General features: G+C 41.8%; 56 protein-coding genes (1 of these 56 running past the window's edge). 32 read left to right on the top strand and 24 right to left on the bottom strand.

Annotated features, from left to right (window positions below; all coding sequences use genetic code 11):
• The 3 genes in view from RMY64_RS19385 to RMY64_RS19375 are tightly spaced (at most 29 nt apart) and all read right to left on the bottom strand, a layout consistent with a single transcriptional unit that may run on beyond the window.
• Positions 1–3,354 carry the 5' portion of an AAA-like domain-containing protein gene (locus RMY64_RS19385; protein WP_322700876.1) on the bottom strand. Its footprint begins 180 nt before the window's first position, so the window shows 3,354 of its 3,534 coding nt (coding positions 1–3,354); the start codon lies at positions 3,352–3,354; its stop codon lies off the left edge, out of view.
• 29 nt (positions 3,355–3,383) lie between these two features.
• Entirely contained in the window at positions 3,384–5,594 is a 2,211-nt protein-coding gene (locus tag RMY64_RS19380; protein ID WP_322700875.1) for an AAA-like domain-containing protein, read from the bottom strand.
• Position 5,595: 1 nt separating this feature from the next.
• Positions 5,596–5,916: a CU044_2847 family protein gene (locus RMY64_RS19375; RefSeq protein WP_322674678.1), complete on the bottom strand. Its 321-nt coding sequence runs from the start codon at positions 5,914–5,916 to the stop codon at positions 5,596–5,598.
• A 408-nt stretch (positions 5,917–6,324) separates the two neighbouring features.
• Between RMY64_RS19375 and RMY64_RS19370 the strand changes: the two genes are divergently transcribed.
• Positions 6,325–7,701, top strand: a complete 1,377-nt coding sequence (locus tag RMY64_RS19370) for an MATE family efflux transporter (RefSeq protein WP_322700874.1) — start codon at positions 6,325–6,327, stop codon at positions 7,699–7,701.
• 36 nt (positions 7,702–7,737) lie between these two features.
• Here the strand turns inward: RMY64_RS19370 and RMY64_RS19365 are convergent, their stop codons facing one another.
• Positions 7,738–10,125: a penicillin-binding protein 1A gene (locus tag RMY64_RS19365; protein ID WP_322700887.1), complete on the bottom strand. Its 2,388-nt coding sequence runs from the start codon at positions 10,123–10,125 to the stop codon at positions 7,738–7,740.
• A gap of 251 nt (positions 10,126–10,376) precedes the next feature.
• Between RMY64_RS19365 and folK the strand changes: the two genes are divergently transcribed.
• The 3 genes from folK (at position 10,377) to RMY64_RS19350 (ending at position 11,881) form a co-directional block, all read left to right on the top strand.
• Positions 10,377–10,892 carry a 2-amino-4-hydroxy-6-hydroxymethyldihydropteridine diphosphokinase gene (gene folK, locus RMY64_RS19360; RefSeq protein WP_322682342.1) on the top strand — a complete coding sequence of 172 codons (516 nt, stop codon included), beginning with the start codon at positions 10,377–10,379 and terminating at the stop codon, positions 10,890–10,892.
• Between the two features lie 68 nt (positions 10,893–10,960).
• The gene (locus RMY64_RS19355; protein ID WP_322674675.1) at positions 10,961–11,509 is read left to right on the top strand and encodes an NUDIX hydrolase; all 549 of its coding nucleotides are present in this window, start codon (positions 10,961–10,963) and stop codon (positions 11,507–11,509) included.
• 12 nt (positions 11,510–11,521) lie between these two features.
• Positions 11,522–11,881 carry an ADP-ribosylglycohydrolase family protein gene (locus RMY64_RS19350; protein WP_322674674.1) on the top strand — a complete coding sequence of 120 codons (360 nt, stop codon included), beginning with the start codon at positions 11,522–11,524 and terminating at the stop codon, positions 11,879–11,881.
• On the opposite strand, the gene RMY64_RS19345 is transcribed toward RMY64_RS19350, so the two are convergent.
• The 11 genes from RMY64_RS19345 to RMY64_RS19295 form a co-directional block, all read right to left on the bottom strand.
• Complete coding sequence (locus tag RMY64_RS19345; protein WP_322674673.1) at positions 11,844–12,146, bottom strand: hypothetical protein; 303 nt, start codon at positions 12,144–12,146, stop codon at positions 11,844–11,846. The genes RMY64_RS19350 and RMY64_RS19345 overlap by 38 nt on opposite strands.
• 4 nt (positions 12,147–12,150) lie before the next feature.
• Positions 12,151–12,474, bottom strand: a complete 324-nt coding sequence (locus RMY64_RS19340) for a hypothetical protein (RefSeq protein WP_322700873.1) — start codon at positions 12,472–12,474, stop codon at positions 12,151–12,153.
• Complete coding sequence (locus tag RMY64_RS19335; RefSeq protein ID WP_322700872.1) at positions 12,474–12,797, bottom strand: hypothetical protein; 324 nt, start codon at positions 12,795–12,797, stop codon at positions 12,474–12,476. The genes RMY64_RS19340 and RMY64_RS19335 overlap by 1 nt, the downstream gene beginning before the upstream one ends.
• Positions 12,797–13,162: a hypothetical protein gene (locus tag RMY64_RS19330; protein ID WP_322700871.1), complete on the bottom strand. Its 366-nt coding sequence runs from the start codon at positions 13,160–13,162 to the stop codon at positions 12,797–12,799. Before RMY64_RS19330 ends, RMY64_RS19335 begins: the two co-directional genes overlap by 1 nt.
• The gene (locus RMY64_RS19325) at positions 13,155–13,517 is read right to left on the bottom strand and encodes a hypothetical protein (protein ID WP_322700870.1); all 363 of its coding nucleotides are present in this window, start codon (positions 13,515–13,517) and stop codon (positions 13,155–13,157) included. The genes RMY64_RS19330 and RMY64_RS19325 overlap by 8 nt, the downstream gene beginning before the upstream one ends.
• A gap of 1 nt (position 13,518) precedes the next feature.
• Complete coding sequence (locus RMY64_RS19320; protein ID WP_322700869.1) at positions 13,519–13,881, bottom strand: hypothetical protein; 363 nt, start codon at positions 13,879–13,881, stop codon at positions 13,519–13,521.
• A gap of 3 nt (positions 13,882–13,884) precedes the next feature.
• Complete coding sequence (locus RMY64_RS19315) at positions 13,885–14,244, bottom strand: hypothetical protein (protein ID WP_322674667.1); 360 nt, start codon at positions 14,242–14,244, stop codon at positions 13,885–13,887.
• A gap of 127 nt (positions 14,245–14,371) precedes the next feature.
• Positions 14,372–15,250 (bottom strand): hypothetical protein, encoded by an 879-nt coding sequence (locus RMY64_RS19310; RefSeq protein ID WP_322700868.1) that lies wholly within the window; start codon positions 15,248–15,250, stop codon positions 14,372–14,374.
• Positions 15,251–15,252: 2 nt separating this feature from the next.
• Positions 15,253–17,802 carry a hypothetical protein gene (locus RMY64_RS19305; protein WP_322700867.1) on the bottom strand — a complete coding sequence of 850 codons (2,550 nt, stop codon included), beginning with the start codon at positions 17,800–17,802 and terminating at the stop codon, positions 15,253–15,255.
• A 31-nt stretch (positions 17,803–17,833) separates the two neighbouring features.
• Positions 17,834–18,247 (bottom strand): hypothetical protein, encoded by a 414-nt coding sequence (locus RMY64_RS19300; protein WP_322700866.1) that lies wholly within the window; start codon positions 18,245–18,247, stop codon positions 17,834–17,836.
• Entirely contained in the window at positions 18,247–18,600 is a 354-nt protein-coding gene (locus RMY64_RS19295) for a hypothetical protein (RefSeq protein WP_322700865.1), read from the bottom strand. The genes RMY64_RS19300 and RMY64_RS19295 overlap by 1 nt, the downstream gene beginning before the upstream one ends.
• A gap of 218 nt (positions 18,601–18,818) precedes the next feature.
• Here RMY64_RS19295 and RMY64_RS19290 point away from each other — a divergent pair, with 218 nt between their 5' ends.
• Positions 18,819–19,427, top strand: coding sequence for a tyrosine-type recombinase/integrase (locus RMY64_RS19290; RefSeq protein WP_322700864.1), 609 nt, complete (start codon positions 18,819–18,821; stop codon positions 19,425–19,427).
• A 401-nt stretch (positions 19,428–19,828) separates the two neighbouring features.
• On the opposite strand, the gene RMY64_RS19285 is transcribed toward RMY64_RS19290, so the two are convergent.
• Positions 19,829–20,020, bottom strand: coding sequence for a hypothetical protein (locus tag RMY64_RS19285; RefSeq protein WP_322674661.1), 192 nt, complete (start codon positions 20,018–20,020; stop codon positions 19,829–19,831).
• A gap of 134 nt (positions 20,021–20,154) precedes the next feature.
• On the opposite strand from RMY64_RS19285, the gene RMY64_RS19280 reads away from it, so the two are divergent.
• The gene (locus RMY64_RS19280) at positions 20,155–20,493 is read left to right on the top strand and encodes a hypothetical protein (protein ID WP_322674660.1); all 339 of its coding nucleotides are present in this window, start codon (positions 20,155–20,157) and stop codon (positions 20,491–20,493) included.
• Here RMY64_RS19280 and RMY64_RS19275 read toward each other — a convergent pair.
• The 4 genes from RMY64_RS19275 to RMY64_RS19260 form a co-directional block, all read right to left on the bottom strand.
• Complete coding sequence (locus tag RMY64_RS19275) at positions 20,417–20,851, bottom strand: DUF4102 domain-containing protein (RefSeq protein ID WP_322674659.1); 435 nt, start codon at positions 20,849–20,851, stop codon at positions 20,417–20,419. The genes RMY64_RS19280 and RMY64_RS19275 overlap by 77 nt on opposite strands.
• A gap of 63 nt (positions 20,852–20,914) precedes the next feature.
• Entirely contained in the window at positions 20,915–21,655 is a 741-nt protein-coding gene (locus RMY64_RS19270) for a hypothetical protein (RefSeq protein ID WP_322674658.1), read from the bottom strand.
• Positions 21,656–21,737: 82 nt separating this feature from the next.
• Positions 21,738–21,956 carry a hypothetical protein gene (locus RMY64_RS19265; protein ID WP_322674657.1) on the bottom strand — a complete coding sequence of 73 codons (219 nt, stop codon included), beginning with the start codon at positions 21,954–21,956 and terminating at the stop codon, positions 21,738–21,740.
• On the bottom strand, positions 21,934–22,185 hold the full coding sequence (locus tag RMY64_RS19260; protein WP_322674656.1) for a hypothetical protein: 252 nt from the start codon (positions 22,183–22,185) through the stop codon (positions 21,934–21,936). The genes RMY64_RS19265 and RMY64_RS19260 overlap by 23 nt, the downstream gene beginning before the upstream one ends.
• Positions 22,186–22,266: 81 nt before the next feature.
• Between RMY64_RS19260 and RMY64_RS19255 the strand changes: the two genes are divergently transcribed.
• The gene (locus tag RMY64_RS19255; protein ID WP_322674655.1) at positions 22,267–22,431 is read left to right on the top strand and encodes a hypothetical protein; all 165 of its coding nucleotides are present in this window, start codon (positions 22,267–22,269) and stop codon (positions 22,429–22,431) included.
• A gap of 304 nt (positions 22,432–22,735) precedes the next feature.
• Here RMY64_RS19255 and RMY64_RS19250 read toward each other — a convergent pair whose 3' ends face one another.
• Positions 22,736–23,134 (bottom strand): hypothetical protein, encoded by a 399-nt coding sequence (locus tag RMY64_RS19250; RefSeq protein WP_322674654.1) that lies wholly within the window; start codon positions 23,132–23,134, stop codon positions 22,736–22,738.
• A 289-nt stretch (positions 23,135–23,423) separates the two neighbouring features.
• On the opposite strand from RMY64_RS19250, the gene RMY64_RS19245 reads away from it, so the two are divergent.
• The 11 genes from RMY64_RS19245 to kdpA all read left to right on the top strand — a co-directional run bounded on the left by RMY64_RS19245 (position 23,424) and on the right by kdpA (position 30,616).
• On the top strand, positions 23,424–23,609 hold the full coding sequence (locus RMY64_RS19245) for a hypothetical protein (RefSeq protein ID WP_322700863.1): 186 nt from the start codon (positions 23,424–23,426) through the stop codon (positions 23,607–23,609).
• Positions 23,606–23,809 (top strand): hypothetical protein, encoded by a 204-nt coding sequence (locus RMY64_RS19240; RefSeq protein WP_322674652.1) that lies wholly within the window; start codon positions 23,606–23,608, stop codon positions 23,807–23,809. The genes RMY64_RS19245 and RMY64_RS19240 overlap by 4 nt, the downstream gene beginning before the upstream one ends.
• Positions 23,810–23,893: 84 nt before the next feature.
• Positions 23,894–24,205 carry a hypothetical protein gene (locus tag RMY64_RS19235; protein ID WP_322674651.1) on the top strand — a complete coding sequence of 104 codons (312 nt, stop codon included), beginning with the start codon at positions 23,894–23,896 and terminating at the stop codon, positions 24,203–24,205.
• 95 nt (positions 24,206–24,300) lie between these two features.
• Positions 24,301–24,492 (top strand): hypothetical protein, encoded by a 192-nt coding sequence (locus RMY64_RS19230; RefSeq protein WP_322674650.1) that lies wholly within the window; start codon positions 24,301–24,303, stop codon positions 24,490–24,492.
• 101 nt (positions 24,493–24,593) lie between these two features.
• Positions 24,594–24,878, top strand: a complete 285-nt coding sequence (locus RMY64_RS19225; RefSeq protein WP_322674649.1) for a hypothetical protein — start codon at positions 24,594–24,596, stop codon at positions 24,876–24,878.
• Positions 24,875–25,180: a hypothetical protein gene (locus tag RMY64_RS19220; RefSeq protein ID WP_322700862.1), complete on the top strand. Its 306-nt coding sequence runs from the start codon at positions 24,875–24,877 to the stop codon at positions 25,178–25,180. Before RMY64_RS19225 ends, RMY64_RS19220 begins: the two co-directional genes overlap by 4 nt.
• A gap of 1 nt (position 25,181) precedes the next feature.
• Positions 25,182–25,379, top strand: a complete 198-nt coding sequence (locus RMY64_RS19215) for a hypothetical protein (RefSeq protein WP_322674647.1) — start codon at positions 25,182–25,184, stop codon at positions 25,377–25,379.
• A gap of 307 nt (positions 25,380–25,686) precedes the next feature.
• Entirely contained in the window at positions 25,687–27,072 is a 1,386-nt protein-coding gene (locus tag RMY64_RS19210; RefSeq protein ID WP_322700861.1) for a transposase, read from the top strand.
• A gap of 87 nt (positions 27,073–27,159) precedes the next feature.
• Positions 27,160–27,699: an ADP-ribosylglycohydrolase family protein gene (locus tag RMY64_RS19205; protein ID WP_322674644.1), complete on the top strand. Its 540-nt coding sequence runs from the start codon at positions 27,160–27,162 to the stop codon at positions 27,697–27,699.
• A gap of 109 nt (positions 27,700–27,808) precedes the next feature.
• Positions 27,809–28,360: a hypothetical protein gene (locus RMY64_RS19200; protein WP_322674643.1), complete on the top strand. Its 552-nt coding sequence runs from the start codon at positions 27,809–27,811 to the stop codon at positions 28,358–28,360.
• A gap of 510 nt (positions 28,361–28,870) precedes the next feature.
• Positions 28,871–30,616 (top strand): potassium-transporting ATPase subunit KdpA, encoded by a 1,746-nt coding sequence (gene kdpA / locus RMY64_RS19195; RefSeq protein WP_322674642.1) that lies wholly within the window; start codon positions 28,871–28,873, stop codon positions 30,614–30,616.
• Here kdpA and RMY64_RS19190 read toward each other — a convergent pair.
• Positions 30,569–30,919, bottom strand: coding sequence for a hypothetical protein (locus tag RMY64_RS19190; protein WP_322700860.1), 351 nt, complete (start codon positions 30,917–30,919; stop codon positions 30,569–30,571). The genes kdpA and RMY64_RS19190 overlap by 48 nt on opposite strands.
• 45 nt (positions 30,920–30,964) lie before the next feature.
• On the opposite strand from RMY64_RS19190, the gene kdpB reads away from it, so the two are divergent.
• The 8 genes from kdpB to RMY64_RS19150 all read left to right on the top strand — a co-directional run bounded on the left by kdpB (position 30,965) and on the right by RMY64_RS19150 (position 41,517).
• Complete coding sequence (kdpB, locus tag RMY64_RS19185) at positions 30,965–33,106, top strand: potassium-transporting ATPase subunit KdpB (RefSeq protein ID WP_322682347.1); 2,142 nt, start codon at positions 30,965–30,967, stop codon at positions 33,104–33,106.
• Between the two features lie 4 nt (positions 33,107–33,110).
• The gene (locus tag RMY64_RS19180; protein WP_322700859.1) at positions 33,111–33,380 is read left to right on the top strand and encodes a potassium-transporting ATPase subunit F; all 270 of its coding nucleotides are present in this window, start codon (positions 33,111–33,113) and stop codon (positions 33,378–33,380) included.
• Complete coding sequence (kdpC, locus tag RMY64_RS19175; protein WP_322700858.1) at positions 33,380–34,018, top strand: K(+)-transporting ATPase subunit C; 639 nt, start codon at positions 33,380–33,382, stop codon at positions 34,016–34,018. The genes RMY64_RS19180 and kdpC overlap by 1 nt, the downstream gene beginning before the upstream one ends.
• A gap of 303 nt (positions 34,019–34,321) precedes the next feature.
• Entirely contained in the window at positions 34,322–34,687 is a 366-nt protein-coding gene (locus tag RMY64_RS19170) for a TrkA C-terminal domain-containing protein (protein ID WP_322682350.1), read from the top strand.
• 129 nt (positions 34,688–34,816) lie between these two features.
• Positions 34,817–35,215 (top strand): hypothetical protein, encoded by a 399-nt coding sequence (locus tag RMY64_RS19165; RefSeq protein WP_322674636.1) that lies wholly within the window; start codon positions 34,817–34,819, stop codon positions 35,213–35,215.
• A 135-nt stretch (positions 35,216–35,350) separates the two neighbouring features.
• Entirely contained in the window at positions 35,351–36,811 is a 1,461-nt protein-coding gene (locus RMY64_RS19160) for a hypothetical protein (RefSeq protein ID WP_322674635.1), read from the top strand.
• 175 nt (positions 36,812–36,986) lie between these two features.
• Positions 36,987–39,170, top strand: a complete 2,184-nt coding sequence (pabB, locus tag RMY64_RS19155) for an aminodeoxychorismate synthase component I (RefSeq protein ID WP_322700857.1) — start codon at positions 36,987–36,989, stop codon at positions 39,168–39,170.
• Positions 39,171–39,750: 580 nt separating this feature from the next.
• Positions 39,751–41,517 (top strand): iron uptake porin, encoded by a 1,767-nt coding sequence (locus RMY64_RS19150; RefSeq protein ID WP_322700856.1) that lies wholly within the window; start codon positions 39,751–39,753, stop codon positions 41,515–41,517.
• An 87-nt stretch (positions 41,518–41,604) separates the two neighbouring features.
• Here RMY64_RS19150 and RMY64_RS19145 read toward each other — a convergent pair whose 3' ends face one another.
• Positions 41,605–42,591, bottom strand: coding sequence for a D-glycerate dehydrogenase (locus RMY64_RS19145; RefSeq protein ID WP_322700855.1), 987 nt, complete (start codon positions 42,589–42,591; stop codon positions 41,605–41,607).
• 118 nt (positions 42,592–42,709) lie between these two features.
• On the opposite strand from RMY64_RS19145, the gene RMY64_RS19140 reads away from it, so the two are divergent.
• The 4 genes from RMY64_RS19140 (at position 42,710) to RMY64_RS19125 (ending at position 48,846) form a co-directional block, all read left to right on the top strand.
• Complete coding sequence (locus RMY64_RS19140; RefSeq protein WP_322700886.1) at positions 42,710–45,292, top strand: BsuBI/PstI family type II restriction endonuclease; 2,583 nt, start codon at positions 42,710–42,712, stop codon at positions 45,290–45,292.
• A 167-nt stretch (positions 45,293–45,459) separates the two neighbouring features.
• On the top strand, positions 45,460–46,515 hold the full coding sequence (locus RMY64_RS19135) for a glutathione S-transferase family protein (protein ID WP_322700854.1): 1,056 nt from the start codon (positions 45,460–45,462) through the stop codon (positions 46,513–46,515).
• The gene (locus tag RMY64_RS19130; protein ID WP_322700853.1) at positions 46,512–47,396 is read left to right on the top strand and encodes an aspartoacylase; all 885 of its coding nucleotides are present in this window, start codon (positions 46,512–46,514) and stop codon (positions 47,394–47,396) included. Before RMY64_RS19135 ends, RMY64_RS19130 begins: the two co-directional genes overlap by 4 nt.
• Before the next feature lie 466 nt (positions 47,397–47,862).
• Positions 47,863–48,846: a polysaccharide deacetylase family protein gene (locus RMY64_RS19125; protein WP_322700852.1), complete on the top strand. Its 984-nt coding sequence runs from the start codon at positions 47,863–47,865 to the stop codon at positions 48,844–48,846.
• Between the two features lie 62 nt (positions 48,847–48,908).
• On the opposite strand, the gene RMY64_RS19120 is transcribed toward RMY64_RS19125, so the two are convergent.
• Complete coding sequence (locus RMY64_RS19120) at positions 48,909–53,597, bottom strand: hypothetical protein (protein WP_322700851.1); 4,689 nt, start codon at positions 53,595–53,597, stop codon at positions 48,909–48,911.
• A 346-nt stretch (positions 53,598–53,943) separates the two neighbouring features.
• Between RMY64_RS19120 and RMY64_RS19115 the strand changes: the two genes are divergently transcribed.
• Both RMY64_RS19115 and RMY64_RS19110 read left to right on the top strand, forming a co-directional pair.
• Entirely contained in the window at positions 53,944–56,385 is a 2,442-nt protein-coding gene (locus tag RMY64_RS19115; protein WP_322700850.1) for a dynamin-like GTPase family protein, read from the top strand.
• 206 nt (positions 56,386–56,591) lie between these two features.
• Positions 56,592–57,644, top strand: a complete 1,053-nt coding sequence (locus tag RMY64_RS19110) for an LD-carboxypeptidase (protein ID WP_322700849.1) — start codon at positions 56,592–56,594, stop codon at positions 57,642–57,644.
• The last annotated feature ends 27 nt before the right edge of the window (positions 57,645–57,671 follow it).

Genomic DNA, 57,671 nt, shown 5'->3' with positions numbered 1-57,671 from the left:
GTTTACGCTACCCTTGTGACCTGTAAGAGTTGTAATTAATTTCCCATCCATAGTCCATATTTTTACAGTACGATCATCGCTACCACTAGCAATCATTCGACCGTCGCGGCTAACATCCAATCCCCAAACCCCAGCTGTATGACTTTTCAAAGACTTGATAACACCACTATTTGGACTCAAGAACTTTACAGTATTATCTTCGTTAGAAGTAATAATTGTGCTTCCAATCGGACTATATATAACTTTATAAATAGTAGTATTTACAGTTGATTTATTAAGAGGTGATTCATCTACATTCCACGTATATAGAGGACTTCCATTACGCTTCCAAAATTGAATTTTTTTATCTCGTCCAGCTGCGGCAATGGTCTCACCATTTCGACTAAAGTTAACACTGAAAAACTGTGTATTACCTGACAAACTTTTCAAAGGTTTTCCTTCTCTATCCCAAAGTTTCACAGTTCTGTCAAGACTAGCAGAAGCAATTATTTCTCCATTAGGGCTAAAACTAATACTATTAACAGAGTCTTTATGTCCTCTAAGTGTTGGATTTAGTTCTTGTCCTAGTAAATTGAATCTCCTAACAGTCATATCTGGGCTACTACTAGCAATGGTGTTACCATCTGGACTAAAAGTAACGCTAGCGATACCCGATTTCTGAGCTTTAATACTTTTTAGTGGTTCTCCTTGGAAATTCCATAGGTTTATAACTCCATCTCCGCTACCAGTCGCAATAATCTCTTTCTTGGGATTAATATCAATGCTGTAAATGGCATCATGTTCATTCAAAGTTATTCGCAAAGGATTTATACGCCAAAGCCTAACTGTTTTGTCATCACCAGCAGATGCTAAAATATGTCCTTGAGGGTGGAAACTAATACCATTAACGGGACCTCTATGCCCTTCAAAAGTGTCTAGCAATTGGTAATTATGGCTACTCCATAATTTAATAGTTCCATCATCGCTAGAAGTGGCAATAGTTTTACCATCGGGGCTGAAGGCAACATTTTTCACTGGTTTTGTATGCCCTTGCAGTTGAGCTAGCTGAGTTTTCTTGTTTACATCCCAAATAATAGCTGTATTATCACTACTGGTAGAAACGAGAGTTTGACCATTAGGGCTAAAACTTACATTTAAAACTGATTTTCCTTTATGACCATTTAATGTATCAATTAAATTACCTTGAATGTCCCAAAGTTTAACTGTACCATCAGGGCTAGCGGAGGCAATCTTCTGACCATCAGGACTGAAGCTAACATTACGGACTTCTTGTGTATGTCCATTCGTATCGTCCTTTAAAGTTTTCCAAAGACTACCATCTAGCTTCCAAAGCTTGATAGTGGTGTCGCCACCTGTTGTAGCAATTATCTGACCATCCTGACTAAAGTCAACGCTCCAGAGAATATCTTTATTTTCATTTGAAGTTGCTACAGTATGTTTAAGATTTGAAATATGCTTACCTTCACTATCCCAAATATCTACAATTCCGTCTCGGCTAGCAGTAGCAATCCTCCGATCGTTAGGACTAAAACTGACATCAACAACATAACTTTTATAGGTTTTTAATGTTAAAGGTTCTTTCTCACCTAACTTCCAAAGCTTCGCAGTACCATCATAGCTAGCAGTCACAAAGCTTTTACCATCTGGACTGAACTTGATACGTCTAATTAGGTCTTGATGTTTTTCTAGACGGTTACTTTCTCTAACTCCATAAACTGCATTGCTAACTGCTTCCATCACTTGCATTTGAACTTCAGGCGTATTTTTGACAAAGAGAGAATGCTGGAGCAAACTTGCTGCTTTTAAGGCATCTATTAATGCATCAAATGAATATTGATTTTCAGTAAATTTTGCTGTAGATGCAGTTATAAGTGCCTTTATCTGTCCTTTATCTGCTTCTCCCCACTGATATCCTGCAATTATAGCGATTGATGCAATTACAATAGCAGATCCGATCGCTAATAGAGTTCTCTGCCTTTCAACTTTAATTCTTGCTTTGTATTCTTTCGCTTTGGCGGCTTCCAGCCTTTCTTGAATATCGCGTTGTTCTTGCTCTTGGCTAGCAGTTAAAAAATCATAATCTTGACTGCTCAAACTTTTGCCTTCTCTCCAATTTAAAGCATCTTCTAATGCTTTACCTCGCAAAAGGCGCGATTCATCTTGGCAATTAGAATCTAACCACGCCTGAAAAGATTCAGAGTATGGACGCAATTTAGCTAATTGTTTTTTTACCCATTCTTGATTAAAAATAGATTTATAAATGCGATTATAAATTTTTAAATTACTGTCGTGTTGTACTACTAATCCAGATAATCTTAATTCTATTTGCTCATCACTATCATTACCAGATAATTCTCCTTTATCTAAAATTTCTTGAACCAACCCTAGCAACATACTTGCTTGAGTTTGATTATGCATAATCCGGTCACGTACTGTACGTAAATGTTCTGGTTCATCTTGAAATTCCCAATTCTTAATTATTTTATCATTGATAACATTTTCTATCCACTCTCTAATATTTATTTCGTTTATTGATGAGCTTGAATTATGCAGTAAATTAATTAAATCTTTTAGTATCAGTTGGCATACTTTTTGAGTGAGAAATGGTTGTCCACCTGTCCAATCTAAAATTTCTTTTAATACCAACTGCGGATTATCTATTTTGCCTACAAATCCGGTTCCTAATGGTTTTACTTCTACTAGCGTAAAGCCGCTTAATTCAACTGCTTTGCCAATATTAAAGGGGGTGCGCTTTTTATCTTCAATCAGATCTGAAGGTGTTGCTACCCCTAAGAGTGTAAAAGTCAGACGGGTGTATTGCGTTTTATCAGCACGTTGGTTATGACAGTTTCGGATAAAAGCAAAAAAATCATCAGTTCCAACAATCTTCTTCAGGTTGAGGACACAATCAATTTCATCTATAAAAATGACAATGGGTTTATCAATCTCCACCAGTAGTATCTCTTCAATAAAATCACTCAACCGTTGCACTGGAGAAAGATAATCGCGATCGCGCCACCAACTCCGCAAGTTAAACTTTTCAGACAGATTAAAACTGCTGACAAGAATGCGGACAATCCCTGCATACCATTGATCTGCCGTTACTTGCTGGTTACCAATTCTAGTTAAGTCAATTACTGCACAGGCAATACCTTCCGCTTGTAATCGTTGCATTACTTGCACCCGCAAGCTAGATTTACCCATTTGGCGCGAGTTCAACACATAGCAAAACTCCCCTGCTTTCAACCTTTCATAGAGGTCTTCATCCGCTTGCCTTACTACATAAGTAGGAGCATTAATTGGCAAACTTCCTCCGACTTGATATTCGTAAGCTGGGTTTTGTTCTGCGTTCATCAATGAAATGTAGATGTATGAGATTTCGATTACAGAGAAGCCGCGCGATCGCGGAAATATTGCCGATATAAATTAAATCTAGGTATTACATAATTATTTTCCAGATCGACCAAACCCATACTTTTTAATTTAAAGGCTTCTATTGGCTCTAGCTGTATTGGTGTGTTTTTTGCAACAATTTGTTTCATTGCCCTTGCTAGCTCAGGATGTTGTTTTAGATTCCACCAATGTCGGTGCAAATGGTCACCAAAAGGCCCGGCATCTGTAGGAGCAACTTGTAATAACTGTTCCAGTGCGATCTCTTGGCGCGCAATGCGATAGAGTGCTACTCGCACTAAATAAGGATGACCTCCCACCATATTCATCAATTGTTCAATTTCTGAAGACCTCCAATTTAGCCCATGCCTACGTGCCAAATCTTGGACTTGTTCAGCATTAAACTCTGGCAACTCAATCGAAAGTCCCACATTGAATGGTGATTGATTGATATTCATTGGGATATAAACTTCTGTTGAATGCACCACTACTAATCGCAATTTCTTCCAGATATCCCGATTTTTTGCATCTTCATGCCAAGCACGCAGGAGTCCAAAAAAGTCTGCGGCAATTTCAGGGTGTTGATATACTAAATCGACTTCATCCAAACCCAATGCTAGGGGTCGATCGATTTCTGCTAGAAGATACTCCTCAAAATAAGCTGTACAGTTATCTTTGCTACCAAAAATCTCGTCCCAGTAATCCGCTAATCGATTTGGTATTCTTAGTTTCCGAGTAACGCTAGCACAGAACCAGCGTAAAAATTTATCTAAGTCTGGGAACACTTTACTATCTGCTAATTGAAAACTCAAAGATACGGCTAGAGAGTTTTGTTGTGAAGCTTGATGAAGAATCCGTGCCATTAAGGAAGTTTTACCCATCTGTCGAGGCGCTTTAATCCGAATCAAAGAACCAGGCTTTAAAATAGCCTCGTAGCAGTGTTCTTCAATAAGAGGGCGTTCTATATAAAAAGCAGAAGCCATATCTACCTGACCCTCTGGTAATTCTGGTTCTGCTACTGGCAAAGGAGGTTCTTCCAAATTTTCTACCGCAACTGCTGTTGTCAACTCATCCTCTGTATAGTTAGCCTCATGACCTCCGGCTAGAATTGTCAAAATTTCTTGCGAAATCTTGACTGTATCAGCAGATGATTTCCACTCTCGTTGTTGAATTCTTTGCAAATAACCCCGTAAATCATAATTTAATGGCGAATCCAAAGGAAAGTTCACACGGATAGGTAAAATTATAGGTTTCTTTTCGGGATTTAAATCTTGCAACTGCTTGGCACGCCTGACTTCTTCTGTGACCATTTCACTAGTTGCAGATTTAGGAGATAAGAGCAGCAGAAAGTAATCAGACTGTTCCAATTCTCTATCTATGCGTTCAGGCCAGTTTTCGCCTAACCGTATACTCTCCCCCGCCATAAATGCTTCATGCCCAGCCGCTTTTATTGCTTCATAAAACTGCTGGGCCAACGTTAAATCTGGATCTTGGCTGCGATAGCTAATAAAAACTCTAGCACTGTCATTGGCTCGTTTCACTTTTGGCTGTTGCTGCATTTTTTCTAAAGAAAGAGCTTGCTCAACCAAGTCTGACCATGCTGTAATCAGCACTTGTGTGGGAATAATAAACGCTGCTTTAGCTGCTGTTCGCTCCATTTCCGCCGCTACTGCTATGCCTGCTACACCCTGTAACTGCTCATCCCATATCGGCGCACCACTGAAACCAGGCTCTAATGCATAACCTTGTTGTTTCACATCCTCCAGTTGTACCCAACCATTTGCAAGTCCAGCCCTGATTTGTCCAGTAGCCCAAACCCCATTGGGTTGGTTTTTTGGAAAACCCAAAACTCGGAAAGAATGCCCCCATAATTCCTCTGATGCTACCAATCGTGCTGGATGAGCCGCACCAGGAAGAGAGCTTTCTAACTCCAGCCCTGCAATATCTTCCGCAAACTCATTAGGGTTAACAGGCCGCCAGAATACTACCCTGGCGGTCAAAAACTCTTTAGCTGCCAATAAAGGAAAATCCAAACGGACTTCTGCATTGATTATTTCGGCAGTGTTTCTAGCAATTCCTAAAGCATCTGCTACCACATGGGCACATGTAAGGATATATTTTTGGGAAACTAAAAAGCCAGCACCAACAACTTTGCCACTGTTTGAGTAAATCCTGACGACTGATAACTCCAGGGGTGTGGCCATCTTATGGCTCCCGTTTCCACTTCAAAGTCACTTCATAATTAACTTCGCCATTCCCAGAAGCAATCACTGCTCCAAGCTCTGCACTCATTTTGATGCCAAACTTGATTTCCACCTCATCCGCAGGCTGATTGAGACTATTTACTTTAGTCATAATGACATTTGCTATGGGCTTTACTTGTTCCAGAGCAGATTCAAAAGTTTTTTGAGCTTTTTGAATAATATCGTCTCGCAGACCAATACGATCATCAGTTAGCCCAGGCTCATCTACTTCTACAAGAATTGAGTCTCCGTTTTCGAGAGGAAATTCGACGATACGCTTCACAAGTTAATTTTCTACCTCATTTTTCAGAGAATAAAGTTATTTTACCTGTTAGCCACGAATAAACTTTATATGGGAGCAACGCGATTTTGTGAGAGTGGACAAAAAACGAGTGATTGCGCTCTCGCGCACTGCCCTTTGGGCAATCCTTAAAAACTAACTTCAGTACATTAGTAAAAGATATACATTGAAAAGAGTCTTACTACTTGCTGTTTACCAGTGCAGTATTAGTTTAGTTGGCGTAGAGCTGGCGAAGCTGTCAACAAGTGCAAACTAAACAGTTTAGTTTAGAAACAGAGTATGACTATAGACATTTCTCTTTGAGTCAGGCGATCGCTAATAGCTTGAGTTGATTACACCTATGGCGTTAATATATCTTAATGTATTCAGTATTGCTTTTTTAGCGCCCCAATGGAGTTAACCTCAAAAGAATTTAAGTCAGAACTGATATTAGAAGTTCAAGCCTGCCTGCAATTAGCAGTTCCTTTGGTAATTACTCAAATATTAGAAGCGGGCATTCCTCTATTGGATGGGGTGATGATGGGCTTACTTAACAGCCAAGCTTTAGCTGCGGGTGCTTTAGGTGCTGTTACCTTTTCTACCTTAGCTTCCGTTTGTCGTTCTGTTCTTTCAGCCGCGGGTGTAAGTGTCGCCAATGCTTTTGGTGCAGGAAAGATAGACCAAGTGAGCCGTGCTACCGGTCAAGGAATTTGGTTAGCCGTGACGATGTGCTTACCTGTAATGTTTATCATTTGGCACTTTGACTATATCCTGCTGCTGACTGGTCAAGAAGAAAGCAATGTATTATTAGCTCAAACATATTTGCGGTCTATTGTTTGGGGTTTTCCGGCCGCACTCGGTTTTTGTATCTTAAAAGAAGTTAGCTCTGCCCTCAATCGACCCAAATTTTTAACAGTAATTACGGTAGCTGGACTATTATTAAATGCGGTTGCTAATTACGTGCTAATGTTCGGTAAATTTGGTTTACCAGCCCTTGGTTTAGCCGGTATCGGTTGGGGAAGCACACTCATTTTTTGGCTAAATTTTATCGCTGTCGCCAGTTGGATTTGCTTTGATAACTACTTTAAAGACTATCAGCTTGATTGTGCTTTGCATCAGTTCGATAAAGATATGTTTATAGATATCTTCCAAACTGGGTGGTTTTTGGGGTTGCAGTATGGAGCAGAAATTGGAGTATTTACTGCCATTGCTTTAATGATGGGATGGTTTGGAACAGAGACGTTAGCAGCACATGAAATTACCGTCGAGACAGAAAGTTTTGTCGAAACAGTGTCTATAGGTATTTCCTATGCCGTCACGATGAGAGTAGGACAGTTGAGGGGACAAAACGATCTCAAGGGTGCAAGCACAGCCGGATTAGTCTGCATTGCGCTTGTTACTCCTTTTGTAAGTATTGTGGCACTGATTTTTTGGCTATTTCCCAACTATATTGTGGCAATGTATTTGGACACCAGTAATTTAGATAATATCGAGATAGTTAAAACGTCAACTTCTTTCCTCGCTGCCGGGGCAATAGTCCAAATATTTTATTCTATTCAGACTATTGCTGCTGGTGCTTTAATCGGCTTGAAAGATACCAAAGTGCCAGTGTTAATTACTATGTTCGCTTACTGGATAGTAGGTCTAGGCGGGGGCTATCTGATGGCATTCACTTTCGGCTGGGGTGCTATAGGTTTATGGTTGGGTTTAATACTAGGGCTACTTATGGGTGCAGTGCTTTTAACTGGGCGTTTTTATCTTTTGACTTCTGAGATTGAGTCTGGTTGACTAAAAGTGCATAGTATTAACAATGCCCACTTGCGATTACTGTTGAGAAGGTCTAAGTCTATCCCGCCAAGATGGTTGTGACGATGAAGAACCAGAAGAACCAGAACTATTTTCGGGAGACGACTCTCGCCGACTTCTTCGACGCGGGGGTGAATCAGATTCTACTCTTCTAGAGCGTCGCCGTGGAGTAAATGATTCTGAAGAGGAGTTACTAGAACTTGATTCGCTGCGATCGCGCCTTCTCCGTCTTGGGGTATAATCGCTTGCTTGCTGTGTTTCTTGAGAATAGCTTCTTCTTCTTCTACGTCTCCTAGATGAACCACTCTCCTCAGAATTAGAATTTCTCGCACTTTCCCCTTCTGAGTCATCATCATCTTTAGAGGCAATAGAACGATTCAGCACTTGTTTAGGCTTGATGGATTGGGCTTTGATAGTGCCTTTGCGACCTTCTAACTTGGGTCGTTTGGGAAACTTTTCAACAGGCATCCCGTCTACCGCTTTTTCCATAAATTCGTGCCAAGTGTAAGCGGCACTACTACTACTACCATAAGTGGGGCGGTTGTCATCGTTACCTAGCCATACCCCTGTTACCATCTGAGGAATGTAGCCAATAAACCATAAATCGCGGGCTTCGTCGGAGGTGCCGGTTTTGCCGGCAACTGGTCTATTATCTAATTGAGCAGCACCACCAGTTCCCGCTTCGACGACGTTGCGTAGCATCCAAGTCATGATGGCGGCACTGTCAGCATCCAGGGCGCGTTTTGACTTGAAATTCGCTGACCAGATGACTTTGCCTTGGCGGTTGAGGATGCGGGTAATACCATGAGATTCTGCGTGCAATCCCTGAGTCGCAAAACTGCCATAAGCGCTGGTCAACTCTAGCAGATTGACTTCATTTGAACCAAGAGCCAAGGAGTAGGTGGGCTTGAGTTCAGATTTTATCCCCATATCATGGGCAAGTTTAATCGTTGGTGTAAATCCCACATCAATCAACACCTTGACCGCAACAATATTAACAGAGCGGGTGAGGGCATCTCGGATGTTCATTGAACCCCGGAAGTTTTCACTATAGTTTTTCGGTTCATAGCCGTCTACGACAAAGGGCGCATCCTCGTAGCTATCGTAGGGGCTTTTACCGGTAGCGATCGCAGTGGCATATACAAACCCTTTAAATGTCGATCCTGGCTGCCGTTGTGCTTGGGTAACTCGATTAAACTGGTTTTTACCAAAGTCTTTTCCCCCCACCATTGCCTTAATTTCACCATTTCGGGGGTCTATAGCCACCATTGCCGCTTGCTTAAAGTTTTCCCAGCGTCCTTGATTTCGCAATGTTTTTGCAACTGCCTCTTCTGCCACCTTCTGCCAACTTGGGTTCAACGTGGTTTCTACTACTAAACCCCCACTTTTTAGCACATCAGGAGAGACGTACTTCGGCAATTCTTTTTGGATGTAGCTGGTAAAGTAGGGTGATTCTATTTCCAGTCGCTTGGGTGAACTGCTTTTGAGGGTTAATGGCTCCTGAACGGCTGCTTGCCTTTGCTCTGGTGTAATTACTTTATCTTCTTGCATCCGTTGCAATACCAAGTTCCGCCGCCGTTTCGCCGCTTCGGGATTTTTGTCTGGGGCGTATAAACTAGGAGCAGGAGCTAATCCCGCAATCGTTGCCATTTCCGCAAGGGAAAGCTGGTCTGGCGTTTTACTAAAATATACCCAGGATGCATCTGCCACACCATAAGCTCCAGATCCCAAATAAACCAGATTTAGGTAACGTTCTAAAATCTGATCTTTGGTTAATTCTTGCTCCATTTTTTGGGCAAGGCGGACTTCCTTAAGTTTGCGCCAGATTGTCTGCTCTTGTTTCAAAAAGAGAATCCGCGTTAGCTGTTGGGTGATGGTGCTACCACCTTCTACCACACCTTGCGATCGCAAATTATTCAAACTCGCTCTGACAATCCCTTGCGGATCGACTCCATTGTGTTGCCTAAATCTTCTATCTTCTGAGGCGATAAAAGCTTTTTTTAAATTATCTGGTATTTGTTCTAGCTGTAGCTGTTCTCTGGCCGTTTCACCTTGTTGTTGTAATATTGTGCCATCAGCAGCTTTAATGGTCAGTGTTTGCTCTCGCAACACAGCATTCAACTCGGACTGATCTGGCAAAGTCCGATCTATTAAACTGATGCCGTAGATCGAGGCAGCTATCCCACCACCAATACCTAAACCTGCCCAAAACCAGAAGCGGCGATAGAGTGGTCTAGCGCCAGTTGACCGATTGACCCTCATCCTAGATGGTAAAATTTTCATTTTGCTCAGTAACTGCCTCGTCTGCGCCAGATGTGCTGGTGGTAAGCTCTCATTCGTTCCTCCTCGTCCAGAGTCACTCAAATTAGTCGGTCTTCGCTTGAACCAGGAGGTAAGCTTCCCCACGTCAGTTCCTCGCTCAAAGTAGTAAGTAATTATAACCACCATCAATCAACTTTGGGGTTATAGCACTACCATTGTGTTAGTATAATATCCTATAAATAATTAACTGAATTCACTAGAAAATAATGTTTTTTAAATTTAGTTAATTTAGTTTTGTAAAAAATGTTGCAGTTTTGATAAATACTGCGAATATAAAAGCTATTGACAACCATCCGCAAAGACAGCCCGAAAACGGCTTATTTCAGGAAAGTATAATGTCCACATCGGGCTACGACGAAGCAGAGCTAAGACGAAGCGCCGTTGCTCTTGGTAGTAATATTGGCGATTCTCAAACAATTTTATCAGCAGCTATAGAGGCTTTAGCCCAAACGCCAGGTATTGTTTTAGAAGCCAGATCCCATTGGTATCAAACCAAAGCTGTCGGGCCACCACAACCAGATTACCTCAACGGCTGCGTCATATTGCAGGTAGAAATACTTCCCCAGCAGTTATTAGAAATTTTGTTAGAAATTGAACAACAATTTGGGCGCGTGCGTCAGGAACATTGGGGGCCACGAACCCTAGATTTGGATTTGTTATTATATGATGACATTATTTTGGACACACCAAATCTCCAGATTCCCCATCCACGAATGCGGGATCGCGCCTTTGTGTTAGTCCCACTGGCAGAAATTGCCCCAGATTGGATAGAACCAGTTTCCGGGTGTGTGATTAAAGAGCTGCTGAAAGAGGTAGACTGTTCTGATGTACATTTATGGATGGACAATTAAAATTACCATCCTTAAAAGCAGAAGAACACTGATTTTGCCTCTGTATTCACAGATAATCAGATTTTACTATGCCATTAGGTAGAGAATTACCACAACTGCTAAGACAACGCCTGTTTCATAAAGGACGCAAGTTTGATTTTGAAGTTAATCGCTTGCGTTTGCCGAATAAATCGGAAGGAGAATGGGAATGTATTCGTCACCCTGGCGGTGCCCTAGCTGTACCAGTGACAGCGGAAGGTAAACTTATACTGGTGCGCCAGTATCGTTTTGCAATTCAGGGACGGATATTAGAATTTCCGGCGGGGACATTGGAAGGAAAAGAAGAGCCTTTAGAAACAATACAACGTGAAATTGCCGAAGAAACTGGCTATAGTGCCCAAAAATGGGACAAATTAGGCGAATTTTTCCTAGCTCCTGGTTATTCTGATGAAATTATCTATGCTTTTCTGGCACGAGATTTAGAAAAGCTGGAGACACCACCACCACAAGATGGAGACGAAGATATCGAAACTGTGTTTATGACTCCTGAAGAATTAGAAAAAGCTATTCTGGAGGGAGAGCCGGTAGATGCTAAATCAGTTTCTAGCTTTTTTCTGGCGCGTCCGTTTTTAATTTAATACTCTTTCCTTATGCTGCTAGAGTTAGCGATCGCAGATGCCTACGGTGCAGGTTTTGAATATGCAGACGAAGCGATCGCTAACAACGATTTGAGTCGATACGTTGAACATCCGCGTTTTCGACTCAATCCTGGCAGCTACACCGACGACACCCAGATGAGTATTGCCATTGCGGAAGTGATTGTCGCTCAAGCACCGTGGACGCCAGAAGTTTTAGCCGATAGTTTTGTTAGAGCTTTTAAACGCGATCGAAGAGAAGGTTATGCTCGAAGATTCTACCATTTTCTATTAGAAATTCAGGATGGGGAAGAGTTTTTAACGAATCCCCAGAGGGTTACTCACCAGGCTTGCAACGGATTAACCAAGCTTTAATCTCCCTGAGTTCATTATTTTGATCGGCGATTTGGTTCTCAATATCTTGGAAGCCGTAAGCGATATTTTTTGAAATCTCTGCTTGGTTCCTGACAAGATGATCGAAATTTCGCTTATCATTAAGGGCTTTTTCAGCAGCAGCTACAGCAATTTGAGTAGCCTGCTGTTTCTCAAACTTTAGTTTATTGTGCCACCAGGCTATCCACCCAGATAAGGCACCAATAAAAGCTAGTAGAAAGCTGGCAGCACTAGCATCAAATTTCATATTGCTAAATCAATTCTCGAACTAAAGCCTTACCACTAGTACCTAAAATCAGTCCAGTATCATCCCAAACGCCGGAAACAATCCCAGTGTATCCAAAGGGAATTTCGTAATATCCACCGGCGCCAATTCTGTAAGCAAAAACAGTCTTGGACGCTGAACTACCAAAATCGATGCATAAAGGAGCATTACTATAATTCCAAATAGTTGCACCTTTGCGATTGGGATTATCCGCAATTACAGTTTGCATCGTAGTGCTAACAGGCACGCTCGTAGGCGTAGCCACACCACTAGTAGCAGAGTTAACAGTAGTAGGATTCCAAAGAGCCATTAATAGCTACACTCCACAAATGAAAGCTTACAATTACTTGCCGCAACAGCAGAAATCTTGCCAGTGTAGAGATTATTTTTATTAATCTCGTAACTTCCACCTCGCGGTTTGATAATGATTCCTTTGTTCTTGACCGCGTTGGACGACTCCCCAAGAACTAAAGTGATATCAATGCTGGAATTATTGACAAAAATCGCATAACTTCTGTTGGCATTAGCATCTAACAAAAGAGTTCCATTGGTATTTAAACTCTTTTCATCATTTGTACATTTATCGAATGGAATAGCAGAGTCATTCGATGAATCAGAGGGATTGTTAAGCATTAAATTAAAGCCTCAATCTTGAAATTCCACTGAGCGAAATTTTGCTCAGGAGTAAAAGGTAAGTATCGCGAAGCTCGGATAACTTGAGGAGTTCTAATTACGTATCCTTGCTCTCGCAAATTATTAGGAACAGGGAGATTGTAAACTGTAGGAATATCAATTACCTTAATGTAACTATTACGTGAAGCACTGCCATCTGGATAATAAAATCTCAAATACGCACTGCTTTTAAACTTCCATTTATTCCAATCATCCAAATTTTGAATCGTCGTAATCACGCGAAACGTATCTGCTACAACTTCACCGGGGAAAGACTGCCATTGATTAGTGACAATCAATTCCCCAACCAACTCCCAATTAGCCACGAGAGACAACACGCAGGCTAAAGCCAACGCTTTGAATTGTGCCAGTACCGCCACCAGTAATGGTGTAGGGATCTCCCTTGAGAGCATCCAGAATGGTAGCTAATTTGGCGCTAGTGCAAAGCAATTTCAATCGGCTGGGTTTACCAGCAGAAGTCTTGGTAATAGCGCTGACTCGGCGCAATATACCTTTTCTTAAAAGTGCCTTGACTGTGTATTCTGGTAAATCCTCATCGGTATCTCCAGCAGCAGCGATACCTGTTTCTGTGGCAATTGCTCCAACGTACAGCCCAGCCGGAGCGCGAAACGCATACTTTACAGTGCCAACAGTTGCAACGAACTTGTCTAACTTTGCCATTTTATCCTCTAGAAATTTGTCTCATACGTTGATTAAGTGATTTGATTTCACCAGAAGCTCCATTAGTAATAGAGAATGATTTTCCCAATGCAGTATCTAAGATATTTGGGAAAACTAACTTATTACAAAGCAAGTTCAATGAACGCCTTTTACCGTTTATCAAAACGGTTGCACTAAGGCGAATTAACACACCTGAGTGTAAAAGGTTTTTGACTGAAACTTCTGGTTTGTCGAATTCGTTATCGGCGGCTGGATAAATACCAGTTATGCCACTACCGATGCTGTAGTAAAGCCCAGATGTTGATTTAAAGTAGAGCTTATCGAATGCCGCATCGGTAATAAAATACTTTTGCAGTTTGGGCATACATTACCCAAGTTGAATTCTTGTCGGGTAGTAAGCGGTTTTAATTTTGAAATTATTGAAAGTAGCGCCAACCAAAGATGCACGAGCTTGCATAGCTTTATCACCAGCAACAATTAATGTTGCGGTTTTACGCTTTGTGTTTGCACCAATATATGAAACTTTGATTTTGCGAATTAATCCATCGGCCACTGCGCGGCCAACCGTTGTAGAGGGAACGCCGGTGGGTGGGTCGCCTACAAGCTTTGTTACTCCTAAAGATGTCCCAAAGGTAGAGTAGACATCTGGCAGAACCAATAAAACCCTATTTTCTCCTGTACCAACAACGTGAGGTACATTTTCAACTCCTGCAACTCTTGTAGCCATAAACTAAGTTCAAAATTTATGTAGCAATTGATTAATCAATACCTAACACGGTCTAAACAGTGTTCCGTGACTTGGAAATGTTATACATTTCCCTATATCCTGGAACATCAAAACATCTCTAAGTAATTTACGTAATTAGTGCTGTATTCCTATAAGTAGTGTCTATCAGAAAAATTGGCGGTACAGAACCTCCAAAAGCAACATAAGCTTTACGGAATCGCAGGTTAGTTATTGGTCTATATACAGGTTCCTTGTACTGCTTACCTAATACAGTGTTAGTTTGGGTTGATGTTTGGGTGGTACTGTCTTTTTCTGGGGTAATGACATTGATTTTATTAATGTCAAACGGTTGGTCAATAACATTGCATAGTTTTTGATAAAGGGTCATTGCTTCAGCCTTGGAATTAACTAGCCAGCGACCACCTCTCGGAAATCCATTTGCCGGATCGGTGTAACTTACCGCTATTTTTCCCGAAGTGTAAACAATTCCTTTTTTGCCTTTTACAAATTGAGTTTTAATTTCTCTAGCAATGTCTAACAAATTAGCTTTTGTAATAGCTGGTAAAGCTTGACCAGATTTACAAGCGTAGCGAGTTAATCTACATGATTTTTCATGGTCTAAGCGCTTGCCGTTTGCTGGAACTGCTTGAGAATCTTGCGAAAAGTATAAAAACAATTGTGGATGCCCTGAAACAGGCAGCGCAGTATCTAAACTACTGCCATAAAATGTAGCTAAGTTTTTTCTTCCATAGCCTAACAAATCAAATAATAAATGATGGCGCAAACTCATTATTAATTGATTGTCGTTGTCCACCATTGTGCAAGCAACCCTTAAAGCACTTCTAGCAGAAGCAATGTTAGGTTTCCAATCATCGCCTAAATCACTAAAGTATTGTTTTACTAATGCATTGTGTTGAGGTATATAAATTTTTTGCAAATGCTCAAAAGGATCGAAGTTATCAGGCAAGGAATTTTCTGGAGGTGGCTTTGGTATTATGTCGGACATTTTTAATCACCCCCATCGAAAATGTCGTCAAGCACTAGCTGTAAGAAATTAGTGGAATCAGCTTTTGCTTGATCGCCCTCAGCTTTGACTACAGCAGGATCGGGAACATCTAGGCCGGGCTTGTAATGAATTACTGTGCCATTGGCGTTGTGAAGTGGATGTCCTTGCGCGTCTGTGGGGTCTATTTGTGATATCTCTCGCTTCAGGTCGGCGACGCTACTATCAACGCCGTCCTTTGCGGCGGCCAAAGCAATAGGAATTGCAGTGACTAGGGCGATTGCTTGCAAATTCTCACCAACGAGATTCATTTGATTAAAGAATTTTCCTTTCAAATTTGGCTGAGGATTCATATAACTGTAGGCATTTTCAAGAAGTACTCCACCCTTGCGAAGTGCGTTACCGATTTTGCCAACATTCCCGCCGATCACCTCTAAACCCGCAGTTAAAATACCTCCAAGTCCTAGCACTTGGTTATGGATGTTTAGTGCAGCCTGGTAAATACGGTTAGCTTGATCCCACTTTTGTTGTATTTGAGCTGCTGTTGCCTCTCCTACGGTGCTGACAATGACTTCGTGTACAGCCTTTCCAAGTACATTACTAATGCTTATTGGCGTTCCATCAAGTCCTTTCGGCAGGATAAATGCTGTTACTTGGTCAATAATCATGAATAACGTTTGACCGAGATTGGAGGACAGCATTAGCGCATTGTGTACCGTTGTTGCAAAAGTTAAAACCGCCAGGGCTTTTTCAATGTATGTATTTTCAGCAACGGCTGTGACTAATCCACTAATTCCACCTGTTACCTGTTGACCTAACTTATTGTTGATGACGTTTAACAGTGCTAAATTTGCGCCATTCACAACAGCACTTGAAGCGCTGACCACAGTAGCAAAACCAGTATTTACTGATGCTTTAATACCCGCTATTGCACTTCCCAATACACCCTGCGTTTGTTGATGTTGTGCGGCGATAAATGCCTTTAATTCAAATACTTCTGCTTGTCCCATATCCTTCCCGTCCTTACCATCTCTGCCAGGGAAACCATTTCTACCGTTAATACCATTTCGCCCATCTCTACCAGGAATGCCGGGTAACTGCACTTGTACAACAGTAGTGATACCGTTCTGTCCGTTCGTGCCGTTCGTGCCATTTCTGCCAGGTAATCCCGGCAGACCCCGATCGCCTTTGTCACCCTTGGGGCCTCTCAGTCCTTGCAGTCCTTTGACTAACTGAACCGTGGCGATTACAGTAGTTGCGAGCGCCAACGCTTCACCTGCCTTTTGCAATGCTTGACCACCGAGTTTTGCAGCCTGCTGCCCAATTCCTTCTGCTTTGATGCCTTGTTTGTAGGCTGTGGTGGCATTTTCATTTGCTGTTGCAGCATTACGAACTGCACCGTCAGCTGTCAGTTGCGCTTGTTTAGCATTGCCTAAAGCACTTTCAGCTATGCCTTGGGCCCTAGCAGATGTCACCTGTGCTGCCCCTGCCTTTAAATTCGCCGCCTCACCAATACCTTTGGCATCAAGGGCGATATTTTTCACTTGTGCGATTGTAGTTTCGTTGTTACCGATCCGGTTTTGAAGTCCCAGGAGTTTGCCAAGAACACGGGATAGGTCATTGCCAAGAGCCACTACACCGTTTTCTACTGCGTCAATGCGATCGCCAAGAATAACTAGTGTTTGTAGTTGCTCAATTATGGTAAATATCGTGCCGATAACCTGGAATAATTCAAGTACTCTACCTGCTAATCTGCCTGTCGCCGCTAACGCTTCTGAGCTTATACCGATTGCTTTTGCAGCATTCGCTACGGCAGTAGCGGTTTTTGATTCTAGTACGCCGATTGCCCTACCTAACCCATCAATTCGAGAACCGACACCATTTACTATCTGCCTTAATCCTGTCGCTTCAGTAGCAGCGTTGATAACAGCATTTGTGGCTTTCGCCGATTCCGAAATTGCCTGCCCCGACTTTGTGACAGCTTGATTAGCTAATCCCTTTGACAAAGATGATTCTCGTGCAGCGCTGGCTGCGATATCTTCTACTTGGTTCAGTCGCCTGAAGGCATCGGCCGATTGCTTTTCCAGCAGCGCAGCTTTCTTTTGTGCATTGCCTGCTGTATCAAATGCATTGTTGGCTATCTTTGTCGAAGTACCAGCGGCATTTGTTGCATTATTTGCTGTTTTTTCAGCCTGATAAGCCTGTTGAGCAATTCTTGCAATTTCCGCTCTATCAGCGCCACGATCTTGTGCAGTCTTCAGTGCTTGAGCTAGACCATTATCAGCAGTTTTTTCTACTTTAAAAAGCCTCTCTAGAGCCTGTTTCGATTGCTCTATAGCACTATTGACTTGCGGTTGTAGCTTATTACTTATAACTACCCCTGCTGCTGCTGCGGCTGTAGCAATATCCGGTTGTAATGAAGCTTTTATAGAATTTTTTAGCGACAACTCATCAACTGTTTTGATATTAGCAATTTGTTGCTTTAGTGCATTAATTTGTGATTGCAAATTCTGGCAGCAGTCGCACTTGCCAGCGCAATCGAGCGCTGATTGCATACTCCCAATTACGCTAGACATACTCATATATTTAGCCGCAATTCCTATTTTTTAATTGATTAGATAAACCTTCAATCTGCGCCCAATCAGAATTGCTGATGCACTGACCACTACAGCCAGTGCCGCAAGCAACTTCACAATCGGATAGTGATTGGTAAATCCCTGGGGTGCTATATACAGATTTTTTTATGCAAGCGCCGTTAACACAGTCATATTTCTCGCTCGGATTGGGAACGAACGATTTGGAGACAATATAACCATTGCCCCAGTTTGCAAGAAAAATTCTTCCATCACACGACGAAATCAAATTCATGGTTGGACTTGCGCTAACCAGAATCGGATTGTCGTCTGCAAAGCCAGGATAAGTTTCTGTATAGTCGCGGTTTCCAGTGTTATACAGTCGAGTTATTAAATTCCAAGTACCCGATACGCCACATCCTGACATTAGTAATTATCCGGGTCAATTGTTGAATTTGTGTCAATTTTTGCAAGGCTCAAAGTTAATTGATCTTGCCTATATGGGGTGTTATTAGTTCCCCTTGTGGTAAAACTTGAAAATCCGTCTGTAACGATTAAAGACTGGTCAATATTTGCATCAAAGTTGGTTTGAGTGAGATAACTTTTGGCGTTAACTACAACTGCGACTAAATGACCTTCTGCTGTCGCGGTCGTTGGAGTTGCTAAACCTGATGCCTGTAATGCTGAATCAGGAATAAACAGCCCTGCGCTTGGTGTTGTTGCTCCACTTGCTAGCCGTGTCGTACCTGTTCCAAAAACTTGGGCTAAAGTTGGTTCCATAAAACAGATTTTTGATGATGTGAATAAATCCGTTGTATGAACTAATCAAAATAATGTAAATGTTCCACTTTTATGTAAAACCGGAAGTTTCACTGACGACGTGCAACTATTGCAGTGATTACGATTGAGGCGTGTTTAGGTAATACCTGAAAAATAAAAACTTCCAGATTAACACCTCACAATGGTTAATCCGGAAGCCATAACATCAAAATAATTTTATGAAAAATAACCGCAATGGACAAGCGGCTGTTTTTACGGCCAAAGAATATTCTCGAATCCGTAATCACATCCAAAGTCAAAAATACAAATTACTTTTAGACTTAGCATGGTTTACTGGCGAACGCTGGGGGGCATTAGTGCAAATGAAAGTTGCGGATCTTTACGATGCTGAGAGCAACCCACTTAAACTGATTACTTTTCGTGCGCGGACTCGTAAGGCTGTAGGTGGTAAAAAGAAAGTTCAGAAAACTCGACAAGTGCCAGTACACCCAACCCTTTATGAAGTTTTGAAAGCATATACTCCAGAAGATCCAGATTCACAATGGCTATTTCCTTCCAAAAGGGATTACACCGAAGGGGAAGTCCCTAAGCACATCACCCTCAGATATGCGGATATGGTGTTTCGGGAAGCTGTACAAAAAGCTGGCTTGGAGAGCCGGGGACTTAGCACTCATTCCAGCCGCCGGAGTTTTGTAACCCATTTGGCTCGTAACGGTGTGTCGTTGCGAATTATTCAAAAGTTGTTGGGATATGCGGATTTGAAGATGTTGGCGGTTTACATCGATGTCAACGACCAAGACCTTGAGGGCGCGATCGCAACTCTATGAACCCCAACCTCCTATTCCTCCAAATCGAAATCTTCTTCGAGCGCTTGCAGCACGGACATTACGATCATCCTGTGTACTTGGCGATGGCATTGGAGAATCTGACCAATCAGGCATGGGATGAAGTGGATCGGGTCTATCCAAATCTGTGACAAATCACAGCCAGGGCGGATAAGCTGGACTGGGTTGATAACACCTATTCCACTGCATTGGATTTACTTGCACGATCGCACTTTATCCTATTTGTGTGATCGCTTTTTATTGAGAATTGAAGGCTTAATGAAATTCACTCCCAATAAAAAATTTGCTTTTAAGCACTTTTTCACGATAAATCAATGCTTTCAGCCCACTCTTGGTGGCCCGCAGCACAGCTTCTCCTTATTGAGAATGCTTGACACTATTCATTATTGGCTGTCTGGGTTGTCTTCTTGCCAGTCAAGTTCTAAATCAGCTCGCATCATTTCAAGTATCGCTTGTTCAAGCTTTTCATATAATTCAATTGCTTTTTCCCGTGACGACGCGCTAACAGTCAACTGTACAACTGTTTTGTCTTCGCTTAGGGAAAGACGGAAGTTATTATTTTTTGGTCTGGACATTGGATATTGGGGAAGAGGGAATGGGGAGCAGGGAGCAGGGTAGTGAAAACTGGCGATCGCCGGTTTTCAAATGATTGCATAAGTTTAAAAAACGCTGTATCCTGCCTTGAAACAGGCCTTTCAAGGTAATGGTAATGCTAAAGCCGGGAAAAAATCGCACCAGCTGGCAACCAGCTTGGAATCACGGTAAAACTCAATCAATCCGCGTACCAGTCGCACTTGCAGAAGAAATTTTAGAATACGCCTATGCAATCGACTCTGGTCTAGTAATGGATCGACAGATGATTTTACGGGCCATCGACTCTTTTGTGGAAAACAGAATCGCAGAATTTCACCCCAATCAACACAGCCGCACTGGCTCGACCAATAGCCGCCGCTGGGATGAACTGCGAAAATTCAGGACTGCGATCGCGCTCTCCCACGCCAGGAGCGAATTAACTCTTCAATCTCCTGGGGTGACTGCCCATCGCTAATCGCAAGCTCTACATCTGCTTTTTTGGATCTTGCGATCGCACTATTAACGCTACCCAAATAAAGCCGATGGATCTTTCGGCCTTGCATCCAGCAGTAACGGTAATACCAGTATTTAATAGAGCATCTCTCGACCCAGTATTCCTCAATCCAGTGGGTATCGTGTTGGGGGGCAGATTTTTGAGTATCAGTTACAACTTGCTCCCCAACACTTTTACACGGAGATTCCGAGTCTGAGATTTGCCCCCCAACACTATGACTATTTTGGGGGGCAAGTTCATCCCAAAACGGATCGTAAGTGTAAACGGGATTATCTTGCTTAGTGAAAGCTTCTAAATCAAAAAGTGTGGGTTGGTTCATAATCAAACTGGTTATTATGTCCGCTGCTTCCAGGAGGAAGCAGTTTTTTTATGCAGTTATCCCCTAGTAATCCCTTGGGAGCTTACTGGGGAACCAAGATTTTAAAGCAAGTAAAAATTCAGATAATTTAAGCGTTTCGTCTTTCCAATAACAGTTATGCAAGCAGTTGATTAACCATCCTTGAGGATTGTTAATTGCTTGATTTCCACCACGACGAGCAAAGTGCTTAAGAGCTAATCGGACATCTTCAATATCAAACTGAAAAAGTTGTCCAGTTGTTCGCTTCTTCGGGTCAAAGTATATTTCGTACTCAGCACAAGCTGTAAGTATGTCATGTCTCCTTTCCATCTCCACAAAATCGATGGTAGTAAGAGTAATACTATTGCTGCTGCTGTTAACCCCCGGTTCGGCATTAGTATCATTTGAGGTAGCAGAATCGTAACTAGAGTTATGGTTATATAACTTTTTTTCTCGCGGCTTCTTGGGTGGATTTAACCATGACAATGGTCTTACAAGTAACTTGGTTATCTTCCAAGAATATTGTTTGATTACTTGTAAAACGCGGCATGATACCAGTATTTCAAATATCTTTTTGAGGTAATTATGAGCGTATGGTTTCCCTCTGCTTTTTGCTACCCAGGCATTAAATTCTGATAAATCTGGTTCTATTTCACTTGCAATTTGTCCTTGCCTGATGAGCCACTGCCAAAGTATTTTTGCGGCGGGTGGAATATGGTGTTGATAGCAGAATGCTTCGTGTGCTTCCGTCCACGGAAGCGAATTTTTAAGTGAATTTTCTGGCATAATACTATTAGTGATTTTTCAAGGAGCCACCACGATCGCGAAATCTTCTGGTGGCTTTTTGGTTTTTTCGCTCAGTTACGAGCTACGAAAAGTCATTGATAAACTTCCGCATTGCTGACTCTGTTTTGAGATGTCCGAGGTTCAGCTTTTGCATTCCAATTGCAAGTCCTGGGTGGTTTATAAGCTCGTTATGTTTCATCAGGTCGGCACACAAAGATTGCCACGCTAAACTTATAAATCCCATGTCGAGGTATTCATTGGCTCGCTGTTTCGCCCAATCAAGATGTTCGGTTCTGTTCATGGTTTTTAAGTTTGAGTTTGGTTGCTGTCTCTTGTATGCGACCGACTAACTCAGGATTTTGTCGAAATAAGTTTGGGAGATCGCTCAAGACGTATGCTGTTAACACGATTGCTTGACTGGGGTCGAGTTCTGGGTCAATAGTGCGGATATAGTCGAAAAATTTCTCTAGCTCATAGACGGCAAGGCTTCTAGCTCTGACTACTTTTGATGTGATTTTTGATTTAGTCATTGGTCATTAGCAAGGAATAACGACGCCACCAGATCCAGCTCAACGGTGGCTTTAATGGTTTTTTTTGAAAAAGTAACCGACGTGTCAAATTTGAAAGTTTCCAGATATTGGTCATTTGTCATAAGTCATTGGTCAACTGCGATCGCACCCCACCCCCCAACCCCGCCGCGATCGCTCAATACTCGAAGAAACCATATTCAACTTCAAGTTGCTCAATATGGGTCAAAAATTTCTTTTCCCATATAGGGCAAGATGTTGGGCGATTGTATTCAGTAGGACAAACTTGGCTTTTTGGCTTAATGTCCGCAATGTGCCAGCTGTAAGGACTATTAAGTAGCGCTTGATTCGAGCTAATCTTGCAGTAGCTTTCTGTGCTGCACTCAGGAAAATGAAAGTCTTGTCCAATTGCTAATTCTGAAAAATTCATACATTGGTTATTAGTCATTGGTCGTTAGTCAACCGCGATCGCACCCCACCCCCCAACCCCGCGATGCCTGCGGCGGCAAGCTACGCAAAACAAAACCGCCCATACCTCAAAGGCAGGACGGTTTTATTCAGGTTCTTCAGGTTTTTCGAGCGACTGAGCAGCTATGTTGTAAAGCTCTGCTTTGATCTGTCTCATTCCTTCGTCAAATGAGTCTACAAATTTTTTGTTTTCATCAAGTCGAGCTTCAAGACGCTGCCGATGAGAACCAACATAGAATTTGAAACCTTGCTCCAATAACTCAAGTCGCTCTAATACTTTTCCAATATCGCCTTCTCCAGTGAGGAAGACGGCTGACCTAGCGGGATGTCCCCCCTCGCTATCTTCGCTACCAAGTCTGCCCTGCTCAATCCCATCGTTTTCGCCCTCGTCTCGAATAGCTCCCAGTCCTTCTGACTCAGGAATAGGGACACATTCTTCGCGTCGTCTGCCAGCTTCTTTGGTCTCGCCATGCTTTTTGTTCATATATGGTAAACCCATTTTACATACAGAAAACTAATTCTCATATAGAAAACTGTTGACAGGAGGTTTTCTGTATGATTAACATAACATTAGTTTCTCACATAGAAAACTATTTTTAGCTCCCTCCCCACATTTGCCACCGTGCCCGTGAGGACTATATGGAGCAAGCACCCGCACCACTGCATAAGCCCCGGCGCGGAAACACCCTAATCACCAGAGAACCGAGCGCAAACACGCGTTGTCTGCGCGGTGATATTTTGATGTCTGCACACCTAACAACCCAGGAAACAAGATGACAACCACAGTCCAAGAATTGATTGATGTCCTGAAAGACTACCCCGGTGCAACGGTGGTAACTATAAAAATTGCTGCCGACGATCAAGAATTTGAGATCGTTGATTTCAAGTCTGAAGCCAAAGGCTTGAATATCCTCGTCGGCAGTAAGGCAGAGGAGGACGAGGAGGAGGAGATGAAATGAAGGTCAAATATCTGATTGAAAAACTGCAAGGCTTCCAGCCAGAGGCAGAGATAGCCATCAAAGATATTGACCGTGAGGAATTTTTCATTAGAGATATCCACCAAGTAACCAAACTAGACAAAGCATTAAACACCACTGGATTCAAGGTGAATATCGTAATTACGACGGATATGGAGGACGAGGAGGAGGAGGAAGACTAATTGAAAAGGCGATCGCCTACCATCCCTGAACTGGAGCGATCGCCAAGTTTACGATATTTATTTGCATTGAGGAGATTTTAGCAATTGTCAAAGCCAATCGGACATTTTACTAGTTACACCTTAAACGACGGTTCCTTGCTGGAATCGCTCCAACAGGAGTACGGGCCTACATTTGAGCAGATGACCAAACGCGAGAAGCTGTTTTTAATTAGTGCGATCGCGATTCAACTTTGCGATCAAGCACCGGGGAGCTGCCGCGAAGAAATCTATGTAGTAGGTCATCAAATCAACAGTTCTTTGCCAATGCACGACAGAGAGGGATTAATCGAAGCGCTGACTAATCAAGTGCGTTGGGGCCGCAGTCTTTTAGACACGGAGACATTGCCTATGGAATAAACACCCTAACTACAACACCCCTGAATATATATGGTTGCGCCAGCGTGACTGGTAACATTTGTGCTGGTCTTTTTTACAAAATTGGATTTTAGATTATGAATTACCCCGATGAATTGAGGCAGTGGGCAATTTTTGAGCGCCTGTCCACTGGTGAAAATGTTTGTAACTGCCGATTTCGCAAACGCTCCGATGCCGATGCTTATGTGAGCCTTCTGCGTCGTGGCAGCGGGAAGTTTGAAGTAGTTTTCGACCCGCAGCCGCAACCCCAGGAAGTTACCCAAGGATAGCTCAAAATTCTTTTGCGATCGCGTTCCTCATGCAGCGCGATCGCAACTGATTAATCGATCCAAACACTTGAAACAGGACTTGTAAAAAATATCACAAAAACATGACCAAAAACATAAAATTCATTACTTATTACGATTTAGATAGAGAAAACAAGCATGGTTTCTCTTCTAAAGCATTTCCGCCTACCGAGCAAACTCTAGCGCTTAAAGAGCAGATTATTCCTGGGGCTTTTGGTTATCCAGATATGTATATCCGGTACATGAAATTAAGATACAGCAATCAGGATTACCCAATAATTTGCATGACCGATTATGAACTTGATGAAACTAAAAGATTAGAAATTTTTGCGGGGGCTGTGAAGTTTCTAGGAGAGCCAGAAGTTTGATGTTTGGCTTTGATGGTGATACTAAAGGGCTAAAAATTATTCTGAATCGAATTGCCAGTAATGATGATTCTGGAAAATTAACCCACAAAGAAGTAAGAGCTTATGCAAGATGTATGCTTGCAATTTTTGAATTTTTGAAAATAGATACAGAGTTAGAAGCAGAAATCAAAATTTTGCTTGCAGCGCTTTCTGGAAGTGGCATTCCTCACTACGATCGTTCTTTTCTGGCTTCGAGCATATTGGAATTACTCGAACGAAATGACTTGTTAAAAATTCAAGAAACGTCAAAGGAATATTTTTAATATGACTAAAACTCCAAACATTCCAGAACCAGATCCAACCTGGGATTACTACATTGAATGGCACAAGTTAATTAGGGCTAAAACTCAGTTAGATAAATTAATTGAGTTTATCTCAAAGGTTGAAAATGCCACAGAAGAAACTCAAGAAATATTGATAAAGGACTTACAGTCACTTACCGACACTCTCGAAAGCATATAACCGCCTGATGATGGCTACCTGACACACTAGCCGAAACGGTGGAAGTTCCCCACCGTCGCGGGTTGTGTCCAAAGCACCCGCCCCACTGTTTCTAGAGAATGGGGCGTTATTAACGAATCGCACACCCATAAAGTGGGGTGTTGTAATTTTCAAGCGCACCTTCCCTAGATATGCCGGGATAAGCCCAGCGTTAAGAGTGAATCGCGCCCCTGAATTGGGATGTTAGGAGGATTCGAGCGTCAAACCTGGGACTTTTAATTCGTGTTTGCACCACGAATATCAAGAAACTCCAATTATCAGCAGAACCATGACAATTAAATCAATTACATCCTTGGGAGTTGATGTTAGCAAGTCGTCGATAACTTGCCATATTTTATCACAATACCCATTAGGAGGATTAAAGACGTATTGGCAAAAAACTAGAATTAAAGCCAATAGTTTATTTCCTAGTTTTTACTCTAGTCCTAAGCCAAACACCAATCAAAAATCAGCTTTCGATTTTGCCAACTATGTTATGGAAAACAAAGTAGATATTGCAATACTCGAACCAACAGGAAATCATTACTCAAGACTTTGGGCCCAAATACTGGAAAGTTTAGGAATTAAAATCCTTTGGGTTGGGCATATTGAGTTGCGGCGCTATCGCGGCGGCAAAAATTTACCCAATAAATCCGATGCTGCTGATGCCTTGGCAATGGCTGCATACGCTCAAGATCAAGAAAATTATTTAGAATCTGGAGAATTGAACGAGCGCCAATTCCTAATGCACCGACCAGTACCAATTGACCAGATCCGGGAACTAGTGCAAAAACTCGAACACCTTAACCGCGTTCAGTCACCAATTATCAATTACACTCGCCAGTCGCTAGCTTGGCAATTTCCGGAAAAAGCACACAGTAAAAGCAAGAGTACCAAGCCCGGAAACGTTCCGCCGCTATGGGGATGGTTAGCACAAAGAGAATCGGAAGTACACCCACAAAGCTACAAATCAATTGCAAGGCTTTACCAAAAATCAATTAGCCGCGAACTTGGACTAGACATAGATCCAATTGTGCGGTTGCATGGTGACTGGCTTTGTGACATTAACATCGAGGAGCAGCGCCTAGAGTTTGAACTTAAGGCGCTGGTCAACGATCCGCTGTTCAAAACCTATAACCAAATTTTTGACCAGTTTAATTTTGGTCTAAGGATTCGCGCCAGGCTGCTCAGTCGCATCTACCCGTTTGAAGCCTTCCTTACTAATGGCAAACAGCTGATCGAGCGAGAAGTCCGAGAAGTAAAGAAAAAGGAGGTCACACGGGAAAAGGGTAAGCGTGTGGTGAAATTTCTTCCCGGTGACGTAAAGAGAGTCAAGCGTAACCGCAGCCGCGACGCTTTCAAGCTCAGGTTAGGTATGGGAACAGTTCTTGAACAGTCTGGAGATAGTCTAGTTGAAGTAGGTAGCGGCTCGGCATTGTGTCGAATGACCTTCTGGCAATACGTAATCACCAAGGTTGAAATTGACGACCGCTTGCCTGACAATCCGATCGCCAATGAAATTGCCGTTTACAAAGAAACTCTCAAAGGTAAGGTTGATGCTTCAGGCAGACAGTTACTCAACGGTAAACACTTGCAAAATAAGCTGATGTCTAAAGTTGCTAACCTTCTGTTTCGGGAGTTATCAAGAGCGATCGCGGTTAACGATCGTGGTTAACGATCGTTGACCGTTGACTAATTAAAATTTCCCCTCAAGAATTTTAAAAGCTTGAGGGGTTGTTAAAATTCGCTGAAGGTTATTAGAGTGAAAATTAACCCTGATAGTGACAAAAGCGGGGGAGCAATGCGTGCAGCACCCATTGGCATTTATCCCACACCAGAAAAAGTCATTGAGGCGGCAACAATTCAAGCGGCAATTACCCACAATACAACCGATGGTATCAATGCTGCCGTTGCGGCTGCCTTAATGTCGCATTATTTTATCTATCGACTGGGAGCAAAACGCAAATTAGGACGGTTTCTGGAAGGTTATGTATCTGGAGAGTGGAATAAACCGTGGGAAGGTAAAGTCAAGTCCAAAGGCTGGATGAGTGTCAGAGCAGCGATTACCGCGGTGATGCGTAATGACAGTATGAGCGAACTTTTACAAGATTGTATCGCTTTTACTGGGGATGTTGATACAGTAGCCGCGATCGCCTTGGCTGCTGGTTCTTGTAGCGAGGAAATTACTCAAGACATTCCCAATCATCTTGTCGCAGGGTTAGAGAATGGAGCTTACGGTAGAGATTACCTGATAGAACTGGATAAGCAGTTAATGAGTTTGGTGGGTAAAAAGATCGGCTAAATCTAATACATCAAAGTAGTTAAGTTCAGATGCTCAAAAGGCTATATTTTAGTGTTTAATTTTAAGTTAGATAATCGAAAGCATATTTCAAGCCAACCAAGCCAAATTGATGAATCATACTCTAGCTTCTACTTTAGGAGAAGTACAAACAAAAATATATTGGCTCCATGATGCTGAAAAATTTGCTGAATTGGCAGAAGCAGCAACTAAAATATATATTAAACTTGGATATGACCAACAAAAAGCAGAAAATGTTGGTCGTTTAATTAGTGAAGCCTATCAGTTATCTGATGATGCTGATTTAGCATACAAGGCTGGAGAAATTGAAAAAGAAATAAAATTTTATAATCAAGTAAAAGATAAATTTATAGAGATTGAGGCTATATTAGGTCTACAAAAAAATATAGCTGAACATCAAACCAAATGGTGGATACATTTTCGCCATAGACAGAAACTTCAAGTTATATATCACCTATTTTGGCAACATTTAAAACCTTTGGGCTTAACTTATTTATTTGTAGCTCTACAACTAACATATTATATGTTAAAGATATGCAAAGGTCATAATTTGCGCGATATAGAAATAACTCAAAAAAATGCTACAAAATATTGGATGCAATTATTAAAATGTAATATTACCAAATATCCATATTTAGGATAATTTGGTGTTTTGTAAAATATTTAAAGAAGTAAAGCGTAGCATCTCGTAGAGAAAGTGGTTTGATAAATTAAGCTTCTTGACGAATTGCGCGTAAATCATGGTTTTGTTTGTATTGTTGCAGTTGATAACCACTTTTTTAAGATTCTTACTCATTCCCTACGTAGTCAGTCAAGAAAGCTGAAAATTACTGTAATCCTCAAAGACTCAGCTAGTTTTAGTGTCAAATAGCTATTTGTTTAGTATTTAGCCATCCTTCTATATTTGCAGATATATATCGAGATAAACACTCTTATACATAGAAACATATATTTCTTATATAACCTAGTTTAAATATCAATTTATACCTTGTCTTCTTCAACAAAAAGCTCCATGATTGATTGAGAAAGCCCAGAACTATAGGTTGGTTAAGTTAATAAGTATGCCAATATACTTCATAAATATTTCCGATGCATAACAAGAAAATATCTGATATTTATCTCAAATTTACTTAGGTTGGAGTTTGATTAACTCATGCTAGAAGGATGGATTCAAATTGTATTAACGCTACTAATTGTAGTAGCAATTACTCCTGTTTTTGGGCGCTATATGGCGCGGGTCTACCTAGAGCAAAGTACTTTTCTCGATCCGATTTTGAATCCGGTTGAGCGAGTACTTTATGCTTTGGTTGGCGTTAAAACCAAAGAAAATATGACTGGCTGGCAGTATGGACGGGCAATCCTATACAGTAACGTCGCAATGGGGTTGCTGATTTTCTTGATTATTATGAATCAAGGATGGCTGCCATTAAATCCAACCAAGATAAATGCCCCAACTTGGGATACAGTACTGCATACAACTATTTCTTTTATTACTAACACTAACCAGCAGCACTATTCTGGTGAAACCTACATGAGCTATGGCAGCCAAATGTGGGGACTTGGTTATCACATGTTTACTTCTGCTGCTACTGGTTTGTCGGTAGGGATTGCCTTTATTCGGGGATTGACTGGTAGATCGTTAGGCAATTTTTATGTAGATTTAATTCGCTCGATTACCCGAATTTTATTGCCTATTTGTATTGTGGGCGCGATCGCTCTTATGGCAGCTGGTGTTCCTGAAACACTGGGGGGTGCGGTTGTATTCCCCACCTTGGAAGATGCGAATATTAGTCAAGCGATCGCTCGTGGCCCTGTTGCTCATTTTGAAATTATCAAGCAATTAGGGGAAAACGGCGGCGGCTTTTTCGCCATCAACTCCGCACACCCCTTTGAAAATCCCAACGGATTTTCAAACTTGATTCAAATTGTGGCGATGATTTCAATTCCCACGTCCCTGATTTATACCTACGGTTTATTTGCTAATAACACCAAGCAAGCCTGGTTAGTATATGGCATGGTTAGTGTGCTTTTCATCGTATTTGTCGTTATCAATGCCATTGGGGAATATAACGGCAATCCGGCTGTGAATGCACTGCTGGGTAGTCAGCAACCGAATCTAGAGGGTAAAGAAGTGCGGTTTGGTTGGGCACAATCTGCCTTGTTCGCAACAGTTACAACAGGCACGATGACCGGCGCTGTTAATAGTTTACATGACTCCTTCATGCCCAACGGTGGTTTTATTACCCTTTCCAATATGTTCCTGCAAATTATTTGGGGTGGACAGGGTACGGGAACCGCTTATCTATTCGCTTACCTAATTCTCGCTGTGTTCGCTACAGGGTTGATGGTGGGACGCACACCAGAATTTTTGGGACGCAAGATTGAGAAGCGCGAGGTTGTACTTGCTAGTTTTTTAATTCTCCTAGTTCACCCGATCGCAATTATGATTCCCGCAGGTATCGCCTTGGCGTTTCCCGATCAATTATCAGGAATTAGCAATCCCGGATTCCACGGTTTTGCTCAAGTTATCTATGAATACGCTTCCGCTGCTGCTAACAACGGTTCTGGCTTTGAAGGTTTGGGAGATTCACAACCTTCTCCTTTGGCGATCGCTACAGGTACAGCACCAACTTTAACCGCTTTGTGGTGGAACTTGAGTACCTGCTTCAGTTTAATTGCAGGACGCTATATTCCCATCATCGGTTTGCTGTTTTTAGCAGATAGTATGTCTCGTAAACAAGCTGTTCCTTATACCACTGGTACATTGCGAACGGATACTGGACTATTTACAGGCGTTACCGCAGGCGTGATTTTAATCCTGGGCGCACTTACATTCTTCCCAGTACTTGCATTAGGCCCCATTGGTGAAGCCTTTTTCATCGCTAAAGGCATTGGCTAAGAAGTGTAGAGGGGTAGAGGGGCAAAGGAGAGTTAGAACTTGAAGCATCTCTCTCAAAGACTCGTCCACGAGTATCAAAGACTCGTCCACGAGTATTAAAGACTCGTCCACGAGTATTAAAGACTCATTCACGAGTATCAAAGACTCGTCCACGAGTATCAAAGACTCGTCCACAAGTATTAAAGACTCGTCCACGAGTATCAAAGACTCGTCGGCGAGTATCAAAGACTCGTCCACGAGTATCAAAGACTCATCGCAAATGCCCCATGCCCCAATCCCCAATTCCCAATCCCCAATTCCCAATCCCCAATTCCCAATCCCCAATGCCCCATTCCCAAAATTTAATGTATGCCAATTACTACTGATTCTCCCTCGCCCCGTATTCCATCTGGAACTCGTGACTCGCGCAAACATACCCCCAAAACAGATATGCGGGGACTTTATCAAAGAGCAATTAGTGAGTCATTTGTCAAGCTCGATCCGCGAATTACTGTCAGAAATCCAGTGATGTTTGTTGTTTGGGTAGGGACAATTATCACCTTGCTTGTTACCCTAAACCCAAATTTGTTTGGCACAATCCAGGCAGATGTTAACCAACAACGCGTTTTAAACGGGTTGATTACCTTTATTCTCTTTTTTACCCTCGTTTTTGCCAACTTTGCCGAAGCTGTAGCTGAAGGACGCGGTAAAGCACAAGCTGATTCATTAAGATCGACGCGATCGGATACGATCGCTAATAAAATCCTCCCCGATGGTTCGATAGAAAAAGTCAATTCTACGGAACTGCGACGGGGCGATTTGGTAAAAGTGGTTGCAAATAATATGATTCCCGCCGATGGGGATGTAATTAAAGGCATCGGTTCGGTAGATGAGTCGGCAATTACTGGGGAATCTGCCCCGGTGCTGAAGCAACCAGGTACAGATATTGCCAGTTCGGTGACAGGCGGTACACGCCTACTCTCCGATGAGTTGACAATTCGCATTAGTGCCGATCCCGGACAAGGCTTTATCGATCGCATGATTGCCTTGGTAGAAGGAGCAGAACGCAGCAAAACTCCGAACGAGATTGCTTTGACGGTATTGTTGGCTGTGTTAACGCAGGTGTTCTTAATTGTGGTGGCAACTATGCCCCCATTTGTCGCCTACATCGCCAGCTTTATCAGCACAGCCTTTGGAGTTGAGGCGGGAAACAGTTTGCGGGCAGGTGCTAGCGTTGCTATTCTCATCTCGCTCTTAGTAGCATTAATTCCCACAACTATCGGTGGTTTACTCAGTGCGATTGGTATCGCCGGGATGGATAGAGTTGCTCAATTTAATGTCATTGCGACCTCTGGTCGAGCGGTAGAAGCTTGCGGTGACATCAACACCTTGGTGCTGGATAAGACAGGCACGATCACCTTGGGGAATCGGATGGCTGACGAATTTATTCCTCTGGATAATCACTCATTAATAGATGTGGCGCGAGTCTCCTTAGCTGCTAGCTTGTTTGACGAAACGCCAGAGGGCAAATCGATTGTAGTTTTAGCAGAAAAGTCCCAGGCTGGGGTAGACTTTAATATTGATAAAGCCGAAGGTGTAGAATTTTCCGCCAAAACCCGGATGAGTGGCACGAATCTACCCGATGGCAAACAAATTCGCAAAGGTGCAGTGGATGCCATTAAAGGATTTGTCCGTTCCCGTGGCGGCAATGTTCCTGATGATATAGATGCAGCTTATGAGCGAGTTTCCCGGTTGGGCGGTACACCCTTGGCTGTCTGCCAAGATGACAAAATTTATGGTGTTATCTACCTGAAAGATATTGTCAAACCTGGGTTGCGGGAGCGATTTGACCAACTCCGCCGCATGGGTGTTCGCACGATCATGCTCACAGGTGACAACCGGATTACCGCTTCGGTAATTGCCGAGGAAGCTGGGGTGGATGATTTCATTGCCGAAGCAACTCCAGAAGACAAAATTGAGGTGATTCGCTCGGAACAATCTGAGGGTAAACTGGTGGCAATGACTGGGGATGGTACGAACGATGCACCTGCTTTGGCTCAAGCAAATGTGGGTGTGGCGATGAATTCGGGGACGCAAGCTGCCAAAGAAGCTGCTAACATGGTGGACTTAGACTCAGACCCCACGAAGTTAATTGACTTAGTAACCATAGGTAAACAGTTACTAATTACTCGTGGGGCGTTGACAACATTCTCCATCGCTAACGATATTGCCAAGTATTTTGCGATCATTCCCACAATCTTTGCGGCGGCTGGAATCGGCGCACTGAATATTATGGGATTAAAGAGTGCCCAATCTGCGATCGTCTCGGCGCTGATTTACAATGCCTTAATTATTCCGGCATTAATTCCGCTAGCACTCAGAGGGGTGAAATTTTTACCTTTAACAGCAGATCAACTGTTACGTCGTAACATCTTGATCTTTGGTCTTGGCGGTATCGTTGCTCCGTTCATTGCCATCAAACTGATAGATATTATCTTACCTTTGTCTTAATTCTATGAAACCCTTTCATATCCGACGCACTATTGCTGCATCCCAAGTATTAGAAGAAATAACTGACATCTGGTGTCAATGGCGTAGACAAAAGCTGCCACTGTATTTATTCTTGGCGATGTGTTTCAACCTAGTGGTTGCACCTCTAGTCTATGCCGCTACTGGCGAACAACTTTCCCGCAGTCAATCTTGGGGATTGGGACTGTTAGGACTGGTGACATTAGGGCTTTCCATCTATTTATTTTTCGTAATGTTTGTACCGGAGAAATTCTAATGAGTTTTGCACGTGAAGCTGGTAGAGCTGTTCGTTCTACCTTAGTACTCTGGGTTATTGGAGCGATTATTTATCCTTTTGCGATGATTGCCATTGGGCAAATTGTGTTTCCCTTTCAAGCAAACGGTAGTCTCTTGAAAAATGCTACAGGTCAAGTTGTCGGTTCTGCTTTGATTGGTCAACCTTTTAGTAGCGATCGCTATTTTAACAGCCGTCCCAGTACCACCAGCTACAGCACAGCCGATCCCAAAAAGGACGATGCGGGAGTTTTGAGAACTGGGGTTTCTGGCGCTAGTAACTTGGCTCCCAGTAATCCCGCATTAATGGAACGCATTAAAGGTAAAGATGACCCAGACCCCAGCAAAAAAGTTGAAGGTGACTTCAATCGTTTGAAAAAAGCAGGTGTGCAGCCGACTGGCGATTTAGTCTACACCTCCGGTTCCAGCCTTGACCCGCATATTACCCCGGAAGCTGCGATCGCACAAGTTGCACGAGTAGCCAAGGCGCGAGGAGTTCAACCGAACCAACTCGAAACTTTAATTTTCCAAAACACCGACGGCCGCTTTCTCGGCATCTTTGGCGAACCTGGAGTTAATGTGTTGAAGCTTAATTTAGCCCTAGATAAGATTAAGGCATAAAGGCTTGAGAGAGTGCTGCTGATTCTTGCTATGCCTTCTATTCAAAATAGTTATCTATAGTAATCCTTAATGATTACTTCAAATCTAAATGTTAGATTCTCGGCTTAATTTAATAAGTCGAGAATCTAATTTTTAGTAGGTATATATAAAACCTATATCTCTAAACATATACCTAATTAACTAATTAATAAACACATACTCTATTTATTTAACACATTTTATATATCTTCAAAATATATCTCTGCAACAGCAGCTTTTACTCGTAAAGTATTGGACAATACTATTAGAGTTAAAAAACATTTTGTGCTGAAAACTAAAAAAACTTTAGAGCCAAGTCTGTTTGGTGTTTTTATCGAAGATAATAGCGTTTACTGTGGCATTCATTTAAGTGATATTAAATTACCGAGTAAATGCATTTTTCTAGGAGTTTTAAGAGAAACTCAAGTTATTTCAGTAACAGATAATCCTAGTATTTTCGCCGGAGATTACATTTTAGCAATAGCAACCGATCCGATGATGGTTCCCGCTCTCAAAGTGACTCTTAAAAAAATTCATTCTGTTTACTATTCCCTCAATAGTTGCTTATTGGAAGCTCGACTAAGAGAAAGTCAATCTGTTAATTCAAATTACCCAGACCTATCAAGTACTTTCAATTCCACATATTATTAGACAGATGAACATTTCTCGAATAAAGGCAGGAGGCAGTTCGAGCTTGCAGCAAGAGTAAGAAGATATATTTTTGCCTCCTGCCTCTTTAACTTTACTGGATCTGAGTTCGACTAACTAAAGGTTATTAATATGCATACTTCGGAGCTTTTCCGACTTTATGTATCCGCCCACAAAAATGTTCATCAGTCCACCCTGATTGAAGCTAACCTGTCTAAGGCAACACATAGTGACACAAAACCACATGACGGAGACATTCCCTTTGTAGCAGTGTTTTTGGCTCACATTTCCTTTATGATTGTTTGGGCAATTGTTGTTTTTCTAGTTTCATCTGTCTGCAAAGCACTAGAAGATCCCCCAGAAAATGCGGCGCCAGATAAAGATGAAATAGTAAGCATTAAAGATTTAGAGCAACATAACTGTAAAAAATGCCAATTTTTTAACAATAACTATTTTCTAAAGTGTGCAGTACATCCTACCACTGCTCTAACGAAACAAGCACTCAATTGTTCTGACTACAGCCCTAAATAGGTGAATTTATGCCTATGCTGCTAATCTCCAGTATGCAAATTTGCAGTGGCAGATATTCTGGAAGCAGTTAGCCTGAAAACTTTCAAACTTTGTTTAAAGGTTAGAAAGTTCATTTGAAAAACCCAAACAAATTTTATGAAACAAAAAGAAACAGTATTTGTTATTCCGACTCATAGACTGAGAGATGTAGCACAGACCATCGAAAAGTATGATGAGAATTTCTGGGCAAATGGTCATGCTTTAAAAATTATCGTTTTTGACGATTCTAGCATTGCCAATCACGAGAAATATTATCCACTTTTAGAGCAGACTAAGACAGTCAATGATGTGTTTTATGTTGGGCCACAACAGAAAGAACAATTTATTACATTTTTAAACGAAAGACTGCGCGATCGCAAGCTAGAATCACTAGTCAAAAACTTATTCCGACCTAGTTATGGCGGAAATCGCAACTTCACTCTCATGTATACCCTTGGACATTTAATGGTTAGTGCAGATGACGATATGCGTCCAGATGCATTAATTGAAACTAGCCCAGAATCTTTATCTGGTGATGAAATATGCCGAGGAAAATTAATTAAATCTAATCAACAAGGTGGCTTCGTTCATAAATCTTTTGATTTACTCACGGCTTTTGGTGATGTTTTAGGTCAAAAAGCCAGTCATGTACCAGAAAACTTCGAGGCTGGAGAATTGGTACTTGATACAGCAATGGATTTAGAAACCAATACAACTAAAGGTTACTTTCGAGAAAACAGCCTTTTATTACAACAGGGGAGAGTCTTGAATAATGCGATCGTTAAGATTGCCCAAACTTTTCGCACAGGAACTAATGATATTGATACCCTTGATTTTATTCACATGTATCTCAATGATGAAAACCAAATTAGTCCCAATGACCTAAATGATTTTTATATTCTTACCAATTTTCGACCCGTTATTACTAACAAAAACTGGAGAATGGATTGTGGAGTCGCTGGATATGATAATCAGCTAGGTTTACCACCCTTTTTTCCAACTCGGCTCAGATTTGAGGATTATATCTACAGGATTTGGATACAGCAAGAAGGGATTGCAGCTGCACACGTTGATGCTGTTCAAAACCATATTAGAAATAACTATATGCGTAATCCTCTAGCTAGCGAACTATTTAATGAAGAAATATGTAGCTTGCTGAAAAAGAAGATTAAAAACAGTGTTTATCATCTTGACGATTTGGGAATCAAGTTTGATTATTCAGGCGAAGTCACTTTACAAGATTCTGAGGAAATCCTGGAAAAAATCTCTGCTATCCACAAGCAGGTAGTCAAAGCCTCAATATCTACCCAGAATGAAGAACGCAAGCAGTCACTTCAATTATTTGCTGAGAATTTATCGAGAGTCTTCTATGGATTTGAACCAGACTTTTTTCAGCAAAATGTTTCCAGAATTATCGATGATGTTATTAGCCAATTTCACGGCTCTCTAGAAATATGGCCAACTCTAGTAGAAATCTGTTACTTTTACAAAGATAAAAAGGATTTACCACAAATCAGGGTTAAAAACAAGAAGGTAAAGTCTAGAAATGGCACAAAATCGAGCGAAATTCTTGTATAAATGTGACCTTTGGCAAACAAGCCATCATTCATCCAGTAAAGTTTTCTGAAACCCTTTCTTTTTGAAGATGTGCCTATAGAACTTAAGCCAGATCCCCGGCTTCTTGAAGAAGTCGGGGATCTAATTTTTCACGAATGATTTAGGATTGCTATATGTGCTAGTTAAGTAACTATGTATGCAAACGCTAATTATTGATAACTATGACTCTTATACATTTAATCTTTACCAGATGATTGCCGAGGTAAATGGGGAACTACCTTTAGTAATTTATAACGATCGCCTTAACTGGGATGAATTAAAAGAAATTGCATTTGACAACATTGTGATTTCACCTGGCCCCGGTCGTCCAGAAAGGTCAGAAGATTTTGGAGTCTGTCGGCAAATAATTGAGAATGTGGATGTACCCTTGCTGGGAGTTTGTCTGGGACATCAAGGACTTGGCTACCTATATGGTGGAAGAGTAATTCATGCACCGGAAGTTCGACACGGCAGACTCAGTAAAATTTATCATAATAATTCAGAATTATTTCAAGGTATTCCTAATCAGTTTTCTGTGGTGCGTTATCATTCATTATTAGTTGCTGATGAACTACCTGAATGTTTAGAAAAAATTGCTTGGACTGAAGAAGGATTGGTGATGGGATTGCGTCATCGGCATTTACCTTTTTGGGGTGTGCAGTTTCACCCAGAGTCTATCTGTACAGAATATGGGCAAAGATTATTAGAAAACTTTCGAGATATTACGCAGCAATTTACAGAGAAATCGTCAATAAGTCCAGAAAAACAGTATCGGATTCGATATGGATCTGTTACTCCTACTGTAGATAAACCCTGCCTTCGCGCAGCGTCTCGTAGAGAAGAACAGGAAGATAAGTTTGAATTGTATACGCGCAAGTTAGATATCTGCCCAAATACAGAACAAATATTTGTGCAGTTGTTTGAGAATGCCCCCAATGCTTTTTGGTTAGATAGCAGCCGTGTGGAATTTGGTCTATCTCGCTTTTCATTTATGGGTGATGGAAGCGGGGTTAACAGTCTATTGGTACGATATAATACCGAAACGCAAGAAATCATCGTCACCCAGTCAGATACCGTAAGTCGTCACACCGAAAGTATTTTTGAGTATTTGAAGCGAGAAATAAACTGCCGATTTTGTCAATCTGATGAGTTACCTTTTGATTTTAACTGTGGATTTGTTGGCTATTTTGGCTATGAACTTAAGGCGGAGTGTGGATCGTCATTGGTGCATTCTTCACCATTACCTGATGCAATTTTCTTACTTGCCGATCGCATGATTGCGATCGATCATCAAGAACAGTGTATTTATTTGCTGCAATTAATCAAAAAAGGACAAACAGAGCAGGTAGAAACTTGGTTTGATACTATTCAACAACAACTCGAAACTCTAGATCCTCTTTTTTCTCTTGTACCCCAAGAAAATTGTCAGCCTGTTAAGTTCCGTTTGAGTCGCACTTATCAAAATTACATTCAAGATATTCGCCAATGCTTGGACGAAATTCACGAAGGGGAAACTTATCAAGTTTGCCTGACTAATCAGCTGCACACCGATGCAACCCCCGATCCATTGACGTTCTATCGGACATTACGTAAAATCAATCCGGCTCCTTATTCTGCATTTTTACGCTTTGGTGAAATTGCGATCGCCTGCTCATCTCCAGAAAGGTTTTTACGGATCGATCGCCAAGGTTGGGTAGAAACTAAACCCATCAAGGGAACCCTACCACGAGGAGAAACCCCCGAAGCCGATTTCGTCCTCCGTGAGAAGCTACGCAACAGCGAAAAAGACCGAGCTGAAAATCTGATGATTGTCGATCTGTTACGCAATGATTTAGGACGAGTTTGTGAAGTTGGTAGCATCCACGTCCCAAAATTAATGGATGTGGAAACATACTCAACAGTACATCAGTTGGTAACAACGATACGCGGGCGATTACGTTCGGATTTACAAGCGGTGGATTGCGTGCAAGCTGCATTTCCCGGAGGATCGATGACTGGTGCGCCGAAAATCCGCACCATGCAAATTATCGATCGCTTAGAACAAGAGGCGCGGGGAATCTATTCAGGTGCGATCGGCTTTTTGGGGTTGAATGGTTCAGCCGATTTAAATATTGTGATTCGGACTGCTGTTTTGACTCCCAGTCAAACCTCCATTGGTATTGGTGGCGGAATTATAGCCCTTTCTGAGCCAGAGATGGAGTTTCAGGAAACGCTGCTTAAAGCCAAAGCCTTAATCGACGCTCTGCTTCTGACGATGCACGGAACATCTGAACCAGAAATGTATCCCATTTTGGGATTAGAAGCAACAACTGCCGATAGTTATGAAAAATTATCTGCCTAAATTAGGGGCTTAATCAAGCATTGAGATGTCTTTGGGGTCGCTATCCCAACACAAAACTGGCTACTATTAAAGATTATTTGCCGTTGGTAAAGATTTTTGATACTGATTTTCAAACTGTAAAGACGCGTTAGTGCAGCTGTAAGAAGTAAAATTTTGTGTCTTTACTAAAGATTTGAGGCTTAACTGAACAGTATTGATTTATCTGACTTCGGCAGGTTGGAGGTTCAAAATAATTAATAATCAATAATTACTAATTTGTCATCAAAACCTCATATATAAATACACTTTCTTGATTGAGGAATGAATTTAAAGACAAAAAGTAACTACCGCAGATCGGGATTAAAAACAAGAAGCTAAAGCCCATAAATAGCACAAAATCGAGCGAACTTACCCGATCAACTCAACCTTTGGCAAATAAGCCATTTGCAAAACGTGATGATTCCTTATCTGTAAAAAATTTCTTAGATATATAGCTTAATTAACAACAATCTGATAAGATTCCGAACAAGTAGAATAATCACTTATTCTCTTTTTCTTGAACCAACTGATTTTGGCTATTTTTTGGGAAAGGAAAATAAAAATGTCTCATCTATTGTGGAAAACTCTGGTACTAAGTCCAGTAGTTTTGGGAGTGACGGTGTTGGTTTCCGCTAAGGCTATAGCTGCTGCCGAAGTAGCAAGTTCTTCTGAAGATACAAAGCCAATAGCTGCTAGTGCTTCATCAATATTCATTCAAACAGAGCAACCAAAAGTTAATCAGCAATTGCTTGCCCAAAAGGCTGATGAAAATAAGGTTTTAGAAGAGGTTAATCGCTACAACAACGAAGGCAAGAACCAGAATTCATTGTCTCAAGTCACATCAGTTTCTCAATTTTCTGATGTACAGCCGACTGATTGGGCATTCCAAGCTTTGCAATCCTTGGTTGAGCGCTACGGTTGTATTGCTGGATACCCAAATTCTACTTACCGAGGCAATCGGGCACTGACTCGTTATGAGTTTGCCGCAGGTTTGAATGCTTGTTTAGATCGAGTTAATGAACTAATTGCCACAGCAACAGCTGACTTGGTGACAAAACAGGATTTGGCGACTCTCCAGCGTTTGCAGGAGGAATTCTCAGCAGAACTGGCAACTCTACGCGGTCGAGTAGATTCTCTAGAAGCACGGACTGCGGAACTAGAAGCTAATCAGTTTTCTACTACCACAAAATTGGTGGGTGAAGCTATTTTTGCTGTTAGTGATATTTTTGGCAATAACACTGGCGATGCGAATAATACTGTCTTCCAAGATCGGGTACGTTTAGACTTGCAAACCAGCTTCACGGGTAAAGACGTTTTACACACCCGTCTTGCAGCCGGTAATGCACTATCCTTTACACAAGTAGGAAATGATGGTGTTGGAATCAATACTTCTGAAGGTATACAAACTTTTCAAATCGGCGCCACTGGTAACAACAGTGTGATTATCGACTGGCTGGCGTATTACGTACCCATAGGTCCAGCCCAAGTCTACTTTGCGGGCACCGGAGGTATTCATAGCGATTATGTTGCCACTAATAACCCTTACTTTGAAGACTATGATGGCGGTAATGGTGCTTTGTCTACCTTTGCTTCTGAAAGTCCGATTTATCGCATTGGTGGCGGTGCAGGTGCGGCACTGACTTTACCCTTTGGTAAGGGTGGCAGTTTTTTCAAACCAAGTTCGCTGACTATCGGCTACTTGGCATCAAATGCTGCTAATTCCGTGGCAAATCAAGGTTTATTAGAGGGTAACTATGCAGCCTTGGGACAGTTGAACTTTAGTGTTGGCGATCGCTTATCTATAGCTGCTACCTACGTTCACGGTTATCATGGTGCTGGAAGTGGTAATTTATTCGATCTAGGTGGTGGTTTGGGTAGTACTATCCGCGTTGTAGGTACTAATCAAGCTAATACTCTAAGTACCTTAAACGGATCTTCCAGTAACTCTTACGGTATAGAAGCAGCTTTTAGACCTAGCGACAAACTGTCAGTCAGTGGCTTCGTTTCTTACCACGATATCACAGGCTTTGGTGCTGGTGATGATTATGAAGCTTGGAGTTACGGTCTTGGAGTGGCCTTACCTGACCTCGGTAAAAAGGGTAACGTTTTAGGGATTTTTGCTGGTGCAGAACCTTATGCCCGTAACCGAGGCGGAGTTTTTGCTGGTACTGGTAATGATATACCTTATCACTTTGAAGGCTTTTACAAGTATCGCGTGTCAGATAATATCTCAATCACCCCTGGCGTAATCTGGTTGACCTCTCCTGGTCAAAACAGCAATAACGATGATGCAATTATCGGTACGCTGAGAACAACTTTCACCTTCTAAAGGTTTACGCAATTTGCTTTAGGGACGCATAGTTATGCGTCCCTTTGAACTTCCGCCTTACGGTATTAGATTGAGGGCGTTCATAATTCATATCAGGCGTGAATTATAAATTTCAGGATTGACACAATTAGCCAAGCGATCGCCCCTTAATCCTGCGATTAAATTAGCGATCGCCATTGAAGCCATTTTTGAGCGCGTTTGACGGCTGGCGCTGCCAATATGCGGTGCAATAATTAAATTTTCTAAGGTTAACAACAGGCTATCGCTGGGAATCGGTTCGGGTTCAGTGACATCGACAGCCGCCGCCGCAATTTGACCGCTTGCAAGAGCGCGATACAAAGAATCTGGATCTACAATCGTTCCCCGCGCCGTGTTAATCAAAATAGCCGATCGCTTCATCAATTCAAATTGGCGATCGCTAATTAAATGATAAGTATCATCAGCCGATGGTGTATGCAGTGTCACAAAGTCTGATTCTTGCAGTAAGTGTTCTAACGTAGCAAACTCCACACCTAAAGATTGTTCTAACTCTGGGCTGCATCGTTGCCTACTCGTATACAATATCCGCATTTCAAACCCTTTAGCACGACGAGCAACTGCTTGACCAATTCGCCCAAAACCAACAATCCCCAAGGTAGCGCCCGTAACATTTGGTCCCAACAACAAATCTGGTTCCCAAGTCTGCCACAAACCTGCACGAGTAAATCGATCTGCCTCCACTAGTCGCCGTGCAGCTGCCATTAGTAATGCCCAGGCAAAATCTGCGGTAGCATCGGTTAACACCCCAGGAGTATTACCGACGGGAATTTGTCGTGCCGTAGCGGCGGCAATGTCAATGTTATCGTAACCCACCGCCATTTGACTGATAACTTTGAGTTTCCCAGACTCGATGAGTTGGCGATCGATTTGGTCAGTCAGCAGACATAGCAATCCATCTATTTCTTTGACTTTTTCTAGTAAAATTTCGTAGGGAGGGGGTTGACGTTCTGGCCAAACTTCCACCATCGCGAGCGATCGCAGTTGCTCTAATTCGATAGGTAGGCGACGAGTGACAAATACTTTAGCTTGAAGCATAGTTTTAAAAAAATTTTTGGAAAAAGAGACGCTTCTTGCATCGGTTTCTCCTTAAAATATCATGGCGTAAATTCAAAACCTGATAAAGTTGGTTTTTGTTCTGTGAAAATGAGCCGTGATGTTCCAATCAAGCAGTAGAGAGTCTAGAGAAAATTATCACAAGCCGTTGGAATTCAAAAGCTTGTCAAAATGTTCTGCCAGAAACTTACTCGGTGAAGTAGATATTCTGAGGATTGCTGCAAGCTTGAAACAGGATCAAAAGCAAAAAGGAAAACTAGGTCAATTTTTGACACCTGCTCCAGTCGCAGAATTAATGGTTGGGATGTTTGGCAAACTCGATCTTCCTCAAATATCTCTACTTGATGCTGGAGCAGGAGTTGGCTCATTACTTGCAGCCTTTGTGGCTAAACTTTGTCACAGCCAAAAACGCCCAGCCAATTTAGATATTGTTGCCTATGAAATCGATCCTTTTTTGATTGGGTATTTGCATCAGACATTGAAATTATGCGATCGAGAATGTCAACTAGCTGGCATCTCTTTAAACTATGAGATCCGACATACGGATTTTATTGAGGATGCAGTTAAACTTCTTCAGCCTAGTTTGTTCGATAATCCTGATAATTGTAGATTTACCCACGCTATTCTCAATCCCCCATATTTAAAAATTAACACTCATTCCAAAGTTCGTGATTTGTTACGTTCTATAGGATTAGAAACCAGCAATTTATATACAGGTTTTATCGCTGCTACGGTTCAGCTTCTTGAATTGAGAGGAGAGCTTGTAGCTATTTCGCCGCGTAGTTTCTGTAATGGGCCATATTTTAGAAATTTCCGCAAAATATTTTTGGAAATGATGGCTTTAGAGCAGATACATCTTTTTGATTCCAGGCAGGAAACTTTTAGTGATGATGAAGTTTTGCAGGAAACGATTATCATCCATGCTGTCAAACAAAAACCAAAATTTGACAATGTAATCATCAGTACAAGTTCAAATGCTGATGATGATTTTATTCTGTCAAATACCTTACCTTATACAGAGATAGTTCTTCCCAGCGACTCGCAACAATTTATCCACATTATCCCCGATACACTAAGTCAGCAGGTCATTAAAAAAATGGCTAACTTTACCTGCACATTAAAAGACCTAGAATTAACTGTATCAACTGGACGGATTGTAGATTTTCGTGTTAAAGAACATCTGTGTTTAATGCCAAATGAAGACACTGTTCCTTTGATTTATCCATTGAATTTTTCAGAAGGATATGTTGAGTATCCCAAAGTAACTAAAAAACACCAAGCTTTGGTATATGGAGAAGAAACGCTCTCTCTTTTAGTACCAAATGAGCATTATGTTTTGACTAAACGATTATCCTCCAAAGAGGAAAAGAAACGAGTTGTTGCCGTTGTATATGATGCCAACCAAATTAATTGTTCTTGGGTAGGTTTTGAAAACCACCTGAATTATTTTCACAAAGACGGAAGAGGACTTAATCTTACCCTAGCACGTGGTCTTGCTGCTTATCTCAACTCTAGCCTCATTGACGCATTTTTTCGATTATTTAATGGGCATACTCAAGTTAATGCAACCGATTTACGAAATTTAAAATATCCGACAATAGCACAACTAATGACTGTAGGGCTATATATTACTGAGCATTTTCCATCACAGAAAGAAATTGATGAACTTTTGCAAGAAGAGTTACTGAGTATGAGCAATCAGTCTGAAAACAACCCCTTAATAATTAAAACCCGTATTGATGAAGCACTACAAATTTTAATTGAACTTGGACTTCCACGGGCACAACTTAATGAGCGTTCAGCCTTAACCCTTCTGGCTCTACTCAACTTAAAGCCAACAGATACTTGGGAAACTGCTGCATCTCCCCTAATGGGAATTACGCCAATGATGGAATTTATGGCACTGCACTATGGCAAAACATATAAACCTAATACAAGGGAAACTGTTCGCCGCCAAACAGTCCATCAATTCTTAGACGCGGCTTTGATAATTGTAAATCCAGATGCACCTGAACGCCCCGTTAACAGTCCAAAAACAGTATATCAGATTGAAGAAAGTGCGCTTGAACTATTACGTACTTATGGAACTACTGAATGGGAAAAGAGTATTCATACTTACCTTACTTCAGTTGAAACTTTGAAAAGACGATATGCTCAGGAGCGGGAACTATCACGTATTCCGATAGTGATTGAAGGAGAGGTAAAAACTCTATCGCCAGGTGGACAGAATATTCTGCTCGAAAAAATTATTAAAGACTTTGCAGAACGTTTTACACCTGGAGCAAAACTGATTTATGTTGGTGATACAGATGAAAAATTCGCACATTTTAATGAAGTGGCATTGAGAGATTTAAGTGTTAGTATCGATTCTCATGGAAAAATGCCTGATGTGATTATCCATCATCTAAAAAATGATTGGCTAGTTTTAATTGAAGCTGTAACTTCTCATGGGCCAATTAACCCTAAACGAAAAAAAGAACTTGAAGTTATCTTTGCCGATATAAAAATCCCTCTTGTAATGGTAACAAGCTTTTTAAGCCGGAAAGCGATGGTAGAGTATTTGGCTGAAATTGCTTGGGAAACCGATGTTTGGGTGGCGGAAGATTCTACTCATCTCATTCACTTCAATGGAGAATATTTACTACAGACTTACAAAGTAGACAGAGATTCTAAAACTAAATAAACAAACTATTATTAAAAATAAGCGATCGCTAGCTTATAAGTTCTCATAAATGCGATATCAATGTCCACAATATTGTCATATAGATCCAATAGTTCATGCAAAGCGTAGTAGAGTTAAAGTAAGAAATCTGAAGGTACATTGATCGCTCCCAAAGCAAAATTGTCGCCATGACTAACTCAACTCCAATGGATGACGAGAAAAAGCTCCCCAAAAAGAAAAATAAGTCGCTTCCTCCCAAGCTGATTATCTGGCTAGGAAAGTTTGTCTGGACGACTATGTGGCAGATAATGATGTCAAATCTTGCTCCTCGCAATCAGTCGGGAGCATATATTCGTCCTAATAGCCAGTTTCGCAAGTTCATCGGTACAGAATCAGGGAATCCACACCCACCAGCAACGGGGCGCTACAAACTCTATGTTGGGCTGGGCTGTCCTTGGGCGCATCGAACCTTGGTTGTGCGATCGCTCAAAAAACTCGAAGCGGTAATATCAGTATGTATCGTCTCTCCTTCGCCCATTGAAGGCGGTTGGATATTCAACGATGAAGTTGAAGGTTGTCGCACACTGGCTGAATTTTATCAAAAGGCAGAACCGGGCTACAGTGGACGCTCTACAGTACCAGTATTATGGGATAACCAAACAAAAGCGATCGTCAATAATGAGAGTTCAGAGATTATCGTCATGCTGAACTCTGAGTTTAACGAATTTGCCAACAATCCGACGCTAAATCTTTACCCAGAAGAACTTAAAGAGAAAATTGACTGGTGGAATGAAAAGATTTATCACGCGGTAAATAACGGTGTGTATCGCTGTGGCTTTGCTCAAACTCAAGAAGCATACAATCAAGCCTGTAATGAACTGTTCGCAACTCTCGATGAGATTGAACTTGCATTGCAGACTAATCGCTATCTCTGCGGTGAACATCTGACACTTGCAGATGTGCGGTTATTCACGACATTATTTCGGTTTGATAGTGCCTACTATGGGCTGTTTAAATGCAATAAGCAGCGAATTCGAGACTATGAGAATCTCGGAGCTTATCTACGTGATTTGTATCAGCTTCCGGGTGTAGCTGACACTTGCGATGTAGAAAGCGTGAAGCGGGACTACTACGGAAACCTATTCCCACTCAACCCCGGCGGAATTATCCCCAACGGGCCTGATATGTCTTATCTTAATCAACCACACGATCGCGATCGCATTGGCAAGGTAAATGCTTCATGAACCAGATTAATCGAGTTGCAATTGTCGGTGGAACTCATGGCAATGAGTTTACAGGAGCCTACCTAGTCCAGAAATTTGCCCAGTTTCCCGATTTAATTACTAGACCGAGTTTTGAGACAGTCACCCTGTTAGCAAATCCCAATGCTTTTGCCGCCGGGAGACGATATGTTGAGAAAGATTTAAATCGCTGTTTTCTCAAGCAAGATTTACAAGATCCGACTCTGAATAGTTACGAAGAATTGCAAGCTAAATTAATTCAGGATACTCTAGTATCAAATAAGGATAAACAAGCCGATTTCATCTTAGACTTGCACAGCAGTACAGCTAATATGGGTCTGACAATTATTCTTGATAACAGTTATCCTTTAAACTTAAAATTAGCTGCTTATCTGAGCCAGATTAATCCTTTAGTTAGAGTTTATAGCTGCTCTTTTAAATCAATTGCAGAAAACCCATTTGTAAATTCTCTGTGCGAATTAGGCTTTGCATTCGAGGTTGGCCCAATTGCCCAAGGAGTTTTAAAAGCAACACTGTTCAAACAAACAGAGGAACTTGTTCGCGCCCTTCTGGACTACCTAGAACAGTTTAACCAGGGTAAAATTCCATCAAATAATGAAACGTTGATTCTCTATGACCATTTATCAGTTGTAGACTACCCAAAAAAACCGGATGGTACAATCTTTGGAATGATTCATCCAGAGCTTCAAGATAAGGATTATCAAGCCTTGAACCCAGGAGATCCAATTTTTATAACTTTTGACGATAAAACAATTGTTTATGAGGGAGCATCTACTGTTTGGCCAATTTTTATTAATGAGGCAGCTTACTACGAAAAGGGAATTGCCATGTGTTTAACCCAGAGGCAGCAAATCAACATCTAAGATGTGGATAAAGTTTTTAGATAATTGCTTTTGATCGAAGCGATGATAAAAATTGAAGATCAAAATTATTAATAACTTCATATATCTAGCGCAATTACTAAAAATTATTTATGTAAGTATATATATCTTAGTTATAATATATTAACGATCGGTAATTAAGGATCGGGGTAAAAAGTTGTCAAAAGGTTTGATAAAATCGATATCAAAGGAGCGTTGAGAAACTATTATCTAATTCATCGGTAATATTTTTTAGAGAAGCAAATATAAATCTAACCCACTAATCTAGGCAATGTCTATGAAATACTGCTTTGAAAGTAACTCTTTGTTTTAAAAAGGAGAAAATGCAAACATTCAGGCTTGAGGTTTATTCTAAACTCAGCCCTGAGTTGAACTATGGAACTTTACTGAGAAAATTTAAATTTAACAATATAATTTACGCTTTAAAGTCTAAATACTTGAACTCATAATGAAAATTAAGCAAAAAAGAAACAAACCAATAGCCAGTCTTTCTTTAGATTTAGATAATATTTGGTCTTATTTAAAAAATCAGGGCGCTCCGGGTTGGCAGACTTATCCTTCTTACTTGGATATCGCAGTACCTCGTTTTTTAGATATTCTCAAGCAATGGGATTTGACAATCACAGTATTCATTGTCGGTCAGGATGCAGCCCTAGAAAAGAATACTAAAGCAATACAAGCGATCGCTAGCGCCGGTCACGAAATTGGTAATCATTCATTCTATCACGATCCTTGGCTACATCTGTATTCAGAGAATGAGATTGAAGAAGAGGTGGCATTTGCCGAAGAACATATCAAGCGCGTCACTCATCAGCATCCTATTGGCTTCCGGGGGCCAGGATACAGTTTTTCTCCAGCAGTATTGAAAGTTTTAGCACGACGGGGATACGAATATGATGCTTCGACTTTTCCTACATTTTTGGGGCCCATAGCACGAGCATATTATTTAATAACTTGTAAATTGAGCAAGGAAGAACGTAAAAAACGGGAAGCGCTGTTTGGCGGTTTTAAAGAGGGTTTGCAGCCTCTAAAACCTTACCAGTGGAAACTAGATAAGGATAAACTGACTGAGATTCCTGTTACTACCATGCCAATTTTTAAAGTGCCAATTCACTTCAGTTACATAATGTTTCTGAGTACATTTTCTTCGGAAGTGGCGTTACTCTACCTGCGAATTGCTCTGTGGCTGTGTAAAGTTACAAGCGTCCAGCCTTCTTTGCTACTTCATCCTACAGACTTTGTAAGTCAAGAAGATGTACCAGAACTCTCATTCTTTCCTGGTATGAGTGTTCCTACTTACAAAAAGCTGGCAATAGTGAACAAAAGTTTAGAAATGATATCCAGTCAATTTAATGTTTTGACTGTTGGACAACACGCTAAATTTGCAGCCGATGCCCTTAAATTACCTGTATTAGTGCCTCAAAAGAGGTAAAAATATCATCTATGCGATTTACTAACAAGAATTCAGAACTCAGATTTACCTGAAAATAGCATCTATTGCACAACAAAATCTGATGCACTCAGAGTTGGCGCACCAGTAACAGTTGCAAATAGACCGCCACTACCAAAACCAGCCGCACTGCCATTTTGGTTGTAAAATAACTCTCCACGAAAAGCGTCGTAGATAATTTTCGCTGTGCTAGTTTCCCCATTAGAGATGATTTGAAAATCACTCTTGTTACTAAAACCTGTTCCAGCAGTTGAAGTAATAGCACTAAAGGTAATTTTATCTAGGACAATCCGATCGCCTTGGGAACTGTTAAAGTCACTAATGGTATCTACACCAACAGTAGTCGCGCCAAAAACTGCATCAGTGTTGTAAACGAAACAGTCCGCGCCAGCACCGCCGACAAGAGTATCATTACCATCACCGCCGACGAGAGTATCATTACCATCACCGCCTCGCAATAGATCGTTGCCACTCAAGCCATAGATAATGTCATTACCCCCCTGAGCATTAATCACATCGTTGGAGTTTTCAAAACCTGCGATGCTGTTATTTAGGTCATTGAGGAATGTGACTGTGTTTTTGTTAAACAGGCTAGCTTGAGTAGAGTTGGCATTGAAGACATCAAAGCTGTCGGTGATGTTGGTTTGCCCATCAAATAGGATATTGCCAATCGCAGGTGTTGCTCCAGAAGTTGGCAGGTTATCGAGGTTTTCTAATTTGAAGTTTTGCAGAGTGACTTTGGTAGATGCCACATTTTCAAAGGTAACTTCTAAATTGTTAGCATTTTGAGTTAATTGCAGATTTTGGGCAGTTAAATCACTACCTGTAAATTGCAAGGTGTCAACATTGGCGATCGCTGCTACCGACGGCTTTGTGCCTTTACCAATGCCACTAAAATCGGTGATGGTATCATTGCCATCGCCAGGGCGAAACACAAATTTATCTTGGCGGCTGTTGCCCGTCAAGGTATTATCACCAGGAGTTAACGTCTTATTAAGGAAATCATCACTGTTTATATTCGTTCCCCCAAACACCACATAGCTTTGCCCAGCACCAGAGTTGCCGTTGGCGTCGGCACCAGCTGCCCCAATAATTAGGTCATCAATGCCATCGTTGTTGATGTCCCCCGCATTGCTAACTGAGCCGCCTGAAGAGTCATATGCTGCAATGCCGTTAATTAAAAAGCCATTAGTGCCATTCAGGTCAGGGTTAAGGGTGCCGCTACTACCCAGATTCGTCCCCCCAAACACTACATAGCTTTGCCCAGCACCAGAGTTGCCGTTGGCGATGGCATTAGATTCTCCAATAATCAGGTCGTCAACGCCATCGTTGTTGATGTCCCCCGCTTTGCTGAGTGAGTAGTATGGAAACTGAATATTAGCTTGAATTAAAAAGCCATTAGTGCCATCCAAAGAAGAGAGGTTGAGGATGCCGCCTCTACCCAGATTCGTTCCTCCAAACACCACATAACTTTTCGCAGCATCCTCAGCCACACCACCTTCTGCCCCAATAATCAAGTCGTCAATGCCATCATTGTTGATGTCTCCTGCATTGCTGACTGAGTTACCTAATCCGGCAATATCAGAAAAGCCGTTAATTAAAAAGCCATTAGTGCCATCCAAAGAAGAGAGGTTGAAGGTGCCGCCACTGCCCAGATTCGTCCCCCCAAACACTACATAACTTTTCCCAGCACCAGAATTAGCCTCGGAGTAGCCATTTTCTGCTGCCCCAATAATCAGGTCGTCAACGCCATCACCATTGATGTCCCCCGCATTGCTGACTGAGAAACCTAAAGAGTCACCTGCTGCAATGCCGTTAATCAAAAAGCCATTAGTGCCATCCAAAGAAGAGAGGTTGAAGGTACCGCCACTGCCGAGATTCGTTCCCCCAAACACTACATAGCTTTGCCCAACAATATATTCGCCGTTGCGGTTGGCACGACTTGCGCCAATAATCAGATCCTCAACGCCATCGTTGTTGATGTCTCCCGCATTGCTGACTGAGAAACCTAAAGAGTCACCTGCTGCAATGCCGTTAATCAAAAAGCCATTAGTGCCATCCAAAGAAGAGAGGTTGAAGGTGCCGCCACTGCCCAGATTCGTCCCCCCAAAAACTACATAGCTTTGCCCAGCATTATCAATGCTGTTGGGGTCGGCACGATATGCTCCAATAATCAGGTCGTCAATGCCATCGTTGTTGATGTCGCCCGCATTGCTGACTGAGAAACCTGAGAAATCATCTGCTGCAATGCCGTTAATTATAAAGCCATTAGTGCCATCTAAAGAAGAGAGGTTGAGGGTGCCGCCACTACCCAGATTCGTCCCCCCAAAAACTACATAGCTTTGCCCAGCACTTTGTTTGCCGTTGGGGTCGGCACCACCTGCCCCAATAATCAGGTCGTCAATGCCATCATTGTTGATGTCGCCCGCATTGCTGACTGAGAAACCTGAGTAGTCATCTGCTGCAATGCCGTTAATTATAAAGCCATTCGTGCCATTCAAGTCAGAGAGATTGAAGGAAGAGTTGGCACCCGCATTACCGACAAGGGTATCATTGCCTACACCACCGATAAGGGTATCATTGCCTGCACCACCTCTCAAAAGGTCATTGCCACTTTTGCCGTCGATGATGTCGTCACCCCCCTGACCATTAATCACATCAGCAGAGTTGTCAAAACCCGTGATGTTATTGTTGAGGTCATTGAGGAAAGTCACCGTGTTCTTGTTGAGTAGCAAAGTTTGAGTGGAGTTAGCATCGAAGACATCAAAGCTGTCGGCGATGTTGCTTTCTCCATCAAATAGGATATTGCCAGAAGCTTTCAGATTGTCCAAGTTTTCTAACTGAAAGTTTTGCAGAGTGATGGTATTAGGTACATTTTCAAAGGTGACTTTTAAGTTGTTACCATTTTGAATTAATTGCAGATTTTGAGGAGTTAAACCATTACCTGTAAATTGCAAGGTGTCAACATTGGCGATCGCCGCTGACGTTGGGGTTGTGCCTTTACCAATGCCATCAAAATCGGTGATGGTGTCATTGCCATCGCTAAAGCGAATAATAAATTTATCTTGACCGCCGTTGCCTGTTAGGGTGTCGTCACCAGTTAACCCATCAATGATGTTGTTACTAGGTGTGCTAAATAAGGTATCTGCATTGGGAGTTCCAGTCAGGTTAAGAGAGATGTTGCTACTGGCAATATTCGTCCCTCCAAACACCACATAGCTTTGCCCAGCATCAGAGTTGCCATTGGGGCTGGCAGAAGGTGCCCCAATAATTAAGTCGTCAATGCCATCACCATTGATGTCCCCCGCATTGCTGACTGACCTGCCTGAAAAGTCATCTGCTGCAATGCCGTTAATGAAAAAGCCATTAGTGCCATTCAGGTCAGAGAGGTTGAGGGTGCCGCTACTGCCTAGATTCGTCCCTCCAAACACCACATAGCTTTGCCCAGCATCAGAGTTGCCATTGGGGAAAGCATTTTGTGCCCCAATAATCAGGTCGTCAATGCCATCACCGTTGATGTCCCCAGCATTGCTAACCGATCTGCCTGAGTAGCCATCTTTAATAATACCGTTAATGAAAAAGCCATTACTGCCATTCAGGTCAGAGAGGTTGAGGATGCCACCATTGCCCAGATTCGTTCCCCCAAAAACTACATAGCTCTGCCCAGCCTCAAAGTTACCGTTGGGGTCGGCACGATATGCACCAATAATCAGGTCGTCAATGCCATCGTTGTTGATGTCCCCCGCATTGCTGACTGAGAAACCTGATGCGTCTTCTACTGCAATGCCGTTAATCAAAAAGCCATTACTGCCATTCAAATCAGAGAGGTTGAGGCTGCCGCCACTGCCCAGATTCGTCCCCCCAAATACTACATAGCTTTGCCCAGCAGCAACGTTGCCGTTAGGGTCGGCTTCATTTGCCCCAATAATCAGGTCGTCAATACCATCACCGTTAATGTCCCCCGCATTGCTAACTGAGTTACCTGAAAAGTCACCTCCTGCAAAGGCGTTAATTATAAAGCCATTACTGCCATCCAAATCAGAGAGATTGAGGCTGCCGCTACTGCTTAGATTCGTTCCCCCAAACACCACATAGCTTTGCCCAGCCCCAAAGTTGCCATTGGGGCTGGCAAATGGTGCGCCAATAATCAGGTCGTCAATGCCATCACCGTTGATATCCCCCGCATTGCTGACTGAGTTACCTGAAAAGTCCCTTAGTGCAATGCCGTTAATCAAAAAGCCATTACTGCCATTCAAATCAGAGAGGTTGAGGCTGCCGCTACTGCCCGGATTCGTTCCCCCAAACACCACATAGCTTTGCCCAGCATCACCGATGCCGTTAGGGTTGGCATATTTTGCGCCAATAATCAGGTCGTCAATACCATCACCGTTGATGTCCCCCGCATTGCTGACTGAGAAACCTGATGCGTCTTCTCCTGCAATGCCGTTAATCAAAAAGCCATTACTGCCATTCAAATCAGAGAGGTTGAGCCTACCGCCACTTCCCACATTGGTTCGCCCAAACACTACATAGCTTTGCCCAGCAGCAACGATACCGTTGGGGTCGGCAGAAGGTGCCCCAATAATCAGGTCGTCAATACCATCGCCGTTGATGTCCCCCGCATTGCTGACTGAGGAGCCTAGCTGTTCATCTGCTGTAATGCCGTTAATTATAAAGCCATTAGTGCCATTCAGGTCAGAGAGGTTAAGCAGGTTGAATGATGAATTAGCCATGATTTTCTCCTGTGTTTATTTGTTGTTAGTCAAGGAGTGGGCTTTAAAATTCTACGCTTGAAGTTCCATGTTCTAAGTAGAGGGGTATAGATGTATGCCCCGACACTTGCACAACAAAATCTGATGTAGTGAGACTGGGCGCACTATTAAAAACTGCAAATTGACCGCTACTTCCACAACCAGGTAGGCTTTGGGTTTGTAGAATAATCGCTCATTAATTTGTACAGTGCGTCAGTCCTAGTAATATGCAGCAGCTAAAGCACAGTGAGATTCTCAGGAATTTTACTGAACCACTAGAACATTAAATATTACTAATATATACATAAATATTGTCAGGATACTAAATATGTCAGATATGCCGCTTCAGTGCAAAAATTTAAAAGAGCAGGTTGAATCTATATTACAACTATTACAACAAGAACCAACGCTACGTTCCCAAGATATTACATCTGTACGAACTTCTTTAAGTAAAGCGATTTCTCCTAAGTTTGAAATTGTGTTTGCGGGTGCGTTTAGTGCTGGAAAATCAATGCTAATTAATGCACTATTAGAAAGGGAATTACTCTACAGTGCAGAGGGACACGCTACAGGAACAGAATGCAAAATCGAGTATGCAGAAGTAGATAAAGAACGTGTTGTTTTGACATTTTTAAGTGAAGCAGAGATTCGAGAACAAGCAGTTTCTTTGTGTCAGCAACTAGGATTTCAGACAGTACCTAATATTAACCAAGCTGAGGTAATTAACCTGCTACGTCAAGGTTCTGAAGCGATTATTCAGCAGGAGGGTGGTGAGAGTAAATCAGAACGTGCAAAACAGGCGAAGGCGTTAATGTTGTTGCTAGAGGGATATATAGCAAATAGCGATCGCATCAGCACGGTAACTAATGCTACATATTCAATGGAGCAATTTAACTTTTCCAATCTCAAGGAAGCTGCTGGATATGCGCGTCGTGGTAGTAATAGTGCCGTATTGAAGCGGATAGAATATTACTGTAATCATCCTTTACTACAAGATGGCAATGTCATTATTGACACACCTGGCATCGATGCACCAGTAGAGAAAGACGCTCAACTAACTTATGCCAAAATTCAACATCCTGATACTTCGGCGGTGGTGTGTGTGCTAAAACCTGCTTCGGCGGGTGAGATGACAAAAGAAGAAACAGAACTTTTAGAATTAATGCGGGAGAATGGGGGAGTACGCGATCGCGTTTTCTATGTCTTCAACCGGATCGATGAAACTTGGTATAATACTCAGCTACGGCAACGATTAGACGATTTAATTAGTGGGCAATTTGCCAATTTTAGGAAGGTTTATAAAACCAGTGGATTATTAGGATTTTATGGCAGTCAGATTAAACAAGCAAGTCCACAAGATAGATTTGGTTTAGATTCTGTTTTTGCAGAAAGTATTAAAGGTTTAGATGGTAAAGAAGAAACTCCACAATTTGTCTATGCGTTTAACAACTACTGTGTAAATTCAGGAAAGTTATCTTCCAGTAAATTCCGTGTTTCTGTGAACGGCTTTGAAACTCCAAATCAAAATTATGTGCGGATTCTGGGAGATTGGGGAAATGAATTGATTGAAAAGCTAATTCAAGATAGTGGAACTGAAGAATTTCGCACAGCTATTACTCGTTATCTTACCGAAGAAAAGCGTCCCCAATTATTTAAAAATCTTGCTGATGATTTGGAAGATGTTTGTATTAAGCTCAAAAAACATTATCAGAGTGTCCAACGCGATTTAGATAGTCAGCCCCAAGAAATTGAGACGATGAAGGCACAAGAGTTGCAACACCTAAATCAACAACTACAGCAAATTGGGAGAGAATTTAGCGAGCATATCAAAGAAGAAGTTAACCATGTAATTAATAATTCTTGTGATGCTTTTGAAGCAGATTTTAAGCAATTGCAATCACGAATGATTCGCCGCTTAGATGAATTGCTAGATACTTTTTCGGTAGCTTCTGCTTATCAACGTGCAACCATCAGCCATCCTCGCAATGCTACTGCACCTTTAATTGCTATTTTAGTAGAGGCATTTTATTACTTAGCAAATCAACTAGAAGATATTTTGGTTGAATCTTCTCAGCAAATAGTTGCAAATTATTTCCAGCGGTTGATTGAAAAGATTCGCAAGTCAGAATATTATCGCCAACTTTATCGTTTATTAGATAATGATGGTGGTATTGAACAAGAGATCAGAATTTTAGAAAAAGGAGTTGCTCAAGCATTATTTAGTGCAGCTAGTGTAGAGTGCGATCGCTTTGTACGAGAAAGTCCTAGATTTTACGATGAAGGCACTTTTTCTATATATCAATTTCGCCAAACTTTATCACAAACTTCTCAAGGTTATGACGCTGAAAGTATCGTGGAAGCAGAACCAGCCATTAGGCAATTGTTGAAGTTAGATTTTGAACCAAAAGTTTCCCAAACTATTCGCAAATCTTTCCGTCAAACCATTAATCAAACCCTGAAAAGTCAGTTATTGCCAATGGCAGAACAGCAAGCAGATGAAATTTTGCAACAATACCCACAGGCACGTGCTTATTTAGAGAAAATATTAGAACAAGAAGCCGAAGAAAAAATTGCAAATAATCGCCGCTTGTTGAATATTGTTGAAGAAAATATTGCAGGATATAATTCGGCAGTTTCTAATATTAATAGTTGTTTACAGGCGATGCAATTATACGATCGTCTTTTGCCTGTCATTGGTGATTCATTTGCTACTGATGCTAAGTTCGCTAATAATGGATTTGTGATTTCAGATATGGTACAAAAGGTTTAATTTTATAGCAAGGGACTGGGGACTGGGTGAAAAGACCTTTTTGTGTCTAAGTTTTATCGTCTGTTGATGTCCTAACCACCAAGGCTTGTGCTATACATATCGCAATCCTATTTAATTTGTGAAAATTCGCGGTATCCAGATCCCCGGCTTCGTAAAAGTTGTCGGGGATCTAACTTTTTAGAATCCTAATCCCCAACAAAATAGTTATGAATATCAAGCGTCGGGAATTTCTTACAACCTGTGGGCTGGCTACGTTAGCCACTCAAATACCAACACTTACCGCCCAAGGTAAGCCATCTCTAAACACCATCCGCAAGCCGTCCCGCCTACAACCTGGCGATACCGTAGGATTGATTTCGCCTGCGGGTATCGTTGACGCTAAAGACATTGAAGCCGCGCAGAAATCAATTTCACAGTTAGGGTTAAAAGTAAAGCTGGGGAAGCATATTTTAGATCGTTACGGCTATTTAGCGGGTAAAGACGGCGATCGCGCTGATGATGTAAACTTGATGTTTAGCGATCGCACTATAAAAGCAATTATTCCGATGCGTGGTGGTTGGGGCTGCAATCGCATTTTACCTTTACTCAATTACTCGCTAATCCGCTCCCATCCAAAAATTATCATCGGGTATAGCGATATTACAACGTTGTTGTTGGCAATTAATGCCCGTAGTCAAATGGTTACTTTTCATGGGCCAGTTGCTACGTCTACCTGGAATCAATTTACAGTCGATTACTTCAAGCGCATCCTATTTAATGGTGAAGCGGTGACTATGCAAAATCTCAACCCTAGCGAAGTGCGGCTGGAGATAATCGCACCGGGAAAGGCGAGGGGTAAACTGGTGGGTGGAAACTTGTCAGTTCTATCAGCGATGGTAGGTTCACCTTACCTACCTACTTGGAACAAAAGCATTCTCTTTGTCGAAGAAGTTGACGAGGATGTTTATCGTATAGATAGGATGCTGACGCAATTAAAAACTGCTGGGATACTTAATCAAATTGCTGGCTTTATCTTTGGGCAATGTACTAAATGTAGTCTTGGAGATGAACCGTCATTTACATTAATGCAAGTATTGCAACAACACATACTTCCTTTAGGTATTCCTGCTTGGTACGGTTCAATGATTGGTCATATTAAGGATAAATTTACCTTGCCAATCGGTGTGGAAGTAGAAATAAATGCTGAACTTGGGACAATACGAATGTTAGAGGCAGCTGTTAGCCTTGTGTGTAGGACTTACGCATTGACAGAATCATGATTATGTGTATTAAAGTCCAACTTCTGT

This window comes from Nostoc sp. DedQUE08, from assembly GCF_034530895.1.
Classification (GTDB): domain Bacteria; phylum Cyanobacteriota; class Cyanobacteriia; order Cyanobacteriales; family Nostocaceae; genus Nostoc.
Note: the sequence above shows the minus strand (reverse complement) of the source record. Positions and strands in the feature narration are given on the sequence as shown.

What these genes read in the sequence shown, in the direction of transcription:
- RMY64_RS19310 (WP_322700868.1), bottom strand. Translation starts at nt 15,250, where the DNA reads ATGTCCGACATAATACCAAAGCCACCTCCAGAAAATTCCTTGCCTGAT.
- RMY64_RS19245 (WP_322700863.1), top strand. Translation starts at nt 23,424, where the DNA reads ATGACAACCACAGTCCAAGAATTGATTGATGTCCTGAAAGACTACCCC.
- RMY64_RS19315 (WP_322674667.1), bottom strand. Translation starts at nt 14,244, where the DNA reads ATGGCTACAAGAGTTGCAGGAGTTGAAAATGTACCTCACGTTGTTGGT.
- RMY64_RS19290 (WP_322700864.1), top strand. Translation starts at nt 18,819, where the DNA reads ATGAAAAATAACCGCAATGGACAAGCGGCTGTTTTTACGGCCAAAGAA.
- RMY64_RS19285 (WP_322674661.1), bottom strand. Translation starts at nt 20,020, where the DNA reads ATGTCCAGACCAAAAAATAATAACTTCCGTCTTTCCCTAAGCGAAGAC.
- RMY64_RS19240 (WP_322674652.1), top strand. Translation starts at nt 23,606, where the DNA reads ATGAAGGTCAAATATCTGATTGAAAAACTGCAAGGCTTCCAGCCAGAG.
- RMY64_RS19135 (WP_322700854.1), top strand. Translation starts at nt 45,460, where the DNA reads ATGACTAACTCAACTCCAATGGATGACGAGAAAAAGCTCCCCAAAAAG.
- RMY64_RS19200 (WP_322674643.1), top strand. Translation starts at nt 27,809, where the DNA reads ATGAATCATACTCTAGCTTCTACTTTAGGAGAAGTACAAACAAAAATA.
- RMY64_RS19230 (WP_322674650.1), top strand. Translation starts at nt 24,301, where the DNA reads ATGAATTACCCCGATGAATTGAGGCAGTGGGCAATTTTTGAGCGCCTG.
- RMY64_RS19225 (WP_322674649.1), top strand. Translation starts at nt 24,594, where the DNA reads ATGACCAAAAACATAAAATTCATTACTTATTACGATTTAGATAGAGAA.
- RMY64_RS19260 (WP_322674656.1), bottom strand. Translation starts at nt 22,185, where the DNA reads ATGACTAAATCAAAAATCACATCAAAAGTAGTCAGAGCTAGAAGCCTT.
- RMY64_RS19125 (WP_322700852.1), top strand. Translation starts at nt 47,863, where the DNA reads ATGAAAATTAAGCAAAAAAGAAACAAACCAATAGCCAGTCTTTCTTTA.
- folK (WP_322682342.1), top strand. Translation starts at nt 10,377, where the DNA reads ATGTCCACATCGGGCTACGACGAAGCAGAGCTAAGACGAAGCGCCGTT.
- RMY64_RS19280 (WP_322674660.1), top strand. Translation starts at nt 20,155, where the DNA reads ATGCTAAAGCCGGGAAAAAATCGCACCAGCTGGCAACCAGCTTGGAAT.
- RMY64_RS19350 (WP_322674674.1), top strand. Translation starts at nt 11,522, where the DNA reads ATGCTGCTAGAGTTAGCGATCGCAGATGCCTACGGTGCAGGTTTTGAA.
- RMY64_RS19340 (WP_322700873.1), bottom strand. Translation starts at nt 12,474, where the DNA reads ATGGCTCTTTGGAATCCTACTACTGTTAACTCTGCTACTAGTGGTGTG.
- RMY64_RS19115 (WP_322700850.1), top strand. Translation starts at nt 53,944, where the DNA reads ATGTCAGATATGCCGCTTCAGTGCAAAAATTTAAAAGAGCAGGTTGAA.
- pabB (WP_322700857.1), top strand. Translation starts at nt 36,987, where the DNA reads ATGCAAACGCTAATTATTGATAACTATGACTCTTATACATTTAATCTT.
- RMY64_RS19165 (WP_322674636.1), top strand. Translation starts at nt 34,817, where the DNA reads ATGCATACTTCGGAGCTTTTCCGACTTTATGTATCCGCCCACAAAAAT.
- RMY64_RS19305 (WP_322700867.1), bottom strand. Translation starts at nt 17,802, where the DNA reads ATGCAATCAGCGCTCGATTGCGCTGGCAAGTGCGACTGCTGCCAGAAT.
- RMY64_RS19210 (WP_322700861.1), top strand. Translation starts at nt 25,687, where the DNA reads ATGACAATTAAATCAATTACATCCTTGGGAGTTGATGTTAGCAAGTCG.
- RMY64_RS19275 (WP_322674659.1), bottom strand. Translation starts at nt 20,851, where the DNA reads ATGAACCAACCCACACTTTTTGATTTAGAAGCTTTCACTAAGCAAGAT.
- RMY64_RS19265 (WP_322674657.1), bottom strand. Translation starts at nt 21,956, where the DNA reads ATGAACAGAACCGAACATCTTGATTGGGCGAAACAGCGAGCCAATGAA.
- RMY64_RS19150 (WP_322700856.1), top strand. Translation starts at nt 39,751, where the DNA reads ATGTCTCATCTATTGTGGAAAACTCTGGTACTAAGTCCAGTAGTTTTG.
- RMY64_RS19345 (WP_322674673.1), bottom strand. Translation starts at nt 12,146, where the DNA reads ATGAAATTTGATGCTAGTGCTGCCAGCTTTCTACTAGCTTTTATTGGT.
- RMY64_RS19270 (WP_322674658.1), bottom strand. Translation starts at nt 21,655, where the DNA reads ATGCCAGAAAATTCACTTAAAAATTCGCTTCCGTGGACGGAAGCACAC.
- RMY64_RS19300 (WP_322700866.1), bottom strand. Translation starts at nt 18,247, where the DNA reads ATGTCAGGATGTGGCGTATCGGGTACTTGGAATTTAATAACTCGACTG.
- RMY64_RS19325 (WP_322700870.1), bottom strand. Translation starts at nt 13,517, where the DNA reads ATGGCAAAGTTAGACAAGTTCGTTGCAACTGTTGGCACTGTAAAGTAT.
- RMY64_RS19355 (WP_322674675.1), top strand. Translation starts at nt 10,961, where the DNA reads ATGCCATTAGGTAGAGAATTACCACAACTGCTAAGACAACGCCTGTTT.
- RMY64_RS19320 (WP_322700869.1), bottom strand. Translation starts at nt 13,881, where the DNA reads ATGCCCAAACTGCAAAAGTATTTTATTACCGATGCGGCATTCGATAAG.
- RMY64_RS19180 (WP_322700859.1), top strand. Translation starts at nt 33,111, where the DNA reads ATGAAACCCTTTCATATCCGACGCACTATTGCTGCATCCCAAGTATTA.
- kdpA (WP_322674642.1), top strand. Translation starts at nt 28,871, where the DNA reads ATGCTAGAAGGATGGATTCAAATTGTATTAACGCTACTAATTGTAGTA.
- RMY64_RS19120 (WP_322700851.1), bottom strand. Translation starts at nt 53,597, where the DNA reads ATGGCTAATTCATCATTCAACCTGCTTAACCTCTCTGACCTGAATGGC.
- RMY64_RS19370 (WP_322700874.1), top strand. Translation starts at nt 6,325, where the DNA reads ATGGAGTTAACCTCAAAAGAATTTAAGTCAGAACTGATATTAGAAGTT.
- RMY64_RS19140 (WP_322700886.1), top strand. Translation starts at nt 42,710, where the DNA reads ATGTTCCAATCAAGCAGTAGAGAGTCTAGAGAAAATTATCACAAGCCG.
- RMY64_RS19380 (WP_322700875.1), bottom strand. Translation starts at nt 5,594, where the DNA reads ATGGCCACACCCCTGGAGTTATCAGTCGTCAGGATTTACTCAAACAGT.
- RMY64_RS19110 (WP_322700849.1), top strand. Translation starts at nt 56,592, where the DNA reads ATGAATATCAAGCGTCGGGAATTTCTTACAACCTGTGGGCTGGCTACG.
- RMY64_RS19145 (WP_322700855.1), bottom strand. Translation starts at nt 42,591, where the DNA reads ATGCTTCAAGCTAAAGTATTTGTCACTCGTCGCCTACCTATCGAATTA.
- RMY64_RS19250 (WP_322674654.1), bottom strand. Translation starts at nt 23,134, where the DNA reads ATGAACAAAAAGCATGGCGAGACCAAAGAAGCTGGCAGACGACGCGAA.
- RMY64_RS19160 (WP_322674635.1), top strand. Translation starts at nt 35,351, where the DNA reads ATGAAACAAAAAGAAACAGTATTTGTTATTCCGACTCATAGACTGAGA.
- RMY64_RS19295 (WP_322700865.1), bottom strand. Translation starts at nt 18,600, where the DNA reads ATGGAACCAACTTTAGCCCAAGTTTTTGGAACAGGTACGACACGGCTA.
- RMY64_RS19215 (WP_322674647.1), top strand. Translation starts at nt 25,182, where the DNA reads ATGACTAAAACTCCAAACATTCCAGAACCAGATCCAACCTGGGATTAC.
- RMY64_RS19335 (WP_322700872.1), bottom strand. Translation starts at nt 12,797, where the DNA reads ATGCTTAACAATCCCTCTGATTCATCGAATGACTCTGCTATTCCATTC.
- kdpB (WP_322682347.1), top strand. Translation starts at nt 30,965, where the DNA reads ATGCCAATTACTACTGATTCTCCCTCGCCCCGTATTCCATCTGGAACT.
- kdpC (WP_322700858.1), top strand. Translation starts at nt 33,380, where the DNA reads ATGAGTTTTGCACGTGAAGCTGGTAGAGCTGTTCGTTCTACCTTAGTA.
- RMY64_RS19130 (WP_322700853.1), top strand. Translation starts at nt 46,512, where the DNA reads ATGAACCAGATTAATCGAGTTGCAATTGTCGGTGGAACTCATGGCAAT.